The organism is Cobetia sp. BMC6 (assembly GCF_029991385.1).
GTDB lineage: Bacteria > Pseudomonadota > Gammaproteobacteria > Pseudomonadales > Halomonadaceae > Cobetia.
In genome coordinates, this window is sequence record NZ_JAKUMF010000003.1 from 287,653 (window position 1) to 345,323 (window position 57,671).

Annotated in this window: 44 protein-coding genes (2 of these 44 only partly in view); 29 read left to right on the forward strand and 15 right to left on the reverse strand. The window is 61.0% G+C overall.

Going from position 1 to position 57,671, the window contains the following annotated elements:
* From ectB to MKZ40_RS08660, 3 genes are all read left to right on the forward strand, one after another.
* A protein-coding gene (gene ectB / locus MKZ40_RS08650) for a diaminobutyrate--2-oxoglutarate transaminase (RefSeq protein ID WP_043334231.1) crosses the window boundary here: on the forward strand, positions 1-1,105 show its 3' portion. 161 nt of this gene lie to the left of the window's left edge; only the last 1,105 of its 1,266 coding nucleotides appear in the window; its start codon lies beyond the left edge, outside the window; it ends in the stop codon at positions 1,103-1,105.
* Positions 1,106-1,264: 159 nt separating this feature from the next.
* Positions 1,265-1,657: an ectoine synthase gene (locus tag MKZ40_RS08655; RefSeq protein WP_043334232.1), complete on the forward strand. Its 393-nt coding sequence runs from the start codon at positions 1,265-1,267 to the stop codon at positions 1,655-1,657.
* Positions 1,658-1,935: 278 nt separating this feature from the next.
* Entirely contained in the window at positions 1,936-3,831 is a 1,896-nt protein-coding gene (locus MKZ40_RS08660; RefSeq protein ID WP_175088781.1) for a sensor domain-containing phosphodiesterase, read from the forward strand.
* Positions 3,832-3,908: 77 nt separating this feature from the next.
* Here the strand turns inward: MKZ40_RS08660 and MKZ40_RS08665 are convergent, their stop codons facing one another.
* Complete coding sequence (locus tag MKZ40_RS08665; protein ID WP_175088780.1) at positions 3,909-4,436, reverse strand: DUF3833 domain-containing protein; 528 nt, start codon at positions 4,434-4,436, stop codon at positions 3,909-3,911.
* A 1,288-nt stretch (positions 4,437-5,724) separates the two neighbouring features.
* Between MKZ40_RS08665 and MKZ40_RS08670 the strand changes: the two genes are divergently transcribed.
* From MKZ40_RS08670 to MKZ40_RS08680, 3 genes are all read left to right on the forward strand, one after another.
* A complete protein-coding gene (locus MKZ40_RS08670) occupies positions 5,725-6,555 on the forward strand; it encodes an ATP-dependent zinc protease (protein ID WP_153635774.1) in 831 nt (276 codons plus the stop codon).
* Positions 6,556-6,657: 102 nt separating this feature from the next.
* Positions 6,658-8,220 (forward strand): inactive transglutaminase family protein, encoded by a 1,563-nt coding sequence (locus MKZ40_RS08675; RefSeq protein WP_043334234.1) that lies wholly within the window; start codon positions 6,658-6,660, stop codon positions 8,218-8,220.
* 1 nt (position 8,221) lies between these two features.
* Positions 8,222-9,238, forward strand: coding sequence for an alpha-L-glutamate ligase-like protein (locus tag MKZ40_RS08680; RefSeq protein ID WP_153635773.1), 1,017 nt, complete (start codon positions 8,222-8,224; stop codon positions 9,236-9,238).
* 219 nt (positions 9,239-9,457) lie between these two features.
* Here the strand turns inward: MKZ40_RS08680 and MKZ40_RS08685 are convergent, their stop codons facing one another.
* On the reverse strand, positions 9,458-10,108 hold the full coding sequence (locus MKZ40_RS08685; protein WP_153635772.1) for a DUF1826 domain-containing protein: 651 nt from the start codon (positions 10,106-10,108) through the stop codon (positions 9,458-9,460).
* Positions 10,109-10,391: 283 nt separating this feature from the next.
* Here MKZ40_RS08685 and MKZ40_RS08690 point away from each other — a divergent pair, with 283 nt between their 5' ends.
* The 9 genes from MKZ40_RS08690 (at position 10,392) to MKZ40_RS08730 (ending at position 17,472) form a co-directional block, all read left to right on the forward strand.
* Positions 10,392-10,859, forward strand: a complete 468-nt coding sequence (locus MKZ40_RS08690) for a transcriptional repressor (protein ID WP_043334236.1) — start codon at positions 10,392-10,394, stop codon at positions 10,857-10,859.
* Positions 10,860-10,918: 59 nt separating this feature from the next.
* Positions 10,919-12,256: a dihydroorotase gene (locus tag MKZ40_RS08695; RefSeq protein ID WP_153635771.1), complete on the forward strand. Its 1,338-nt coding sequence runs from the start codon at positions 10,919-10,921 to the stop codon at positions 12,254-12,256.
* 76 nt (positions 12,257-12,332) lie between these two features.
* On the forward strand, positions 12,333-13,481 hold the full coding sequence (locus MKZ40_RS08700; protein ID WP_172978670.1) for a zinc ABC transporter substrate-binding protein: 1,149 nt from the start codon (positions 12,333-12,335) through the stop codon (positions 13,479-13,481).
* Positions 13,482-13,593: 112 nt separating this feature from the next.
* On the forward strand, positions 13,594-14,424 hold the full coding sequence (locus MKZ40_RS08705; RefSeq protein ID WP_082388762.1) for a metal ABC transporter ATP-binding protein: 831 nt from the start codon (positions 13,594-13,596) through the stop codon (positions 14,422-14,424).
* Positions 14,425-14,502: 78 nt separating this feature from the next.
* Positions 14,503-15,327, forward strand: a complete 825-nt coding sequence (locus tag MKZ40_RS08710) for a metal ABC transporter permease (protein ID WP_043334239.1) — start codon at positions 14,503-14,505, stop codon at positions 15,325-15,327.
* 97 nt (positions 15,328-15,424) lie between these two features.
* The gene (gene hisI, locus MKZ40_RS08715; RefSeq protein WP_043334240.1) at positions 15,425-15,871 is read left to right on the forward strand and encodes a phosphoribosyl-AMP cyclohydrolase; all 447 of its coding nucleotides are present in this window, start codon (positions 15,425-15,427) and stop codon (positions 15,869-15,871) included.
* 37 nt (positions 15,872-15,908) lie between these two features.
* Positions 15,909-16,190, forward strand: a complete 282-nt coding sequence (gene yidD / locus MKZ40_RS08720; protein WP_206752250.1) for a membrane protein insertion efficiency factor YidD — start codon at positions 15,909-15,911, stop codon at positions 16,188-16,190.
* Between the two features lie 149 nt (positions 16,191-16,339).
* Complete coding sequence (locus MKZ40_RS08725) at positions 16,340-16,741, forward strand: MbcA/ParS/Xre antitoxin family protein (protein WP_052384668.1); 402 nt, start codon at positions 16,340-16,342, stop codon at positions 16,739-16,741.
* Complete coding sequence (locus tag MKZ40_RS08730) at positions 16,738-17,472, forward strand: RES family NAD+ phosphorylase (RefSeq protein ID WP_172978668.1); 735 nt, start codon at positions 16,738-16,740, stop codon at positions 17,470-17,472. The genes MKZ40_RS08725 and MKZ40_RS08730 overlap by 4 nt, the downstream gene beginning before the upstream one ends.
* 198 nt (positions 17,473-17,670) lie before the next feature.
* Here the strand turns inward: MKZ40_RS08730 and MKZ40_RS08735 are convergent, their stop codons facing one another.
* Together MKZ40_RS08735 and MKZ40_RS08740 are read right to left on the reverse strand one after the other, a co-directional pair.
* Positions 17,671-18,102, reverse strand: a complete 432-nt coding sequence (locus tag MKZ40_RS08735) for a SufE family protein (RefSeq protein ID WP_054556665.1) — start codon at positions 18,100-18,102, stop codon at positions 17,671-17,673.
* Positions 18,103-18,213: 111 nt separating this feature from the next.
* Entirely contained in the window at positions 18,214-19,476 is a 1,263-nt protein-coding gene (locus tag MKZ40_RS08740) for a site-specific integrase (RefSeq protein WP_348994695.1), read from the reverse strand.
* Between the two features lie 502 nt (positions 19,477-19,978).
* On the opposite strand from MKZ40_RS08740, the gene MKZ40_RS08745 reads away from it, so the two are divergent.
* Positions 19,979-20,944 (forward strand): DNA-binding protein, encoded by a 966-nt coding sequence (locus MKZ40_RS08745; RefSeq protein ID WP_175088779.1) that lies wholly within the window; start codon positions 19,979-19,981, stop codon positions 20,942-20,944.
* A 228-nt stretch (positions 20,945-21,172) separates the two neighbouring features.
* On the opposite strand, the gene MKZ40_RS08750 is transcribed toward MKZ40_RS08745, so the two are convergent.
* The 4 genes from MKZ40_RS08750 to gorA form a co-directional block, all read right to left on the reverse strand.
* Positions 21,173-22,579 (reverse strand): PhoH family protein, encoded by a 1,407-nt coding sequence (locus MKZ40_RS08750; RefSeq protein WP_175088778.1) that lies wholly within the window; start codon positions 22,577-22,579, stop codon positions 21,173-21,175.
* Positions 22,580-22,919: 340 nt separating this feature from the next.
* Entirely contained in the window at positions 22,920-25,502 is a 2,583-nt protein-coding gene (locus MKZ40_RS08755) for a TRAP transporter permease (RefSeq protein ID WP_175088777.1), read from the reverse strand.
* Between the two features lie 503 nt (positions 25,503-26,005).
* Positions 26,006-26,995 carry a TAXI family TRAP transporter solute-binding subunit gene (locus tag MKZ40_RS08760; protein ID WP_166017970.1) on the reverse strand — a complete coding sequence of 330 codons (990 nt, stop codon included), beginning with the start codon at positions 26,993-26,995 and terminating at the stop codon, positions 26,006-26,008.
* 518 nt (positions 26,996-27,513) lie between these two features.
* A complete protein-coding gene (gene gorA / locus MKZ40_RS08765) occupies positions 27,514-28,902 on the reverse strand; it encodes a glutathione-disulfide reductase (RefSeq protein ID WP_175088776.1) in 1,389 nt (462 codons plus the stop codon).
* A 385-nt stretch (positions 28,903-29,287) separates the two neighbouring features.
* Here gorA and can point away from each other — a divergent pair, with 385 nt between their 5' ends.
* From can to MKZ40_RS08815, 10 genes are all read left to right on the forward strand, one after another.
* Positions 29,288-29,941, forward strand: a complete 654-nt coding sequence (gene can / locus MKZ40_RS08770) for a carbonate dehydratase (RefSeq protein WP_175088775.1) — start codon at positions 29,288-29,290, stop codon at positions 29,939-29,941.
* A 976-nt stretch (positions 29,942-30,917) separates the two neighbouring features.
* The gene (locus tag MKZ40_RS08775) at positions 30,918-32,513 is read left to right on the forward strand and encodes an ABC transporter substrate-binding protein (protein ID WP_217485809.1); all 1,596 of its coding nucleotides are present in this window, start codon (positions 30,918-30,920) and stop codon (positions 32,511-32,513) included.
* Between the two features lie 377 nt (positions 32,514-32,890).
* Positions 32,891-33,937, forward strand: coding sequence for an ABC transporter permease (locus tag MKZ40_RS08780; RefSeq protein WP_175088773.1), 1,047 nt, complete (start codon positions 32,891-32,893; stop codon positions 33,935-33,937).
* A complete protein-coding gene (locus MKZ40_RS08785; protein ID WP_175088772.1) occupies positions 33,934-34,917 on the forward strand; it encodes an ABC transporter permease in 984 nt (327 codons plus the stop codon). Before MKZ40_RS08780 ends, MKZ40_RS08785 begins: the two co-directional genes overlap by 4 nt.
* Before the next feature lie 20 nt (positions 34,918-34,937).
* On the forward strand, positions 34,938-35,990 hold the full coding sequence (locus MKZ40_RS08790) for an ABC transporter ATP-binding protein (RefSeq protein ID WP_175088771.1): 1,053 nt from the start codon (positions 34,938-34,940) through the stop codon (positions 35,988-35,990).
* Complete coding sequence (locus MKZ40_RS08795; RefSeq protein WP_175088770.1) at positions 35,987-37,069, forward strand: oligopeptide/dipeptide ABC transporter ATP-binding protein; 1,083 nt, start codon at positions 35,987-35,989, stop codon at positions 37,067-37,069. The genes MKZ40_RS08790 and MKZ40_RS08795 overlap by 4 nt, the downstream gene beginning before the upstream one ends.
* A 365-nt stretch (positions 37,070-37,434) precedes the next feature.
* A complete protein-coding gene (locus tag MKZ40_RS08800) occupies positions 37,435-38,346 on the forward strand; it encodes a LysR family transcriptional regulator (RefSeq protein WP_175088769.1) in 912 nt (303 codons plus the stop codon).
* A 138-nt stretch (positions 38,347-38,484) separates the two neighbouring features.
* Complete coding sequence (pepQ, locus tag MKZ40_RS08805; protein ID WP_175088768.1) at positions 38,485-39,849, forward strand: Xaa-Pro dipeptidase; 1,365 nt, start codon at positions 38,485-38,487, stop codon at positions 39,847-39,849.
* A 347-nt stretch (positions 39,850-40,196) separates the two neighbouring features.
* The gene (locus MKZ40_RS08810) at positions 40,197-41,255 is read left to right on the forward strand and encodes a hydrolase (protein ID WP_175088767.1); all 1,059 of its coding nucleotides are present in this window, start codon (positions 40,197-40,199) and stop codon (positions 41,253-41,255) included.
* Between the two features lie 354 nt (positions 41,256-41,609).
* Positions 41,610-42,779: a dicarboxylate/amino acid:cation symporter gene (locus tag MKZ40_RS08815; RefSeq protein ID WP_175088766.1), complete on the forward strand. Its 1,170-nt coding sequence runs from the start codon at positions 41,610-41,612 to the stop codon at positions 42,777-42,779.
* A 166-nt stretch (positions 42,780-42,945) separates the two neighbouring features.
* On the opposite strand, the gene msrA is transcribed toward MKZ40_RS08815, so the two are convergent.
* A complete protein-coding gene (msrA, locus tag MKZ40_RS08820; protein ID WP_175088765.1) occupies positions 42,946-43,584 on the reverse strand; it encodes a peptide-methionine (S)-S-oxide reductase MsrA in 639 nt (212 codons plus the stop codon).
* Positions 43,585-43,633: 49 nt separating this feature from the next.
* Between msrA and MKZ40_RS08825 the strand changes: the two genes are divergently transcribed.
* Positions 43,634-44,110 (forward strand): YchJ family metal-binding protein, encoded by a 477-nt coding sequence (locus tag MKZ40_RS08825; RefSeq protein WP_175088764.1) that lies wholly within the window; start codon positions 43,634-43,636, stop codon positions 44,108-44,110.
* Between the two features lie 139 nt (positions 44,111-44,249).
* On the opposite strand, the gene MKZ40_RS08830 is transcribed toward MKZ40_RS08825, so the two are convergent.
* The 3 genes from MKZ40_RS08830 to MKZ40_RS08840 all read right to left on the reverse strand — a co-directional run bounded on the left by MKZ40_RS08830 (position 44,250) and on the right by MKZ40_RS08840 (position 51,928).
* Positions 44,250-48,398, reverse strand: coding sequence for a translocation/assembly module TamB domain-containing protein (locus MKZ40_RS08830; RefSeq protein ID WP_175088763.1), 4,149 nt, complete (start codon positions 48,396-48,398; stop codon positions 44,250-44,252).
* A 92-nt stretch (positions 48,399-48,490) separates the two neighbouring features.
* A complete protein-coding gene (locus MKZ40_RS08835; RefSeq protein ID WP_175088762.1) occupies positions 48,491-50,560 on the reverse strand; it encodes an autotransporter assembly complex family protein in 2,070 nt (689 codons plus the stop codon).
* A gap of 183 nt (positions 50,561-50,743) precedes the next feature.
* On the reverse strand, positions 50,744-51,928 hold the full coding sequence (locus tag MKZ40_RS08840; protein WP_175088761.1) for a hypothetical protein: 1,185 nt from the start codon (positions 51,926-51,928) through the stop codon (positions 50,744-50,746).
* A gap of 654 nt (positions 51,929-52,582) precedes the next feature.
* Here MKZ40_RS08840 and MKZ40_RS08845 point away from each other — a divergent pair.
* Positions 52,583-53,167 (forward strand): Fe-Mn family superoxide dismutase, encoded by a 585-nt coding sequence (locus tag MKZ40_RS08845; protein ID WP_043334256.1) that lies wholly within the window; start codon positions 52,583-52,585, stop codon positions 53,165-53,167.
* 449 nt (positions 53,168-53,616) lie between these two features.
* Positions 53,617-54,744: an alcohol dehydrogenase family protein gene (locus tag MKZ40_RS08850; RefSeq protein ID WP_217485808.1), complete on the forward strand. Its 1,128-nt coding sequence runs from the start codon at positions 53,617-53,619 to the stop codon at positions 54,742-54,744.
* Positions 54,745-54,935: 191 nt separating this feature from the next.
* Here MKZ40_RS08850 and MKZ40_RS08855 read toward each other — a convergent pair whose 3' ends face one another.
* The 3 genes from MKZ40_RS08855 to mtnA form a co-directional block, all read right to left on the reverse strand.
* Entirely contained in the window at positions 54,936-56,222 is a 1,287-nt protein-coding gene (locus MKZ40_RS08855) for a nucleotide sugar dehydrogenase (RefSeq protein WP_175088760.1), read from the reverse strand.
* Between the two features lie 3 nt (positions 56,223-56,225).
* On the reverse strand, positions 56,226-57,110 hold the full coding sequence (gene galU / locus MKZ40_RS08860) for a UTP--glucose-1-phosphate uridylyltransferase GalU (RefSeq protein WP_175088759.1): 885 nt from the start codon (positions 57,108-57,110) through the stop codon (positions 56,226-56,228).
* Between the two features lie 185 nt (positions 57,111-57,295).
* On the reverse strand, positions 57,296-57,671 hold the 3' end of the coding sequence (gene mtnA, locus MKZ40_RS08865; RefSeq protein ID WP_175088758.1) for an S-methyl-5-thioribose-1-phosphate isomerase. The gene runs 809 nt beyond the window's last position; the window shows 376 of its 1,185 coding nt (coding positions 810-1,185); its start codon lies beyond the right edge, outside the window; the stop codon is at positions 57,296-57,298.

The following is a 57,671-nucleotide window of genomic DNA, read 5'->3' on the forward strand; positions in this document are numbered from 1 at the left end:
TAATCATCCGGTACTCAAGAAGGCACTGGTCGATTACATCAGCAATGATGGCATCATTCACGGTCTGGATATGTGGACTTCCGCTAAGCGTGATTTCCTCGAAGCGCTGGAGGAAGTGATCCTCAAGCCGCGTGGTCTGGACTACAAGGTCCACTTCCCGGGGCCGACCGGCACCAACGCGGTCGAAGCTGCCATTCGTCTGGCGCGCAAGGTTTCCGGCCGCCACAACATCGTGTCGTTCACCAACGGCTTCCATGGTGTGACCATGGGTGCGCTGGCCACCACCGGTAACGCCAAATTCCGCGATGCGGCAGGCCTGCCGGCGCAGGGTGCGCAATTCGTGCCTTACGATGGCTACATGGGTGAGGGCATCGACACCGTTGCCTATCTCGACAAGCTGCTCAAAGATTCCTCCAGCGGTCTGGATCGCCCGGCAGCAGTGCTGGTCGAGACCGTACAGGGTGAGGGCGGTATCAACCCGGCCTCCATCGAATGGCTCCAGCGTCTGGATGCGTTGTGCAAGGAGCACAAGATCCTGCTGATCGTGGATGATATCCAGGCGGGTTGTGGTCGTACCGGCAAGTTCTTCAGCTTCGAGCACGCCAACATCGTGCCGGATATCGTCTGCAACTCGAAGTCGCTGTCTGCCTCCGGTGTGCCGTTCGCGATGGTGATGATGCGTCCCGAGCTGGACCAGTGGAAGCCGAGCCAGTACAACGGCACCTTCCGTGGCCACGCCCTGGCCTTCGTTACCGGCGCCGCCGCGCTGCGCCACTTCTGGAGCGATGACAAGTTCGAGCGCGACATCCAGCGTAAGGGCCGTATCGTCGAAGACCGCTTCCAGAAGATTGCCGCCAAGGCTCGCGAGAACGGCTTCGAAGCGCACGAGAAGGGCCGTGGCCTGATGCGCGGTATCGATGTCCGTGACGGTGAGCTGGCCGATGCCATCACCTCACGCTGCTTCGAGCAGGGCTTGATCATCGAGACCAGTGGTCATTCCGGTCAGGTCGTCAAGTGCCTGTGCCCGCTGACCATCCGCGACGAAGATCTGCTGGAGGCCCTCGATATCATCGAGGAAAACGCTGCCGCGGTGCTGTCCAAGTAACGTTGTCTTCCCGCGGGGCGCCCGATCATCGGTGCCCCGCGGGTCGTTGGTGAGCCCCTGGCTTGCCATCCCCACCGATTGCCCATCCAGGTCATCCCTTCGTTACGGTAATCGCCATCTGTCAGCTGTCGATGTCAGGCAGCCTAGTGAGGAAAACACATGATCGTTCGCAATCTCGAAGAAGCTCGCAGCACCGATCGTCTGGTCAAGGCCGAGAATGGCAACTGGGATAGCACGCGCCTGCTGCTCGATGAAGATGGTGGCAAGTGTTCGTTCCACATCACCCGAATCTTTGAAGGCACCGAGACCCACATCCATTACAAGCATCACTATGAAGTGGTGTATTGCATGGAAGGTGAGGGTGAGGTCGAAACCTTGGCCGATGGCAAGATCTGGCCGATCAAGCCGGGCGACATCTATATCCTCAACGAGCATGACGATCACCTGCTGCGTGCCACCAAGACCATGCACTTGGCCTGTGTGTTCACCCCAGGCCTGACCGGCAAGGAAGTCCATCGTGAAGATGGCTCCTATGCACCTGCCGAAGCCTGAGACCCTGTCGCGTCTTGAGTGAGGCGCGAAGCGCCTGACCTCAAAGGGACAAGCGCCATCCAGAAAGCCCCGTAGCCTTGCTGCGGGGCTTTCTGCGTCGTGGTGAAGAGAAATTGCATCATGAAGTTGCCTAATGGCAGGGCGTGCAGGGCTTTACACGCTCAATTATCGTTAGTGGCGCGTAATTTGCCGACTCTGCCAGTCAACAGTCGAGACGAGTATGCTCAAGTACTAAAATGCGGTTATATCTCCTGGAAATTCCAACGAGGAAGTAGGCCATGGCAGATTCCACTCCAAAGACGACCCTCGCGCCAGGTGGGCGCCCCGGCTTCAGGCCGGCGGCGCCTCATCCGCGTGAAGAAGAGCGTCTCAATAGCCTGCATTCTTTACATGTATTGGATAGTGATCATGAAAAGCGTTATGACGATCTGACGCGCCTGGTCGCCGATATCTTTGATGTGCCCATCTGCCTCGTGTCGCTGGTGGACGAAGACCGCCAGTGGTTCAAGGCCCATTGTGGGCTGGATGCACGGCAGACGGACAGGGATCTCGCTTTCTGTGCCCACGCGCTGCATGAAGAGCGCTTTCTGGTCATCAATGATGCGCGTCAGGATGAGCGCTTCTTTGATAACGCCCTGGTGACAGGGCCACCGCATGTCTGCTTCTATGCGGGTGCCGTGCTGCGTGATAGTAGCGGATTGCCGCTGGGCACCTTGTGTCTGATCGACCACAAGCCCCGTCAGCTGGCTACGGCCCAGCTGGAGCGGCTGGAGCGTTGTGCACTGTTGGTCGAGAATGAGCTAATCCAGCGTGATGCGCTGCTGGCAGAACGCGCACGCGCCACCCTGCAAGCCAATATCGACCCCATTACCGGCTACAGCCTGCGTAGGCGCTTTCTTCAGAAAATGGCTGCTTGGCTAGAAGAATATGCAAGTCAAGGGCCGATACAAGTCATCCTGATTAAGCTGCAAAATGCTGAAAGACTGCGCAGGCAGCAGGGTGTCGATTTCTACGAAGGCGTACTGCAATCATTGTCCCACCAGCTCAATGAAAACTTCGATGATGAGAGCCTACTCAAGGGGCGCATCAGCGAAGATACCCTGATGATTTTGTTACCTCGTAACCAGGCCTTACACGGCATGCGCTGGCATCGTTTCGTGGAACAACCTTGGCTATTGCATCTCTCCGCCAACACCCGACCTGATTTACTGATCGGAGCAGGCACCTTCATCAGCGATGACATGTCAGGGGCGGAACTGGTCGAGGTGGTGGAAGAGGAGCTTGTCTGTGCCAGTGAATGGGCGCCGAAAGAGAAGGGCGTGCAGTTCGCGGATCTGACAGACAATCTGAATCTGCGTTTCGAGATGAACAACCGCTTTGCCCAAGCACTTCGTGACAATGAACTACGTATCCACCTGCAGCCAATCGTCACTGCTGGCCGTCAAAGCCTCAGTGGTCAGGAAGTGCTACTGCGCTGGCAGGACAAGGATCGCTGGATCACACCCCATCAGATGCTGCGCATCGCCAGACACGCGGGGCTGGATGAGGAGCTTGATATCTGGGTCTTGCGCAGAAGTTGCGCTTTGCTGAGCCATTGGGTTTCGACTAGGGAGGAGGGGGCTACCGTGTTGCCGCTGTCGTTGAACGTAACGGCGTCGCGTCTCGTTGAAGCCGAGTATATGGATGTTCTGCGGCGCGTTCTTCGCCTCTACAGACTCAGGGGAGATTGCCTTCGCCTTGATATCAGCGGTGTCGAGAGTTTTGTCGCGACGCCTGAGCCATTGGTCTCGGCGATGAAATCGCTGGCCAATGACGGCATCAGCTTCTGTGTCGACCGTTTCGGCCCTGAGCATGACAGCCTGCGTCTGTTAAGCATGCTGCCCATCGCTAGCGTGAAACTGCATCCTCGCTGGATCAGTCTGTTGCAGACCGATACGCGTCAGGGGCGGCTATTGAAAGCCTGGACGGCGGCATTGCATGCCCTGGATATATCCGCCATCGCAGTTGGCATCGAACACTCACGCCATCGCCAGACAATGGTTGATCTGGGCTTTGATCAATTGCAGGGACACGCTTTCGGAGAGCCGATGGCGCCAGATGAAGATTACGGTAAATGGAAGGCTAGGGTGGAAAGCTCTCTTGAGCCGCAATCTGACAAATCCGCCGACACATGATGGCTAGGCTATCAGATGCTGGCGCTTATCAAGGATTGGAGCCATTAAGGGCTCACGTTATTGCCGCGCAAGAGCTGTCATTTCGGCTCAGACGCTGGTGAGTCACAGGGACAACGCTGAAATGCCAGGGTAATATTAGCGGCTTCGAGGCCCAGTTTGCGCATCGAAGTCCGGTTCAGGATGCGGCCGTCCGGTTGCAGATACATCCAGTCATCCATGCTGAACTCCCAAGTACTGTCGTCGATCGGTACTTGAAGCACGTAGTTCATGCGCAGGGCATTACCGCGGGTCGTCGCTGTCGCTTCGCCCGTAACATCCGCCGCTCGACCGATCCATTGGCGATCACCCGCAGGGGTAAAGGTCCAGCGGCGGTGTTGTGTCTCGCCATCGGCATAGACGAAGTCTTCCTCAAGAATCAGCTGGTTGCCTTGCATGCTGCCGATGACATCGACCACAAACCGCCGCGTCACCTCACCACGGTAATCCTGCACCATGCCCCAGCCACGCGTGTGGCCCAGGAAGTAGTCATCGATGCGAAATTCAGGGCCGCTGCCCGCGTAATCCTCTATCTGAGGCCCGCTACAGGCTGACAATCCCGCTGCCATGATCAACACTGCTGCGCGGCCGCTGATGCGCCGAAGGCGTCGAATGCCGTTGTGCATGAATCCAGCGCTAGCTGACAGACAGGACGGGAAGGAGGGCATCGCTGACTCCGATTCGCGCCGACGCGTGAGTCATCACGGCGCGCGGCAAGGTTGAGTGACTAGATGAGCGGTGTGGGTCACATGTGGCTCGAATTATTCTACAGCACTTGTGCGTTAATTCTATCAAGGATAAGTTTTTTCGCGCTCTTGAGCTAACGGGCTGTTTGCACACGGACTCTGGCAAAATGGCTCGGAGTGCCTGGTGCGAGCTCAAGTGGATCGTGATCCTTGCCGTCGCTGATGCAAGCGACAGGTTCAACTCGCTGGACTTGGCCCGACGACTCGACCTGATAGGCCTGACCTGATGGACCAAAGCAACTGACCATACGGGCGCCCAGGATCACTAATGAACCCGTGTATATTGTAGTTCGCATAATATATATTATGTTAAATGCGGTAGTTCGTAAGCGTGCTCAAGCTGTGTACGTCGGTGCCTTGTTCATCCGGGCTTTGTTCATCCGGGCTGTGTACGTCAATGCTTGAGCGTCGATCTTCAGGCACCTGACCTCCTCCGCGCGAATGACAGCTTCTGCATAGCTGCTTGTGAACCTCAGGTTCTGCTTGTCATTAAAGTCAGTTGATAAAGTCAGCCGATGGAGTCAGTCGACGTTCCCGCCTATCTTTTGCTGAGTGGCCTGCATTTGGTCAGTTTGGCGACAGTCTGACTCGCTTCGGCGGCGGGCTCGCATCCGAGATCGTGTCGTTGTCATGTTGTGATCCCGCGCTGATGATGCAGTGACATCCTGAACAATGCGCAAACAGTGAGGTCTGGCTGTGCAAACTGCCGCGAAGGCTGCTCCTGTCTGGAGGCTGGATTCCATCAAGGTTTTCGTCACCTGAAGGCGACGCAAGCCAAGCTGGCGTTATACGTCAAGCCGGCTGACAGCGGCCCTGACCCACGCCTGGCGGGAGCTCGTGTGGTCTGTCCTCGACTGGCGACAGAAAGTGATCGCTACGTTGGTGAATTGCAGGCAATGGCTCGGCGTCAGGTGCTGAAACATGGACAGTCACCATTCGGGCTACGTATGATCGCCCCCAGTAACGCTTCGGTGCTAGAACGCCCAAGCTATACAAGGGAATACCCAGGCATCGTCGGATCAGTGTGCTGACTGACGATGGACAAGAATTATGTCTGCCGTTCACACAGGTTGTAGAGCGGCAGCAAGGCTGAACAGGAACCTTCTCCCCTATGCTGATCCGCAAGCTGCTATTGCCTGTTACCTTGACCAGTGTCGTCGTCATGGCCGGCTGCGTCCCGGCACAACCGCAACCGCAGAAACCGGTATTGACGCCAGATGCCTTCTCACAGCGCATCGATGCGCTGCAGGAGCAGCTGGCAGGCCAATGCAACGTCCAACAGCAGCAACTTGCCGACCAGCAGGCACTGAGCCGCTCTCTGCGTCGTGACGTGCGAGAAGTCGGCAGTCAGCTGCGCCAGATCCATGCCGAGATGGAACAGCCCGCACAGCCGCAGGCCGTGGAAGCCTGCAAGGCCGTGACCGACAACCCCATCCTCGACAAGGCCTTGCTTGGGCGTGTCGAGTGGGTCGGTTTCCCGACCATCAGCAGCTACTTCAAGGCACGTATCGACACCGGGGCCAACACCTCGTCGCTGTCGGCGCGTGATATCACCGAATTCGAGCGCGATGGCGCCAAGTGGGTCAAGTTCAAGCTCGCGCTGCGGGATGACGGCAAGTATTTCGTGTCAGGCGATCGTGACAAGTGGGTCGAAGCCCAGGTCAGCCGCACGGTGACCATCATCCAGGCCTCCGGCCGTGAAGAGCGTCCCGTCGTCAGCCTGCTGATGACACTGGGTGACATCAAGCAGAAGGTCGAGTTCACCCTCAATGATCGTCGTGATCTCACCTATCCGGTATTGCTGGGCCGTCGCTTCATGATGGACATCGCTGCGGTGGACGTCAGCCGTACCTTCATCAATGCACGTCCGGAGTATCCGGGCAGTGCACCCAGTAACGAAGCGGCCAAGGACGAGGACCCGAACGAAGGCAACCGCGACTGAGTGGCAAGCGCCCTCCTGTCTCCTCTGCCCGGCTTCGCTGCCTGACATGGCTCGGTGCTCCACCGAGCCATCATGACTGCTCCAGACATTTCAAGGACTCCCATGTCGCGTTTTGCTTTCTATCTTCTGGTCGGCCTGTTGATGCTGATCGGTGTGGGCCTGACCGCCTATCGCCATATTTCGTTTGATGTGCCCTGGGTGCCCGGTGCACAGCAGAAAGTGTGGGATATCGAAGCCCAGGTGGCCTTCACGGCCACTGGCGGCCCGGTCAAGGCGTCGCTGGCGCTGCCGGAAAACCAGAAAGGCTACAGCGTCCTGACCGAGAACACGGCGTCCTCGGGCTTCGGGCTGTCCTATCTGGATGACCTGCCGGGCCGTCGTGCCGAATGGTCGATCCGTGAAGCGGCAGGCTCGCAGCTGCTGTATTACACCGTGACCATGCTGGAGTCCGACAACGCGACGCCTGCGGCCATCAAGCGCCTGCCGGCCCCTCAGGAAGTCTCCTGGGAGCGTCCCTACGATACCGCCGCGGCCCAGGTCATCGATCAGGCCCGTGAGCGCAGTGCCGATTCGTTCACCTTCGCACGTGAGTTGATCAAGCAGTTCGACAATCAGCGTCAGGGCGAGAATGCGCGCCTGCTGCTGACCCAGTTCGAGCGTCCCGAGTTGATGCTGCGCCTGCTCAATGAGGCCGGTGTCAGTGCGCGTCTGGTCAGCGGCCTGAGTCTGGAAGACGGTCGTCGTCGCCAGACGGTCTCGTCGTGGTTGCAGGTCTTCGCCGAAACGCCGCAAGGCAACGAGGCGGTGGATGTCGAGGCCGCCGATGCTGAAGACATCAACACCGACTGGGTGCTGATCAATCCGGAAACCGGCAAGCAAGGTGAGCCGGACAACCTGCTGCTGTGGGAAGGTCGTGGCGCGCCGATGCTGGAAGTCGAAGGCGGCGTGAATTCCCGTGTCAGCTTCTCGATGATCCGTCACAACGAGCCGGCGGCCGTCGCGGTGCGCAACAAGCTGGCCAATGACGAGCTGCTCAACTTCTCGATCCACTCCTTGCCGCTGGAAGAGCAGGCGCTGTTCAAGACCATCCTGCTGATCCCGATCGGCGCGCTGGTCGTGGTGCTGCTGCGTGTACTGGTCGGTCTCAAGACCTCCGGTACCTTCATGCCGGTATTGATCGCCCTCGCCTTCATCCAGACAAGTCTGGTGACCGGCTTGATCGGCTTCCTGCTGATCGTCGCGACGGGCCTGGTGATCCGCAGTTACCTGTCACGGCTCAATCTGCTGCTGGTGGCGAGGGTCTCGGTGGTGATCATCACGGTGATCGCGATCATCTCCATCTTCTCGGTACTCGCCTATCGCTTCGGTCTGAACGCCGGCCTGACCATCACCTTCTTCCCGATGATCATCCTGTCGTGGACCGTCGAGCGCATGTCGATCCTGTGGGAAGAGGAAGGTCCCAAGGAAGTGCTCAAGCAAGGTGGCGGCAGCCTTCTGACCGCTGTGCTGGCCTATCTGGCGATGAACAATCCGTGGGTGCGTCACCTGACCTTCAACTTCCTCGGTCTGCAACTGGTGCTGATGGCCTTCATCCTGCTGCTCGGCAACTACACCGGCTATCGTCTGCTGGAATTGCGCCGCTTCAAGCCGCTGACGGAGGATTGAGATGCTCTCGTCATGGCTGAATCGCTGGTCGCGCAACTGGACCACGCCGGGCGCCTTGCGCGCCCGGGGGGTTGTCGGCATGAATCGCCGCAACATCGGGTATATCTCGAAATACAACGACCGCCGTCTCTATCCGCTGGTCGATGACAAGCTGCAGACCAAGCTGCTGTGTCAGAAGTACGGCCTGGCCTCGCCGGAGATGATCGGAAAGGTCGCCAGCCAGTTCGAGGTCGAGCGCGTCGTCGACATGGTGCGCGATCACACAGGCTTCGTGATCAAGCCGGCCAAGGGCTCAGGCGGCAAGGGGATCCTCGTCATCGAGCACCATGATGGCGAAGAGTATGTGAAGCCCAGTGGCGCGCGTATCACGCGTGCCGATATGGAACGCCACGTCTCCAACATCCTGTCAGGGCTCTATTCGCTGGGCGGCTCACCGGATGTGGCGCTGGTCGAAGGCTTGATCTCCTTCGATCAGGCCTTCGCCGAGTTCACCTATGAGGGTGTGCCGGACATTCGCGTCATCGTCTTCAAGGGCTATCCCGTGATGGCGATGATGCGCCTGTCGACGGCGGCCTCGGATGGCAAGGCCAACCTTCACCAAGGCGCGGTCGGTGTCGGGCTGGATATCGGCAGTGGCTGGGCGGTGCGCGGCGTGCAGTATGATCGCCCGCAGTTCGCGCACCCCGATACCGGGCACGATATCTTCTCGCTCAAGGTGCCGCAGTGGGACACCCTGCTCGAGCTGGCTGCCGGCTGTTACGAGATGACCGGACTGGGGTATCTGGGCACCGACATGGTGCTGGATCGTCGCCATGGCCCGATGCTGCTGGAGCTCAACGCCCGACCGGGGCTCGCCATCCAGATGGCCAATGGCGAGGGCCTGCGCAAGCGGCTCGAGCTGATCGAGCGTCAGCCCGACGGTGTGCCGGTCGCCGAGCGTGTCGCCTTTGCGCGCAAGCATTTCTCGCGCAGCAAGGAAGATGTCGCCAATGTCGGCATGGCGCCCATCGCGGACTGATGTCGGTCTCCCTGGGCCTGCCGAGTGACGGTTCTGCCGAACGACTGTTCTGCTGACCGATGCCTTGGTTGATCGACTTGTCCTGCGTGTGGAAAGACAGAAACACCCCGCCAAGGCGGGGTGTTTCTGTTTGGTGAGTCGTAAGCGAAGCCTTGGCTCAGCCGGGGTCCATGCTCAACATCAGGCGACTACCATTGGGCACCACCGGTGAGCGATGGATCAGCCCTCGCCCTTCGTTGCCCGGCCAGCACTCGCCCTTGAGCAACGCCAGGCTGCCCGGGCGCAGCTCATGTATCTCGCCGGGGGCCAGGCAGATGTCATGATGGCCGGGCTGGCCGTGGCCAGCGCCAGTCTGTCGGCGGCATGTTCCGGCAGCCACTGGGTGCCCGGGCCGTCGTAGGTCGTCACCAATCTGACCGGGATGCGATCGACATGAAAGCGCGGGCACATGGCGCTCTGGGTCATCTCCAGTCGCATGCCGATGTCCTTGACCTCGAAGAGCTCGCCCATGGCCTCACCCAGTACACGGATGTCCTCTATCAGCGCAGTCCCGGCATCCGGTGCGGGAAGGTAGCGCTCCAGCGCCTCACGCAGATCACTGATCGGGCCGCGCCAGCGCATGCGCAGCGGGTAGGCACCCGAGGATTGAGCCTTGACCGCCATCTTCAATGCCGCATCGATGCGGCGTTGCATCACGGCCAGACTGATGTCAGGGTCGAAGATCGCCCCCAGGTCATGTGCCTCGTGACCGATATGCCAATGGGCCGCGGGCCTTGGCGCCGACGCGAGGGGCGAAGGTGACGAACTGGCTGCCAGGCGTGGCTCGGGTCGTGTGTGAAGGGGTGGGTGCAGCGCCTCGAACTGGGCCATGAAATCCTCCTGTCAGGGATGGGCGCGGGTCTATCACCGCGACCAGAAAGCGATAATTGTTATGTTATATCATATTGATCGCTTGTCCATGCTTTCATGTCAGCTCAGCGCCGTGCGTTGCCTTTGAGTGACTCACTCAGCCCCGATGCCTTTGCCGGTGGCCCGTCATGGCCCATTTGCCCTAGAATAAGCATCTGGTCATTCAGGCTGCGCGCTGACGCACTTGCCCTCATCGCGCTTGACGCCTTTTGACATCCGGGATTCACGACACTCAGGATTCTTCATGCCAGAGCCACTTTCGCTGATCGACCAGGCCGAACGTCAATGTCTGGCGCGCGGTGTGCGATTTACGCCGATTCGGCGACGTGTACTGGAAATGATCGCGACCAGTCATGGCGCACTCAAGGCGTATGACCTACTGGATCAGCTCGCCAAGGAACATGGCGCTGCCCGCCCTCCCACGATCTATCGTGCACTGGACTTCCTGCTCGAACAGGGCCTCGTCCATCGCATCGAATCACTCAATGCCTACCTTGCCTGCCACTGCCCGGAACATCAGCACGGCTTTCAGCTGTTGATCTGCCGCGGCTGCGGTCGTGTCGAGGAAATGCATGATGACGATCTCGGTACTCGGCTAGTCGCCAGCGCCGATCGCCATGGTTTCTCGATCGAACGCCAGACCATCGAACTCGAGGGGCGTTGCCAGGATTGCACCTCTCAAGCAGCTGCCATGGCAGAAAACGCTCAGTGAACGGCGCTTGCGAGCGCTTTTGATACGATATAACATTTGCTTCCCACGGAGGACGTCACATGCTGGACATCCGCATCTCACAGGCGCAAGTCGTCAATGAAGGCACCATTTCCACTCAGGATGTGGGCATCAAGGACGGGCGTATTCACGCCATCGGCAACGACCTGTCTCACCTCGATGCACGTGAAGTGATTGATGCCGCTGGCCGCCATCTGCTGCCGGGCATGATCGATGATCAGGTGCACTTCCGTGAGCCGGGCCTGACCGCCAAGGGCAACATCGCCACCGAGTCTGCTGCTGCCGTGGCCGGGGGGATCACCACCTTCTTCGACATGCCCAATGTCAAGCCGGCGACCCTGGACAGCGATGCACTGGAAGCCAAGTTTGCCGTGGCGGCCGGTCGTGCCCATGCCAACCACGCCTTCTATCTGGGTGCCAGCAACGACAACCTGGAAGCGATCAAGACGCTGGATCCGAACCAGACCTGCGGCATCAAGATCTTCATGGGCGCCTCTACCGGCAACATGCTGGTCGATGACCCGGAGATTCTCGAAGGCATCTTCAAGCATGCCCCGACGCCCATCGTCACGCATTGCGAAGACACGCCGATGATTCTCGAGAACGAGGCGCGCTGGCGTGAGCGTTTCGGGGAAGACGTGCCCTTCTCCGAACACGGCCTGATCCGCTCGCGCGAAGCCTGCATCAAGAGCTCGCGTCTGGCGATCGATCTGGCGACCCGCAACGGTACCCAGCTGCATGTCCTGCACCTGACCACCGCTGAGGAAATGGCGCTGTTCAAGGCTGGCCCGATGAAGGGCAAGCAGATCACCGCCGAAGTCTGCGCGCACCACCTGTGGTTCAGCGACACCGATTACGACACCCGTGGCAGCCTGATCAAGTGCAACCCGGCAGTGAAGACCGCCGAAGACCGCGCCGCCCTGCGCGCTGCCGTGATGGATGGCCGTATCGATATCATCGCTACCGATCACGCGCCGCATACCTGGGAAGAGAAGCAGAACCCGTACTTCAAGGCGCCTTCCGGCCTGCCGCTGGTACAGCATGCCCTGCTGTCACTGCTCGATCAGGCCCAGGACGGCATCTACGACCTGGCGACCCTGGTGCAGAAGACCAGCCACAACGTGGCGGATCGCTTCTCCATCGTCGATCGCGGCTACATCCGTGAAGGGGCCTTCGCAGACCTGGTGCTGGTCGACCTCAATGGCGAGACCAGCGTCACGCGTGACAACGTGCTCTACAAGTGTGGCTGGAGCCCCTTCGATGGCGTGACCTTCAAGGCGCGTATCGATGCGACCTTCGTCAACGGCGTGAAAGCCTATGACGGCAAGACCGTCAATCCGGTGGCCAACGGCCAGCGACTCTCGTTCAACCGCGGCTGATGGCGGTCCTGGCGTGCCGGTTCTCGGCACGCCCTGTCCGCATCATGCCGTGATCACTAGCAAAGGAAGTGGTGTCATGAGTATGCATGCGGGCTCTCCCCTGGCGTCTCGCCAAGTGTTGTGTGAAAAGCTGCTGTCCCGGGTCCAGCGCACGCTGGGTCCGCGGGCTGCGCGTGCCCTGCCGCTGAGTGTGCTGGGCGCGCTTGCCGCGTTCGCGACGCCTGCCGCCCACGCCCAGGACAGCGCCCCTCTGCATGTGGCCGTCAGCGTGCCGCCCATCGCATGGATGGTCGATCAGCTGGCCGGTGAGCATGTCGAGATCACCACGCTGGTCAAGCCGGGCGACAGCCCGCACGCCTACGACCCGACCCCGCGCCAGGTGGCCGAGCTGTCGACGGTTCCTCTCTATCTCGCCATCGGCGTGCCCTTCGAGCAGGTGTGGTTGCCGCGCCTGGTGAAGAACAACGCCGAGATGCAGGTCGTGCATCTGGAAGAGGGTCTCAACACACGCCACTTCGGCAGTGGTGAGGCCCATGACCACGGTCATGATGAAGCGCATGCTCATGAGCAGGACGCGCATCACGATGGTGATCACGACGAGCATGCTGATCATGAGGCCCACGAAGAGCATCACGGCGAGCACGAAGGTCACGACGAGCACCACGATGAGCACGCTGATCATCAAGAGCATGTTGCCCAGCATGGCGAGGATGAGGACCTCGGCGAAGCCGACCCCCACCTCTGGCTGGACCCGCAGCGCATGCAGACCGTCGTCGAGCGTGCCGCCGAGGTGCTCGAGGGCCGCCTGCCGCAACATGCCAGCGAGATCGATGCCAATGAGCAGCGTCTGCTCAAGACCCTGAGCGAGCTGGATGCGCAGATCGCTCAGACGCTGACTCCCTACAAGGGCCGCAACTTCCTGATCTTCCATCCCAGCTTCGGCTACTTCGCGGACCGCTACTCGCTCGAGCAGCATGCCATTGAAGTCAGTGGCCGTGAGCCCACGCCGCGCGAGATGGCCACGCTGATCACGCGTGCCAAGGATGAGAACATTGGCACCATCTTCGTCTCGGGGCAGTTCTCCCAGACGGCGGCCAAGCGGATCGCCAGCTCGCTGGAGGCCGAAGTGGCCGTGCTGGACCCGCTGGCAGAGGATTATCTCGACAACCTGAAGCACGCCACCGAAGCGCTGAAGGCGGGTTTCGAGTTGACTGACAGCCAGTAATTGTCGGCCGGGTATTGCGCATATCGCCTGATCTTGCACAATGCCCTGCCCCATCGAAAAGTCAGACGGGCGCTCATGCGCCCGTCTGCGTTGCAACGAGGTACCTTACGTCATGGTCAGCCCCATCTCCGTCGCGCGCCCGCGCACGGACAGCCATCCGGAGGCGTCAGCCACCGGGCGCAGTGTCGGACCGGTCTTTCGCCCGGTGCCGGCAGATGCACCGGATGCCATTGATATTCGCGGCGTGACCTTCCGGTATGGCGAGCAGGTCATTCTCGACGATGTCGACTTTCAGGTCGGCGCGCGCGAGATCGTGGGACTGATCGGGCCCAACGGTGGCGGCAAGAGCACGCTGCTCAAGCTGATACTCGGTCTTCACAAGCCGGCGGCTGGCTGTGTCCGGGTGCTGGGGCGCACGCCCAAGGCCGCCGCGCGCCATATCGGCTATGTGCCGCAGTTTGCCAACTTCGTGAAGCGCTTTCCCATCCGCGTGGAAGATGTCGTGCTGATGGGGCGCCAGGGGCGTCGTCGTCAGTGGGGACCCTGGCCACGCGCGGACCGTGAGGCGATCGGTGCGGTGCTGGAGGAAGTCGGCATCAGTCATCTGCGCCGTCGGCATATCGATGCCCTCTCCGGCGGTCAGCTGCAGCGTGTGCTGATTGCCCGCGCCCTGGCGGCAGAGCCTCAGTTGCTGCTGCTGGATGAGCCCACCGCGAGTGTTGACAGCGACGGCGAGCGCTCCCTCTTCGAGCTGTTCAATCGGCTGGCCAACCGCATGAGTGTGGTAGTGATCAGTCACGATCTCGGTTTCATCAGCGATTATGTCGATCGGGTCGCCTGCCTCAACCGCAAGATGATTGTCCATGACACCGAGACGCTCACCGCTGAATCGATCGAGCGGCTCTATGGTGAAAACGTCCAGATGATCCATCACCATCACTGATGTCGCGGCCGGTGACTGTCCGTCTGGCCTGTTTCACTTCCTTCACGTCGCCCGCTCTGCGCTCTAGGCTTACATTACATGAATTTCATCACCGCCCTGGGCAGCCAGGATTTTCTCCAGAACGCCCTCTTCGCCGGTCTGCTGGCCAGTCTTGCGGCCGGTCTGGTCGGCCCCTATGTCGTGGTACGCCGCATCGGCTATCTGGCCGGGGGTATCGCCCATACCGTGCTTGCCGGCATGGGGATCGCCTACTTCATGGGCGCAAGCCCGCTGGTCGGCGCCTTCATCAGTGCCATTCTCGCCGCCCTGCTGATCGGTTACATCAGCCTCAAGGGCTTTGATCAGGAAGACACCGTCATCGGCGCGCTGTGGGCCATCGGCATGGCCACCGGCATCCTGTTCATCAGTCAGACCCCGGGTTACAAGGTCGACCTGATGAGCTACCTGTTCGGCAATCTGCTGCTGGTGCCCGCGGATGCCATCGGCACCCTGGCTTGGATGGTGGGAGGTCTGGCGCTGGTGTTGCTGCTGGTGCATCGCCCGCTGACCGCGGTGATCTTCGATGAAGAGTTCGCGCGTCTGCGGGGCGTGCCGGTCAAGACGCTCTACCTGCTGCTGCTGGTGATGGTGGCGATCACCGTCGTGCTGCTGTTGCAGGCGGTGGGCTTGATCATGGTGCTGGCCTTGCTGTCCCTGCCTGCCGCGCTTGCCGGCCATCATGCGCGCTCACTGGGCATGATGATCGTGATCGCGAGTCTGGCGGCCATGGCCTTCACCACCGGCGGGCTGGCACTCTCATGGCAGTTCGACCTGCCGGCCGGCGCGACCATCGTGCTGGTGGCCGGTGTCGCCTACCTGCTGTCGCTCATCTGGCGCAGCGCCCGTGGCGGACTGCGTCGCTGATTCGCGGCTTGTGATATTGAATACTGCGTGAGCCCCTGCCGGCGTGACATGACGCTTGAGGGGGCTTCGATATGGACTCTGCAAGGAAACACCCTCAATGGCACAGGATGGACTGCTCAAGTCGCTGGAGAATGCCGATATCGGCGAGAAGGTCGCGCTGGAAGCGCTGATCGCCGCCTTGCCCTGGAATGGCGACGGGCTGATTCCCGCCATCGCGCAACAGCATGACAGCGGCGAGGTATTGATGATGGCGTGGATGAACGCCGAAGCCCTGCGCGAGACGCTCTCCACCGGTCGCGTGTGCTACTTCTCACGCTCGCGCAGCAAGCTATGGCGCAAGGGCGAGAGCTCGGGCCAACAGCAGAAGCTGGTCAGTACGCATCTGGATTGCGATGGCGATACCCTGCTGGTCAAGGTCGATCAGACGGGCCCTGCCTGCCATACCGGCCGCAAGAGCTGCTTCTACTGGCGCCTGGATGCTGAAGGTGCCGAGATTACCGATGCACCGATCATTGACCCGAACACCCTGTATGGCAACGCCTGAACGCCGCCACTCCCTCAGGCGCGGCGTGACGTCGGTCATGACGCGCCTGCTGACCGGCTTGCTGCGCGGTTATCAGCTGGTGCTCAGCCCGCTGCTGGGGCCGCGCTGTCGCTTCTATCCTTCCTGCTCCAGTTACGGGCTGGAGGCCATCAAGGTGCATGGGCCCCTCAAGGGGTGTTGGCTCACGGCCAGGCGTCTGTCGCGCTGCCACCCGCTGGGCGGGCCGGGTGGCGTGGACCCCGTGCCACCGCGCAAGGGTCACGCCTCGTCTGCCAGCTGCTGCGATGCGCATGATCAGGACGACGCGCCCAGGCCTTGAGGGCATACGCCTTGTGAGTGGCTGGGTCGAGTGCCCTGCGAGCGGCGGAGTCTTGCGGCTGGCTGTACGCATGTGAAGTGTTTCTGTGTTATCATTCACATGTGTATGGCGTCAGCTGTGACGCCATCGTCAGTCAGCAGGAGAATGTCATGTCCACCGCAGCCGCCCTCGATCGTGTGTCCCCGACCAGCCCCAGTGCGGGCCGTGTCGCCCTCAAGTCCTTCTTCAACATCATGGAGAAGTGGCAGTGCAGCGCGGCGGATCAGCGCGTGCTGCTGGGGGGCATCGGTACCACCACCTATCACAAGTATCGCAAGCTGCCGGAAGTGCGCCTGCCCAACGACACCCTGGAGCGTATCTCCTACGTGATGGGGATCCACAAGGCCCTGCGCATCCTGTTCAGCAATACGCCCGAGATGGCCCATGAATGGGTGCGGCGCCCCAATCGTGCGGCGCCATTCAATGGCCAGAGTGCGCTGGACTACATGCTGGCCGGCCAGGTGGTCTCGCTGGCCGACACTCGCCGTTATCTCGACGGAGTGCGTGGATGAGCGAATGGACGAGCGAAGGCAAGCATGTCGATGACTCCGCCCTGCCCGCGCTGACGCTGCCGGACTGGCAGAACGCCTGGCGCGTGATCTCCAGCGCCTTCCCGCCCATTTCGGTATTCGAGGACATTCTCGAGCCTGATGAGCTGGAGATGGCGTTTGCCATTGAGGCGCTGACCAATGATCGTCTGCGCGAAGAAGCCGGCGAGCTGAGTCGCGTCGCACCGCAAGACCGTATCAGCGGGCCGGGCTCCACGCCGGTGATGGCGGCCTTCACGCACATCGGGCGTGCCTCGCGCTTCACCGATGGCAGTTTCGGGGTCTATTACTGCGCCAGTACGCTGGATACCGCGATCAGCGAGACCCGCTTCCACATGGCGCGCTTTCTGGCCGATACCGCGCAGCCCAGTCAGGAAATGACCATGCGCAGCTACGTCAATCGCGTGACGCAGCCACTGCATGACATTCGCGAGGGCCATGACGCTCTCTGTCAGCCAGACATGGCCAGCTACCCTGCCGGCCAGGCCTTTGCCGCCAGGTTGCGAGAGACTGGCAGCTTTGGCCTGCTCTACCCCAGCGTGCGCCACGCTCAGGTGGATGCAAGCGCCGAGTGCGCTGCCATTCTGCGTCCGCCGGCGGTCAGCATTCCCATTCAGGGGCCGCACCTGCGCTATGTCTGGGATGGTCAGCATCAGGCCATGACGCATGTGCTGGAAGTGCGCGAGCATCGCTGAGGGCGTGCAGACGCCCTGCTGAACAGTCTGAAATTACCCTGAGAACGCCCTGGGTGAGAAAGCCCTGAGAAATTATTTAGAAAGACACAAAAAAAAGACGCCCGCCATTCCGCTCGAGATCTCGAGACTGGAATGGCGGGCGTCTTGCGTTACTCGTGTCGGCCCAGACCTGAAGCATCTGCCCCCAGACGACAGGCCTCAGGCGTTGGCGTGCAGCTCGGCGACGCCGTAGATACGCTTGAGCATCGCATGCAGGCCGTTGGAGCGCGTCGGCGACAGGTGCTTGTCGAGGCCGAGCTCGTTGAGGAAGGTCGGCTGGGTGGCGACGATTTCCTGCGGCGTCCGGTCGTTGTAGATGCGCAGCACCACGGCGATCAGGCCTGCCACGATGGCGGCGTCCGAGGTCGCCTGGAAATGCAGGCGCTGCTCGCTGCCTTCGCCACGCACTTCAGGATGAATCCAGACGTTGGACTGGCAGCCGTCGATCTTGGTCTCAGGGCCTTTCAGGGCTTCCGGATATTCCGGCAGCGCCTTGCCCATGTCGATGATGTACTGATAGCGGTCCATCCAGTTGTCGAAGAAGCTGAATTCCTCGACCAGTTCCGCCTGCGCTTGTTGCGCGTCGCTCATGCTGACTCCCGATGATGTCACTGCAAAGTGTCTGAAGATACGCTGTCGCCATGATAACGCCTGACCTCGCCGGACGCACGGCGCCTTGGGGCCTGAGCGTGGTGACAGCGCTCATGAGTCGTGTTCTGGCGCCTCAGGCGGATGGCCTGGCGTCGCCAGCGAATGTCTGGCCATCTGCTGCTGCCACTCGCTGTCCTCGGCGTGCAGGTAGCGCGATGTCGTATCCAGTCGCGAGTGTCTGGCGGAGCGCGACAGAAAGCGCAGCTCTACCCCGGCCTGTGCCTGATGGGTGATCGCGGTGTGGCGCAGCCAGTGAGGGCTTGCCTGATCGAGGGTCCGTGCCATCAGCTCGCTGGCGTCGCCAGGACTCTGGATTCGCTGGCGCATGTCAGCGGCAGCCTGTGTGAATGTCTGCTTGATCAAGCGGTAGAGCTGGTTGTCGCCGAGCGGTGTCGTGCCATCCAGGCGCGCCAGCAGCGGCAGCGTCTCGTCGGCGGGCAGCACCTGCGGCAGATCACTGAGCCCGCGCAGGCGTCGCCAGCGAACCAGCGCCTCGAGCATCGGCGGCGGCAGCGGAATCTCGGCCAGCTTGGCCCCCTTGCCTATCACGCGCCACCACCACTGGCCTTCCCGTTTGACGATATCGCCCATCCTCGCGGCGGCCATCTCCGCGATGCGTGGCGCCATCAGATAGGCGAACGCGAACAGAAAGCGCTGGCGCTCGGCCACGAAGCGCTCGCGGGACACCTCATCCTCAGGTGAAGCACCGAGCGGTGTCAGCTCCTCGCAATGCGCTTCGATACGCCCCCACAGCCAGTCCCATAGCGGGCGCTCGAGATAGCGTTCGATGCGCAGCGTGCGGTTGTCCATGCGGCGCTTGTCGCGCATCAGGCGGAACGGGTTGCGTGACAGGTAGCCGGCCTCGATCAGCCAGGCATACATGCCCTGCAGGATCACCAGGCTCTGACGGCGGCTGGCGGGGGCCAGCGGGCCGCGAAAGGGTCGCCACTGCGGATGCTTGCGGGCGCGCACGCTGCCGATCCAGACCTCTGCAGGCTGAGGGTCGGCCAGAAACGCTTCGAAGTGCTCGAGGCGTTCGCGATCCAGGCTGGCCAGGGCGGACTCTCTGCCCTGCTCTCCCTCGGCCTTGAGCCATAGCAGCAGGCGCTCCGCCTCCTTGCGATAGGCGCGCAGCGTCTGAGCGCTGTGGCGATATTCGTTGAGCCAGGCGGCCACGGCTTCGACATCCGTGCGGGCGCGAATCAGTGAGCGATCGTCAGCGGCCGTCAGCTGGGCATGCTGTTGCGCTCTGGATAGCTCACCCTCCAGATGCCCGACCAGCGCGGTGATGCCGTCTTGTGTGCTTTCTTCCACCGATCAACTCCAATTGCTGCCTCTCGCCTGTCTGGCGCGTCATATCAGGCGTACGCCGCTCTGTGGCGCCCCTGTCCTTCTGTAGTCTGCCCTTTCCTGTTCTGTCCTTCCCTGTTCTGTCCAGGCTTGGCCTGTCCTCGGGGCTGATTGTGACGTTATGGTCATGATAATTCAAGATAAGGCGCGTAATCATGAATTTATTAATCTGCTCGTATCGTAAATTACGTATTACGTAATATGTAATTATCTTTATCTTGTCAGAAAACATCGTTAAGATGGGCGCCAAGCTGATGATAGGCCGACGGCAGAAGAAGGCGAGCGTCATCCATGGTGACGCTCTTTCAGATGACGTGGCCCATCCGCTGCCTTTACGTTATGAGAGTGCGTGCTGGAGAGTGGTAGTTGGCCGCGCTTCGTGGCGTAATGGCGGTCAAGCAGCAACGACTGACGACGTATCAATGACAGACTACGTATCAATGACGGACTACGGACGGAGATTCCCATGGCGCGCACTGGCGTCCAGTACGAGGATGTACAACGAGCCATCGAGTCACTGATGGCGCGGGGCGAGGCCCCGAGCGTGCAGAAGATTCGTGAAGTGCTGGGGACCGGCAGCTTCACCACCATCAGCGATCATCTGCGTGACTGGCGCCAGCGACGCGCCGAGAAGCGTGATGAGCCGCTGAGCCAGGCCATGCCCGACAGTCTCACCGAGACCCTGGCCACGGTCTGGAAAGAGGCGCAGTCACTGGCCAATGAAAGTCTGGTGCACTATCGCCAGGAAGCGGACAAGCAGACCGTCGAGGCGCGTGAAGCCGAAGCGCAGGCACAGCGCCGCGCGGAAGATGCCGAACAGCGTCTCAGCGCCCTGTCCGAGCAATTGGTCCAGGTGCAGGCGCGACTTGAAGAGCGCGTGCAGGCCTTGGCGACATTGACCAATGAGCAGGAACATTGGCAGCAGCTGCAGGACAAGCTCGAAAAGCGTCTGACCCTGGCCCAGGAAGACATCGCGGCCATGGAGCGCACGCGCGAAGTGGACCATGAGCGTCATCAACAGGCGATTCAGGCGCAGGAAAGCGAGTGGAAGGAACGCCTCGCGCAGGAAGAGGCGCGTCATGAATCCAGTGAAACGCGCCTGATGAAGATGCTGGATGATGCACGGCTCGAGAAGAGTGAGCTCGACAAGCAGCATCGACGTCGTCAAGAGCAGCTCGAGAAGCGCGTCGAGCGTCTCGATGCCCAGGCGGCCGAGCAACGCAAGCAGCTACAGGAAGAAGAGCGTCGCCGCTTTGAAGAGACAAAGGCTCGCCAGCAGCGCGAGACGGAGCTCAAGGACATGCGTGCGCAGCTGGAGCACTCCTCGGCGGAATACTCACGCCTGGAGGCCCAGCTCGGACAGCTGACACATGAGAACAAGCTGCTCAAGGAACGCCTGGCCTTTGCGCCCTTGCCGCCCTTCGTATGCTGAAAGCCTTGCGAGTGATTGCCACGCATTTGCGGCGTGATCTCCGTGACTGACATGACGCAATGCACACGAAAACGCCGCCCATCAGGGCGGCGTTTTCTGTCAGTGCTGTCGTGGTCTCATTCTCGTGATACCACTTCTTGATGCCGAGCTTGTGATGCCAGAGCCGCCAGTGTCGTGATGACGACGCCATCGTGTGGCTATCAGGTTGTCGAAAGTGTGATGAACCACTTACAGCAGCTCTTCCGCGACCAGTGCCAGACGTGAGCGCTCGACGCACTTGAGTGTCACGTGACTGGCATGCGGCCACGAGCTGAAGCGCTGCACTGCCACCGCAAGGCCACAGGTATTGGCAGTCAGGTAGGGAGTGTCTATCTGGCCCACATTGCCCAGCAGAACCACCTTGGTGTTGGCGCCCGCCCGTGTCAGCAGGCCCTTGAGCTGCTTGGGTGTCAGGTTCTGGGCTTCATCGATGATCAGGAAGGTGTCGCTCAACGTGCGGCCGCGCATGAAGGACGGTGAGCGGATCTGGACACGATTGCCGATCCAGGCGCGCGTGGCCTCCTCGTTCCAGGCGCTGGTGCCTTCTCCTTCCTTGCGCAACAGGTTATCCATGTTGTCGTGGAAAGCCCCCATCCACGGTGACATCTTCTCTTCTTCGGTACCGGGCAGAAAGCCGATCTCTTCGCCCATCGCGATCGGCGCGCGGGTGAAGATGATGCGCTCGAAACGCTTCTTCTCCAGCGTCTGCTCGAATGCGGCAGCCAGCGTCATGTAGGTCTTGCCTGTGCCTGCACTGCCCGCGATCGACACCATGTCGACGCTGTCGTCCATCAGCAGATTGAGGGCGAAGTTCTGGCGACTGTCATGGGCATTCACCCCCCAGGCGCTGCGCTCGTTGCGATAGTTCTGCAGCACTTCCAGGCGTGCATAGTCGTGCTCCAGCTCGCGCACGATGGCCTCGAAGCTGGCGCCATCATCTCCATCGCAATCCGCGATCAGCATGCCCGGGTACCAGTCCTTGGGCATCTGACCTGACAGCTCATAGAAGGTGCGATGATGCTCGCGCGTGACGGTGACATCGACCTGCATGTCATCCCAGACGCCCTGGCCGTCGTGGCCGGCCTCATGGAAGAGCTTGACGCCCTCGATCATGGCGTCGCTGTCGGTGAAGGCGCGATCCGTCAGATAGTCTTCCACCGCCATGCCCAGGGCGGCGGCCTTGATGCGCAGGTTGATGTCCTTGGTCACCAGGATGACCGAGGCGTCCTGACAGCGTGCAGACAGGCTTCGAGTCTCGGCGAGTATGCGATTGTCGGCACAGACGTCGCTCTGATCGACATGGCCGGAGAGGAAATGAAGGTTGCCCGCGCCATTCATGGAAGGCGGGAGCGGAATTCCACGCAGGATTTCCTGCGGTGTGACATCCGCGGTGAGATCGGACAGCGTACGGCTGATCTGGCGGGCGGTATGGGCAATCTCCTTGTTGCCATTCTTGTGCTTGTCCAGCTCCTCCAGCACTGTCATCGGAATGACGACATCATGCTCGTCAAACTGGAACAGGGCTGAGGGGTCGTGGATCAGCACGTTGGTATCGAGGACGTACAGACGACGGGACTGCTTCTCGACTCTTACCATTGGCGACATGCCTTCCGTTGGAGTGTGCCCCTTGAAGCTAGCATGATGAATATGTCGATTGTGTTGCAAAAACGCGTTCAGATTTCACGCTAGCCTTGCAGACAGGTCACGCAAGGCAGGCGCATACTGTGGCTCCCTCATGAAATGCCCTCTTGCCAGGTGCCTGACAGCAGCATGCTGAGCAGCGCCAACCTGTAGCAGAGAGAGCCAGCCGCGCCGCAGGCATGAAAAGCCGCCCACCGAGAATCTCGGGGGCGGCTTTTGTTTATCCCCTCACGGCATTCGTCGTGAGGGTTGATTCTCTCAAGCGCTATCTTGTCGCTCGGATAGCCCTTCGTCGTCAGGCAGCGGCGGGTTGCTGGCGACGTCGACGTACCTGCAGGAAGCCGATAAGCCACAGCAATGCCAGTGCCGGCAGCATGGCGATTTCCTTCGGCGGACGCTCAGCTTTCTGCTGGATGCCATCGATGGTGAAGTCGAAATCGATGCCGGCCTGCTGTGCCACGCTGCCGTACTCGATCATGCTGACCAGCACCTGATCGTCGCTGATATCCAGCGTCAGGCCGACATCGGTCAGGCGGGCTTCGCCACTCTCGGCGTCAGAAACCGGCAGCAACACGGTCTTGGAGACCTCGTCGCCATCCAGGTTGATGCCCGAGACGTGAATCGGCAGCTTGCTGTCCACCGGCGCTTCGGCGATCAGCGTCTCGATCTGCTGGGGCGCGGCCATGGTGGTCGGCGGATAGATCATGTCCCACCAGTAACCCGGACGGAACAGCGTGAAGGTGATCAGCAGCAGACCGATGGTCTCGTACCAGCGCGTACGCGTCAGCCAGTAGCCTTGCGTCGCCGCCGCGAAGACCAGCATCGCCGCGACGGCCGAGGCCACCGTGATCGCCAGATGCCAGTAGCTGTCGATGTTCATCAGCAACAGATTGGTATTGAAGATGAACATGAACGGCAGGATCGCGGTGCGGATATCGTAGGTGAAGCCCTGGATACCGGTCTTGATCGGGTCTGCCTTGGCGATCGCGGCCGCCGCGAAGGCGGCTAGCCCCACCGGTGGCGTGTCATCGGCCAATATCCCGAAGTAGAACACGAACAGGTGCACGGCGATCAGTGGCACGATCAGGCCGTTTTCGGCGCCCAGATTGACGATGACCGGCGCCATCAGCGTCGAGACGACGATGTAGTTGGCAGTCGTCGGCAGGCCCATGCCCAGGATCAGGCTGATCACGGCGGTGAAGAGCAGGATCAGCATCAGATTGCCGGCCGAGATGAACTCGACGAAGGCGGTCATCTTGAGGCCCAGACCGGTCAGGGTCACGGTGCCCACGACGATACCTGCCGCCGCGGTGGCCACGCCGATGCCGATCATGTTCTTGGCGCCGATCACCAGGCCATGGAAGAGGTCTTCGCCACCGCGTTGCGCGGCGCCACCGACATTGCCTTCCTTGCGGAAGATGGCCACCAGCGGACGCTGGGTCACGGTGATGAAGATCATGAATAACACGGCCCAGAAGGCCGACAGCCCCGGTGACATGCGTTCAACGGTCAGGCACCACACCAGTACCACGACCGGCAGCAGGAAGTAGAGACCGACCTTGACGGTCGGGCCGACCGGCGGCAGTACATCGATATCGCCTTCCCCAAGTTCCGGGAAGCGTGCCGAATAGGCGATCAGTGCCACATAGGAGGCCAGCAGCAGCGGCAGCACGATCCAGACCGCGCCATCACCCGCCAGGGTCTTGATCCAGCCGATGCCGTAGTAGACGACCAGCGTGAGTATCCCCATGCCGATGAAGACGGTCAGGAAGGTCAGCAAGGTCGCGATCATGCTGGTCTTCTGGGTGCGCTTGAGGCCTTCCATGCCGGCCTTGCACGCTTCCAGGTGCACGATGTAGATCAGGGCGATGTAGGAGATCAATGCCGGCAGCAAGGCATGCTTGATGACGTCAAGGTAAGGAATGCCGACGTATTCGACCATCAGGAAGGCCGCGGCGCCCATGATCGGCGGCGTCAGCTGGCCATTGGTGGACGCGGCCACTTCCACGGCGCCCGCCTTGGTGGCCGGGAAGCCGACCTTCTTCATCAGCGGGATGGTGAAGGTGCCGGTGGTGACGACGTTGGCGATGGAGGAGCCGGAGATGATGCCGGACAAGCCAGAGGCGACGACGGCGGCCTTGGCTGGCCCGCCACGCATGTGGCCGAGCATGGAGAAGGCCATGCGGATGAAGTAGTTGCCGGCGCCTGCGCGCTCAAGCAAGGCACCGAACAGCACGAACAGGAACACGAAGTCGGTGGAAACGCCGAGCGCGACCCCGAATACCCCTTCCGTGGTCAGCCACTGGTGGCCGAGCAGCTTGTTGAGGCTGGCCCCGGCATGCGCGATGACGTCGGGCATGTAGGCGCCGAACAGGCTGTAGAGCAGAAAGACGCTGGCGACGACCGCCAGTGGCGGCCCGAGTGCGCGCCGCGTGGCTTCCAGCAGCAGGACCAGGCCGATCCCCGAGAACACCAGGTCCACGGTGGTATAGGCGCCAGCGCGACGTGCCAGTTCATCACTGAAGATCAGCACATAGGCGACACCCGCCACGGCGAAGATCGCCAGGGCCCAGTCATAGAGAGGAATACGATTGGCCGGTGCACCCTTGTAGGCCGGATACGCCACGAAGGCCAGCGAGATGGCAAAGCAGAGATGCACGGCGCGCGCGGTGTCGGAATTGAGCAGTGACAGCGGCGAGGCGTGGTAAAGCTGAAACAACGACCATGCCAGTGGAATCAGCCACATGAAGTGGCGGCCCACGAAGCCTACGGGATGACGGCCGCCGGTTTCCGACTCCAGCATCTCGAGGACTTCAGCATCATGATGCGTCTCGGCGTCTGACGCCTGAGACGTTGCTGCAGTTTGGGTTTTGGTCATTTTTGTGATCCGGTACGCGAGTCAGGCGATGGCTGACAGGTCACCTTCCTTCTCGACCAGAAGGCCCTGCTCAACCACATGCTTATCAAGCTGGTTACGTCTTCAGTATGTCCGGCCTGACAGATGTTTCCATTGATTCACCCGATCAGGGCGCAAATTATCTGAACGATTTCCTGAACGGGCAGCGAGCTAGGCTCGTGACGAGCGTGAGACCTTGCCTGGTCACGCTTGTCCATGCTGCGGCTGCCGTCACGCCACTTGCCACTCGCAGGCAAGTCCTGGCGGCGCGCTGACGGCGGGTGTCTCTGCTGCGCTATCCCTGCCCAGCCTTTTCCTGCTTGGCCCTTTCCTGCTCGGCCTAAGTGGCCGGCCGGGAATGCAGACTTTCCACAAGCGCGGAGACCGCAACGAGTGCGGTCTCCGGGAATTCCCTGTGCTCGGGTCCTTGAGCGTAGGATGAGCGTTGATGCACGGCGCCTCGCAGGCGAGGCGCGCAGGGCATATCACTCGCTCAGCAGGCCAGCTTCCTTGTAGTACTGCTTGGCGCCATCGTGCAGCGGCGCCGTCAGGGAAGCATTGACCATCTCTTCCTTCTTCAGGACCTGGAACGCCGGGTGCAGGCGCTGGAACTGATCGAAGTTGTCGAACACGGCCTTGACCACTTCGTAGGCGACGCGGTCTTCGACTTCGGCACTGGAGACGATGGTGGCGCGGACACCGAAGGTGGTCACGTCGTCATCGTTGCCGCGGTACATGCCACCCGGGATGGTCGCGACGGAGAAGTAAGGCTTCTCTTCGACCAGCTTGGTGACGGCGTCGCCGGTGACATTGACGATGTTCGCATCACAGGTAGTGGTCGCTTCCTTGATGGAACCGGACGGGTGACCCACGACGTAGACGTAACCGTCGATCTTGTTGTCACACAGTGCGGAAGACATCTCGGAGGCCTTGAGCTCGGAGGCCACGGAATACACGCTGGTGTCCTTGCCCTGCGAGGACAGCAGAGTGTCGATGGTCGAGCGCTGACCGGAACCCGGGTTGCCGATGTTCATGCGCTTGCCTTCCAGCTGGTCGAACTCGGTCACGCCGCTGTCCTTGCGAGCAACGACAGTGAACGGTTCCGGGTGCAGGGAGAACAGTGAACGCAGGTCCTTGTTCGGGCCGAAGTCTTCGAAGTCGCCCTTGCCTTCATAGGCATTGTAATGCGCGTCAGACTGGGCAACGCCCATGTCCAGCTCGCCGGTACGGATGCTGTTCAGGTTATAGCCGGAACCGCCCGTGGACTCGACGCTGCAGCGAATGCCGTGTTCGGCCTTGCCACGGTTGACCAAGCGGCAGATTGCACCACCAGCCGGATAGTAAACGCCTGTTACACCGCCGGTGCCGATGGTTACGAAGGTCTGCTCGGCGGCGCTGGCGCCTCCGGAGATCCCCATCAGGCCAAGACCTGCGGTCGCGACCGCCGCTGTCAGCGACTTCTTGATCATGGTCATGTTGAAACTCCCTTTGCTGGCTTGTTATTGGTCTTGCCGTCGTGCACCTCGATCCCGGCCAGCCCTTTGCTTTTATCGCGTGTGAAACAAGCCGATTTTCAGGCTTATCCACTGCCACATGGCTGATATTTCAGTAATTTGAGGTGCATAACGCTGCACTGAGACTAGCATAGCTGAAGTGCGCGAGTACCAGATTGTCACGCTTTATGCTACGAAAGGAGTAGGTGTTGGCAGTGAACTGCGCTGGCATCGACTTGTCTCTCGCCACACGAGGATTGCCGCTTCCTCATTGCGTGCAACTTTCCGCGCGGCTTCAGGTGTTGGCTGCTGCTGATTGTGTAACCTGCACCGTTACTCAGTAACCATGTTTCCCCTTTCGCAGTTAATATGCGCCTGGGAGCACGCAGAAGACGCATGCAAGAACGCCCCACGGCAAAGCCGTGGGGCGTTTTGTTTTTACGACGTTCAGTCTTTTCAAGGCTCAGTCATTTCGACGAGCCGTCTTGGCGACTGGCTTGTCAGGTGCGCGTGACACTGCGCATGGTGACGAACTCTTCCGCTGCCGTCGGGTGAATGCCCACGGTCAGGTCGAAGTCGGCCTTGGTCAGGCCGGCACGCACGGCGATGCCGATGCCCTGCATGATCTCACCGGCTTCATCACCGACCATGTGCACGCCGACGACCTTGTCGCTGGCGTCATCGACGATCAGCTTCATCAGGCTGCGCTCATCGCTGCCGGATAGGGTGTGCTTGAGCGGACGGAAGTCAGCGGTGTAGACGCGGATGCTGTCGAACTTCTCGCGCGCCGCTTCCTCGCTGAGGCCGACGGTACCGATGTTCGGATGACAGAATACCGCCGTCGCGATGCTGTCATAGTCCAGGCCACCCACGACGCCGTCGCCGAAGTGCGCACGCACCAGGTGCATGGCTTCTTCAAGCGCCACCGGCGTCAGTTCCGGGCCACCGATGATGTCACCCAGCGCGAGAATGGACGGGGTGGTGGTCTCGAAGCGTTCGTTGACGCGCACGGTGCCATCGACATTCAGCGCCACATCGGCATTCTCGAGCCCCAGGCCTTCGATGTTCGGCTTGCGACCGGTGGCGGCGAGGATACAATCCACTTCCAGCACCTGGCCATCGCTGAGACGCACGCTGTAGACGTCGCCCTGCTTGTCGATGGACTCGACCGTGGTGTTAAAGTGCAGATTGACGCCCTTCTTGGCCATCTCGTCACGCGTGAACTCGCGTACTTCGTTGTCAAAGCCGCGCAGGAACAGGCCGCCGCGATAGCTCAGATGCGTCTCGGCACCCAGGCCATTGAAGATGCTGGCGAACTCGACGGCGATATAGCCGCCACCGATGACGAAGAAGCGCTTCGGGAAGCTTTCCAGATCGAAGATGCGATTGGAATCCAGCGCATGTTCACGACCCGGGAAATCCGGCAGGAACGGCCAGCCACCGGTGGCGACCAGAATCTTGGCCGCGGTGTGGCGCTCGCCATTGACGACAACGGTGTTGGCATCGGCGATGGTGGCACGGCCTTCGATCAGCGTGGCGCCGGAATTGTTGAGCAGATTGCGATAGATACCGTTCAGACGAGAGATCTCGGCGGTCTTGCGATCGCGCAGGGTCGCCCAGTCAAAGCGCGGAGCGTCGACCAGATCCCAACCGAAGCCGGCGCTGTCCTTGAAGGCATCATGGTAGTGGGCAGCGTAGGAGTAGAGCTTCTTGGGCACGCAACCGACATTGACACAGGTACCGCCGAGGTAGCGGTCTTCTGCCACGGCAACGCGGGCGCCGGTCGCGGCGGCGGTCCGGGCAGCGCGAACGCCGCCGGAGCCGGCACCAATGACGAACAGGTCGAAGTCAAACTGGCCTGTCGCAGGCTGATGGGTCTGATCGGTCACGGGAATCTCCTTGATGAATTGGCCACATGGTATCAGGACTCGCGCGGCCTCGGGAGTCCCGCGTCGCTGGGCGCGGTTACCTGCGTATCGGCCTTCAGGTTGACCCTGTGGCCTCTGACACGGTAAATATGTCCCACAAGCATGTTAGACAAAAGTTACAACGTGCTGGCACAGGGGCTAGCACCGTCATTGGCGAAGCGCTCCGCGGGCGCGTAACATTGTCGCTCGTCACATCAGCGCTCTGACGCCTTGCCTGACGCTGCCGTCACTAGCTGTCTCGTGGGCCTGAGCCCAGAAGGTCTGAGCCCGAGAGGCATCACGGCCAACGCCTCTGTGTGAAAACTATCCCCTGCCCCCCGTCATTTGAAAAAGTGGTCTCCCTGCCATGAGCGATATCAAAAAGCTGCTTGAGCAAAACAAGGTCTGGGCTGAATCCATGACCGAGCGCGACCCTGAGTTCTTCAAGCGCCTCTCGGACCAGCAGAATCCTGACTTTCTGTGGATCGGCTGCTCGGATTCCCGCGTACCGGCCAACCAGATCATCGACCTGCCGCCCGGCGAAGTCTTCGTTCATCGCAATGTCGCCAACCTGATCCACTACAACGACATGAACGCGTTGTCGGTGATCCAGTACGCCGTCGATGTCCTGAAGGTCGAGCACATCATGATCGTCGGCCATTACGGTTGTGGTGGCGTGCGTGCCTCGATCACCGGCGGTGACAATGGCATGGTCGACTACTGGCTTCACACCCTGCGTGAGCTCTACAACCTGCACTATGACGAGCTCAAGGACTTGCCACTGGATGAGCAGGTCGACCGCATGTGCGAACTCAATGTCCGTTCTCAGGTGCAGAACCTGGCCAGAACCAAGATCCTGCAGCGTGCCTGGGAGCGCGGTCAGAAGCTGGAAGTGCACGGCTGGGTCTACGGCCTTTCCGATGGTCGAGTAAACAACCTCGATTGCACCATCAGCAATCTGTCACAGGTGCCGCAGCTGTATCGCGTGGACCGCATCGAGCCTTTGCCGCAGCAGGACTGAGCAGGCCAACCTGACCTGATCCAGCTGCCGATGCCGCAAGGTGCCGTTAGCATCGTCAGCAATGTCTCCAACGCGCCTCCCACTCGGGAGGCGCGTCGCGTTTCAGGCCTCCCTCTTGTCAAGACTGACCCTGAGTCGCCTTATCTCAAACGCTCCTTCCCTTGCCAGTGCTTGTCAGCGGCGACTGCCTTGGCGTCTATTGAATGGGATCAGGGCTAGCGATCGTCTGAGCTGGGAAGTCTTTCACGTGCTTTCAGCGCACAGTTTGTGAATTTTACAGCGCAGTATTGACCTCACAGACCTTTGTGGAGGGTCTCAGAGGCGCAACTTTGGTCGCAGAACGCCATGTGCACCAATCAAGTGCAGAGGCTGCACTCATTGAAAAATCACTGCGTACCCTGGCGGCTTTTCTGCTGCTGATGGCGTTTGTTTATTGCCAAGTGGCGTGAAGCCTGGTTGGCGGTATTCAGCGTAGACAGTGTCTCTCAACCAGGCGCTATCGGCTGACGGAACTGACACACATCACGGCCACACCATCTTCGAAAGACCTGCCAGACCTTGATTATCGTATCCTAAGCAAGTAGTTGATTCTATTGGAGTTTACTTGTCGTGAAGTCTTGCGGAATGAACGAGGCAGGCCAGTATCACGGTGGCTTTCCTTGCGCGTGGCAGCGCTGAATCGCCCCGTATAGCCCTGGCAGAAAGCGCGCGCAGCTCACGGCGTTATCGAGGTGAAAAATGGCTACGCCGTGTGACATCCGGGGTGTCGCTTCGTCAACCGCGCGCCCTGCACCAGCCTGGATGACGTTGCGTTGTCAGGAAAAGGCTATTCACCACCTGCATCCTGCTACTCAACATTTCGATTGTCCCGCGACCAAATGACTCCCTACTGTTAGAACGCATCTTTCGTGTCTGCTTCAACAGCCGCGCAGGATCGCCACAACAACAAACAAACTACACAAGCAAAGGGATGCTCATGACCCGTCAGAATGCCCTCCAGTCTTTCTTGCCCAAGAAGACCCTGTGTGCGCTGATCGGCAGCGCGACATTGGCCATGGCGGCTCCGGCAATGGCCGAAGACGTCACCCTGCGCATGGCCTACGACGCTGACCCCGTGACCCTCGATATCCACGAACAGCTCTCCGGCGGCACCCTGCAGCTGTCGCACATGGTCTACGACCCGCTGATTCGCTGGAACAAGGATCTCGGCTTCGATGGCCGCCTGGCCAAGAGCTGGGAGCGTGTCGATGACAACACCATGCGCTTCCACCTGCGCGAAGGCGTCAAGTTCCACTCCGGCAATGACTTCTCCGCCAAGGATGTGGTCTGGACCATCGAACGCCTCAAGAAGAGTGCCGACTTCAAGGCCATCTTCGCGCCGTTCACCGACGTCAAGGCAGTTGATGACTACACCGTGGATCTGGTGACCGACAAGCCGTTCCCACTGGTGCTGAATGCCGCCACCTACATCTTCCCGATGGACAGTGAGTTCTATTCCGGTGAGACCGAAGACGGCAAGGCCAAGGATGAGATCGCCAAGGCGGCCAACACTTTCGCCTCACGCAACGAGTCCGGCACTGGCCCCTACAAGGTCGCGGACCGTCAGCAGGGCGTGAAGATCAGTTTCGAGCGCTTCGAGGATTACTGGGATACCGAATCGTCGGGTAACGTCGATGACATCGTGCTGACGCCGATCAAGGAAAACGCCACGCGTGTCGCGGCGCTGCTTTCCGGCGACATGGACTTCATCGCGCCGGTACCGCCGACCGACCTGGAACGCATTCGCAAGCAGGACGGCGTGCACCTGGTCGAGATGGGCGGCACCCGCATCATCACCTTCCAGATGAACCAGGAGCGTGTCGAAGCCTTCAAGGACAAGCGCGTCCGTCAGGCCGTCAATTACGCCATCAATCAGGAAGGCATCGCCCAGAAGCTGATGAAAGGCTTCGCGACCCCCGCCGCCCAGATGTCACCGGATGGCTATCAGGGCCACAACCCCGAGCTGACGCCGCGCTATGACGTGGCCAAGGCCAAGGAGCTGATGAAGGAAGCCGGCTACGAGGATGGCTTCGAGATCAGCATGATGGCGCCCAACAATCGCTATGTGAACGATGCCAAGATCGCCCAGGCCGTCGCCTCGATGCTGGCCAAGATCAACATCACGGTGGACCTGAAGACCCTGCCCAAGGCCCAGTACTGGCCGGAATATGATGCGCGTGCTGCCGACATGATGATGATCGGTTGGCACTCGGATACCGAAGACAGTGCCAACTTCTTCGAATTCCTGACCTTCTGCCCGGATGCCGACAGCGGTGTCGGTCAGTACAACTCCGGCAACTACTGCAACCCGGACGTCGACAAGATGGTCACCGAGGCCAACCTGGAGACCGACACCGAGAAGCGCGCCAAGATGCTGCAGGCCGCCGAGAAAGCCGTCTACGACGATGCTGGTTTCGTGCCGCTGCACTGGCAGAACCTGGCCTGGGGCGCGCGTGATGGCGTCAACATCGAGCCGGTCCTCAACGTGATGAACTTCCCGTATCTGGGGGATCTGGTCATCGACCAGGAGTGATCCCGCCGCGTGAGTGAGGGACAGGCAAGATGGATGGGGTGTGGAAGGCGGCTGTGAAGGACTGATTCCGTGCTCTCAGCTCATCCACTCCCCATCGATTCCTCACTCACCCCTCGCGTCAGGCAAGGCAGGCAGCCAGAGACAGTCAACCAGTGAAACACTGACATCGAGTTCTCTGGTTGCCCTTCAGGCCTGAACGCGACGACTTACCCCCGCCTGTTGTTTTCCTCACTATCGCCTATCGGTGATGGGTTGGGGAGCCTGTGCCCGATGACAGGCCAGCGACGGGCGGGATACCTGACACCCAGCGTGATCGGTCAGCATGGCCAGGGCCGACACGCGCGAGACCGTGATGTTCACGAGGAAGGTGGCGATCCATGATTGCCTTTCTGATCAAACGCCTGATGCACGCCGTACTGGTCATGTTCGTGATCAGCATCATCAGCTTCGCCATCCAGGACAACCTGGGTGATCCGCTGCGCGAGATGACCGGCCAGGCCGTGTCGGAAGCCCAGCGTGAAGTCATGCGCGATGAAATGGGCCTCAACGACCCCTTCATCACCCAATATCTGCGTTTTGCCGGCAATGCCCTGCAAGGGGACCTCGGCACCTCGTATTTCTACAAGCAGCCGGCGACCGAGGTGATTCTCAAGCACCTACCCGCCACGCTGGAACTGGTGATGGCCTCGAGCCTGATCATCATCCTGCTGTCTGCCCCCATCGGGGTGTTCGCAGCGATCCGACCACGAAACTGGCTGTCCCGCCTGTTCATGGGCACCTCGATCATCGGTATCTCGGTGCCGGTCTTCCTGACCGCCATCGTGTTGATCCAGCTGTTCGCGATCGGCGTAACGGTGGACTGGTTCCCCAGCGACACCACCTGGGGCAGTGTCCTGAACGGCATGCTGTCCACCGATGGCGGCATGCCCTCCTACGGACGTGGTGAGCTGGTACACGTCGCGGGCACCTGGTCGAGCGGCTTCTTCACCGCCGATGGCCTCTGGCACCTGGTGCTGCCGGCCATCTCGCTGGCCTCGATCATGCTGCCGCTGTTCATCCGCCTGATTCGTGCCGAGATGATGGAAGTGCTGCAGTCGGACTACATCAAGTTCGCGCGCGCCAAGGGCATCGGTCTCAAGCGTATCTACTTCCTGCACGCACTGAAGAACACCATGTTGCCGGTGATCACCGTCGGCGGCGTGCAGATCGGCACCATGGTGGCCTACACCATCCTGACCGAGACCGTCTTCCAGTGGCCGGGCATGGGCCTGATGTTCCTCGAGGCCATCACCCGCTCCGACATCCCGCTGATCGTGGCCTATCTGATGATGGTCGGCGTGATCTTCGTGATTACCAATACCCTCGTCGATCTGATCTACGGACTGGTCAACCCCACCGTCAAGCTTGCGGGGAAACCGGCATGAGCCAATCCAATACCCAATCGAGCAACGCGCCCGTCACCCCGAAGACCAGTTCCATCGTGGTCCCCGGCCGTTGGCAGCGTTTCCGCGAGTCCTATCTGGTCTACAGCTTCAAGCGTGACTGGATGGCTCAGGCCTGTCTGTTAGTGTTCATCGCCATGGTGATCGGGGCCTTCCTCGCGCCGTGGATCGCTCCGGCTGATCCCTATGACCTGGCCAGTATCGACATCATGAACTCGGAGCTGCCGCCGGCGTGGATGGCGGGCGGTGATCCGGCCTTCCTGCTGGGCACCGATGCCCAGGGGCGAGATCTGCTCTCCACCATTCTCTACGGCACGCGCGTGTCGCTGTTGATCGGCTTCGGCGCGGTCATCCTGCAGGCGCTGCTCGGCGTGACCTTCGGGCTGCTGGCGGGCTATCTGGGCGGGCGTATCGATGCCTTCCTGATGCGCATGGCCGATATCCAGCTATCGTTCTCGACCCTGATGGTGGCCATCGTGGTGGGCGCCATCATCAAGGCGACCTTCGGTGGCGCCGCCTTCTCGGACTACGCGCTGATCCTGTTGATCCTGATCATCGGGCTGGCGGAATGGCCGCAGTATGCGCGTACCGTCCGCGCCTCGGTGCTGGCGGAGAAAAACAAGGAATACGTCGATGCCGCGCGGGTGATGGGCTTCCGCTCTCGTCGCATCATGTTCCGTCACATCCTGCCCAACACCCTGTCGCCCATCTTCGTCATCTCCACCGTGCAGATCGCCAACGCGATCATCTCGGAGGCGGCGCTGTCCTTCCTCGGTCTCGGCATGCCGGAGACCCAGCCGTCGCTGGGGTCACTGATCAAATCCGGCTTCGACTACCTGCAGTCAGGCAGCTGGTGGATCACGCTGATCCCCGGTGGTGTGCTGATCGTGCTGGTCCTGGTCATCAACCTGCTGGGCGACTGGCTGCGTGATGTCATGAACCCGCGTCTCTACAAGGGCTGAAGCCGAGAGGAGTCAAGACAATGGCACTACTTGAAGTCAACAACCTCGACGTCCGCTTCGCTATGCGAGGCGGTGAGGTGCGCGCCCTCCGCGACGTCAGTTTCACCCTGGAACGCGGTGAGCGGCTGGGGATCGTCGGTGAGTCGGGGGCCGGCAAGTCGGTCGCGGCCTTCACCATCCTGAATCTGATCGCCAAGCCCGGCTACATCGCCGGCGGCGAAATCAAGTTCGATGGTGAAGTGCTCAACACCCTCAAGCCCAAGGCGATACAGTCGATTCGCGGCAACCGCATCTCGATGATCTTCCAGGACCCGATGATGACGCTCAACCCGGTGTTGACCATCGGCGAGCAGATGATCGAGTGTCTGAAGGCGCATCGTCGCATCTCCCGCAAGGATGCGCGCGCCATCGCCCTGCACAAGCTCAATCAGGTCTTCATTCCCTCACCGGAGAAGCGCCTGGATCAGTACCCCCATGAGCTGTCCGGCGGCATGCGACAGCGCATTATCATCGCCATCGCGCTGTTGCTGGACCCGGACATCATCGTCGCCGATGAACCGACCACCGCACTGGATGTGACCATCCAGGCCGAGATCATGGAGCTGTTGCTGCTGCTGTGCGAGAAGCACAACGTCGGGCTGATACTGATCACCCACGATCTGGGCGTGGTCAGCCAGGTCACCCAGCGCACCCTGGTGATGTATGCCGGGCGCGTCATCGAACAGGGGCCGACCCGCGAAATCATCAATGATGCTCAGCATCCCTACACCCAGGGGCTGATCAACGCCCTGCCCCAGATGGCCACCCCGGGCAGCCGTCTGAACCAGATTCGTGGCTCGATGCCGACCCTGACCAAGATTCCGGCCGGCTGCGCCTTCAATCCGCGCTGTGACTTTGCGGCGAATATCTGCCTCGAGAAGGTGCCGGCCTTTGCCAACTCCGGCAACTGCAAGGTGGCCTGCCATATGGTCGATGCCATGGTGGCCGGCGAGCGCTGGACCCCGATCATCTCAGATGCCAACGGCAATGGCACCACACCCACTGACAGCCACCGCACGGAGGTGAACGCATGAGCGCGGCAATTCTGAAGGACGCTCAGTCCTCCTCCCAGGCTTCCACCACCCGTGTGGATAGCGCCGAGCTTGGCGAAACCCTGGTGGAAATCCGTGATCTCGAGAAGCGCTTCTCGTTGTCCGGTGACTTTCTCGAGCAGCTGACCTTCGAGAAGGGACGCCTGCGTCGCAAGCAGGAATATGTGCACGCCATCAATGGCGTCACGCTGGATGTCAAGCGTGGTGAGGCACTGTGCGTGGTCGGGGAATCCGGCTGTGGCAAGTCGACGGTCGCACGTACCGTGATGGGGCTTCTCAAGCCCAGCGGTGGAGAGATACGTTTTGACGGTACCCGCATCGATGACATGGCCCCGCGGGACCTGCTGCCCTACCGTCGTCGTATGCAGATGATCTTCCAGAATCCCTATGCGTCGCTGAATCCGCGTATGACCATCCAGCAGACCCTGGAGGAGCCGCTGCGCTTCCATCAGCCGACGCTCAAGGATGGCGAGGTGCGCGACAAGATCGAGGAGGTGATGCGCTCGGTGGGCATCGACCCGGACTGGGGCAAGCGCTTCGCCCACGAATTCTCCGGCGGCCAGCGCCAACGTATCTCCATTGCCCGGGCGCTCGCGGTGGACCCGGAATTCATCGTCGCCGATGAGCCGATCTCAGCGCTGGACGTGTCGATCCAGGCCCAGGTGCTCAACCTGATGATGGAGGCGCAGGAGCAACGCAACCTGACGTATCTGTTCATCACTCATGATCTGGCCGTGGTCGAGCACTTCGGCACCCGCGTTGCGGTGATGTATCTGGGCACGCTGTGCGAGCTGGCGGACACCCGTTCACTGTTCGCCCGCCCGCGTCACCCCTACACCCAGGCATTGATGTCGGCGATTCCGCGGCTACACGATGACAAACCCAATCACATTCGCCTCGAGGGTGAGGTGCCGACGCCGGTCAATCTGCCTTCGGGTTGCGTCTTCCATGGCCGTTGTCCGCATGCCAATCAGCGCTGCCGCACCGAGATTCCGCGCCTGATCGCCACGGACACCGGTCAGGTCGCCTGCCACGCCGTGGAAGAAGGCCGCATCGACTGATGTGATGGCAGTGATGAAAGTGATGGCGGCGATGTGATGGCGGCGATGTGATGGGCGCCATCGATCATTGCGTTTCCGGCCTCAAGCAAGGAAAGACCGCGCAAGGTCGCCATTGTCATCGGCAACCTTGCGTCTTGCCCTCATTGACGATTGCATCTCGCGTTTTGTGTGGGCAAGATTTCGCACATCCGCTACTGACCAACAGGTCAATTGGCACCATTGCCCACGATGATAGAAGAAGATTCAGCGTGGCACCGGGCCCCGATGACGCATCCCCAAGATACTCTGGTGTGACATGTCCGAAGAGATGTGCACCCGACCTCCTGACATGGCCTGTTCCCAGGCCGACGAGGCACTCCGATTACATGGAAATTCGCTGGCTCGAAGATTTCATCGTTCTGGCTCAGACCCGACATTTCTCGCGGGCAGCCGATGCACAGAATGTCTCTCAGCCCACCTTTTCCCGCCGCATCAAGTTGCTGGAAGAGGAGATGGGCACCACCTTGATCAATCGTCAGACCCTGCCGCTGTCGCTCACTCCCGCCGGAGACGAATTTCTCCAGCTATGCGAGCAGATCACCGAGCGCGTTCGCATCACACGCGAACGCCTGCAGGACATGGCACAGCAGCAAGCCAGCAAGATATCGCTGGGGGCGCCGCAGTCTCTGGTGTCACACTTCCTGCCCGATTGGCTCGACCAGCTTCAGCTGCGTGAACAGGTGCTGCCCTATCTGCGTGCCACCGGCTGGCTGGCGGCCGACTATTTCCACGGGCTGGATCGCGGCGAATGTGACCTGGCGCTGTGCTATTGGCCCCAGGCACGGGTAGACTTGGGTTTTGAGCTGGACAGTTACCAATACCTGGTGGTCGGCGAGGAAACCTTCATCCCGCTGTGCGCGCCCGGCGCGGATGGCAATCCGCGTCATCAGTTGCCGGGCACGCGGCGCAATCCGCTGCCGTTCATCAGCCCGCACCCGCGTGCCGTCGTCGCCACCTCGCTGATGGCGCATCTCGCTCAGGTCCCGATTCAGGCACATCTGGTCACCATGAATGAGAATATCCAGGCGGCCAACATCAAGGCTCTGGTGTTGCAGGGCTATGGCATCGGCTGGTTGCCGCAACGGCTGGCCGCAGAGGAAATCGCCAGCGGCAAGCTGGTACGTGCCGGTGACCCACGCTGGGATCTGAGCCTGCATATCCGCCTGTATCGCCCGCGCGTGCCGCGCCACGACAGTGTCAGTGAACTCTGGCACCAGCTGGAAGCCCATTTCTCGTGAGCCATCCGGGCAGGAGGGTCGACGGCGCCGGCTCAGCGGCACTCTTATCTCTCCTTCATCCCCTCATTCTCCACCACAACACGCCATTGACGCTCACTTCTCCATGTCAGGTGTGACGACCGTTTGCAAGGAAACATGATGTCTGACAGCCAGCTCAACGACCCGACCATCACCCACGCCGCGGCACACCGCGCCCATCTGGCGGTGCTGCAAACAGGCTACGAAGTTGCCATGCAGCAGCACGATCTGGACGCCATCGTGCTGCACAGTGGCAAGCCGAAGCGGCATTTCGCCGATGATCAGGATGCCAGCTTCAAGTCGCATGCCCATTTTCTGCATTGGGTGCCGATGGCGGGTCTCAGCGATAGCTGGCTGGTGATTCGTCCGGGCGAGCGTCCGACGCTTTACCTCTATGCCCCCGATGATTTCTGGCATCTGTCACCCAGCCTGCCGACGCCAGACACTGCGCCATGGGCCGAGCAGTTCGAGATCGTCCATCTGCGCAAGCCGACACTGCCACAGCGTCCCGAGGGCCGCGTGGCGCTGCTGGGCGAGATCGCCGAGCTCAACCCGCAGGTGGTCAGCGAACTTGAGGCACTGCCCAACCCGGTCGGCCTGGTGCGCCAGCTCGACGAGGGGCGCGTCTGCAAGAGCGAATTCGAGATCGCCTGTCTGCAAGAAGCCAGCTTGCGCGCCGCGCGTGGCCATCTGGCTGCCCGACGTACCTTCATGGAAGGCGGTGCGGAGCTCGATATCCAGTTGGCCTATCTTGGCGCGTCTCGCCAACGCGAATCGGATGTGCCTTACGGCAATATCGTGGGTCTCAATGCGCATGCCGCGGTTCTGCATTACCAGCATTATGGTTTGCAGGCTCCCGCCGCCCGTCACAGCCTGCTGGTGGATGCCGGCGCCAGCGTGCACGGCTATGCCTCTGACATCACGCGCAGCTGGGCGGGCGACGATGCCTTGCCGCTCTATCGCGCCCTGATCGAGGGTGTGGAGGCGCTGCAGAAGCGGCTGATCGCAAGGCTCGCGCCCGGGGTGGACTACGTTGATCTGCACCTCGAGATGCATCGCGAGCTGGGTGAGCTGCTGCGGGAACTGGGCGTGGTGTCCCTGCCCGCCGAAGATCAGGTTGCACAAGGGATCACGGCAGCCTTCTGTCCGCATGGTCTCGGGCACCTCCTGGGGCTGCAGGTCCATGACGTGGCGGGTCGCATTCCTGATCACACCACCGGCGACATCCGTCATCCGCCGCAAGGTCACCCGATGCTGCGCCTGACGCGTATGCTAGAGGCCGGCATGGCCATCACCATTGAACCGGGTTGCTACATCATCCCCATGTTGCTGGAGCCGCTGCGCAACGATGCACGCGGTGAGCATATCGACTGGAAGCTGGTCGAGGCGCTGGCACTGCATGGCGGTGTGCGTATCGAGGACAATCTGGTCATCACCGCAGACGGTGCCCTCAATCTGACACGCAGCCCGGCGACAGGTCTGTAATCAGGCCTGTCACAACACTGTCTGGGTCTCTCGCTGTAACGCTTGTCGTCACACGTCTGCCTCACGCCGCCATGGGCCCTGTGCCGATGGCGGCTTTTTTGTCGCATGACCCAAGGCTGAGTATTCGAGCGCCAGGCCCAGAATGTGATCCAGGGCGAGCTAGCGCCCTTGGCGTCGATGCGTATGCTGCACTGCGACTAGCGATTGGCGTCGTCAAGTGAAATGATGCCAACGATATCCGTGTAGAAATTCCTGTCAGATCTTGCTGCAGGCCACCGCCATCAAGGGCATGCCCATCACCCGATCACCAACGTCATCGCCCTGGCCTGCCACTGGAGCTACCTCACATGCCGCACTCCATCTTCACGTCAGAGTTTCGCCCTGCCCTTGGCCTGCGCAATCGCCATGTCCAGACCTTGTTGCCCCGCCTTCTGCCCCGCGCGCCCCTGAGTCGTCGCACCGAGATTCTCAATCTTCCCGATGGTGACTTCGTCGAGCTCGCCTGGGTCATCAGTGACGGTCATGAAAAGCGTGAGCGTACGACGGCCCTGAGTGACGATGCGCCCCTGTTCGTGCTATTTCATGGCCTTGAGGGTGACTTGAGCTCGCCCTACGCCCGTGAGCTGCTCAATGCAGCCGCCCGGATGGGCTGGCGACCGGTGATGATGCATTTCCGTGGCTGTGGGCAATCCCCCAACCGCCTGCCGCGCGCCTATCACAGCGGGGATACCGCTGACGCCTATTGGGTGCTCGGCGAACTCGGGCGACGCTATCCGCACGCCATCAAGGTCGCCTGTGGCGTATCGCTGGGCGCCAACATGCTGCTCAAGCTGGTGGCTGAGCAAGGCGGTGATGGTCTGGACCTGGCTGGCGCGATCGCCATCAGCGCCCCACTGGACCTGGCGGCCAGCGCGGATGTGCTCAATCAGGGCTTCTCGCGCCTTTACCAGCGCCATCTGCTCAAGGGCTTGAAGGCCAAGGTGGCAGCGAAGCTTGCCAATGGCCCACTACCCATCTCGATCGGAGCGCATCAGCTGACCCAGCTCAACAGTTTCTGGGCCTATGACAACGAAGTCACCGCGCCTCTGCATGGCTTCACCTCGGCGAGTGATTATTACACGCGCTCCTCGGCGGGTCGTCTGCTGAGCGAGATCGAACTGCCGACGCTGATACTGCAATCGCTGGATGACCCCTTCATGCCACGCGATCTGTTCGCACGCTTCCACCAACCCTCCGAGGCCGTGCGTATCGAGCTCAGTGAGCGCGGTGGGCATGTGGGCTTTGTCGAGTGGCGTCGTGGTCGACTGAGCTCCTGGCTGGCTCGCCGTATCAGTCAGCAACTGGAGGCCTGGAGCGGGCTGCCCAAGCCGCAAGCACAGGCCGAGGTGCAGAGCGAAGCGCACTGAGCTATCTGTACTGAGCTACCTGCATTGAACCAGCTGCATCGAACTGGTGAGGTTGACCGCTACTCAGGCACCAATACGCATTCCCCTCCCTGGTTGTCTTGTCCTTGGGGTATTTCTTGCCTCTCTTTGCTCCTTCCACCCTTGCTCGCCTTCCCACCCTCAGATCCGGTGGGAAGTCCTGAGTCCACTTTGACTACTATCGTATGCCTTGTTGGGATAGCTGAATTTAGTGCACTGAAAATGATAACGGTATACAGGATGATGATGTGAAGGGTGACACGGATCACTGTCACGATTCAGTGAGAATGGTAGACTGCGCGCCCATCCTACGTTCAAGACTCTACTGGCCTGATAATGAACCTGATTTTTCGCCTGGTGCTCGGCATCGTGGCTGGCATACTGCTGGGACAATGGGCTCCCGAATCCCTGGTTCGCGCCTTGCTGACCTTCAAGGTGCTGTTTGGTGAACTGCTGGAATATGCCATTCCGCTGATCATCCTGTTCTTCATCATGAGCGGGATCGCACGCCTCGAGCGCTCCTCGGGCCGTCTGCTGACCATGACCATCGTGCTGGCCTATGCCTCGACGACGCTGGCAGGGCTGTTGGCAGGTATCGTCGGGCTGGAGGTCGTGCCGCATATCGTGCAACATGACCAGCTGCCGGTCAGTCATGCCGTCAAGCACTTGAGCCCCTACTTCACGCTGGATATTCCACCACTGACCGATATCAGCACCGCGCTGGTGACGGCCTTCCTGTTCGGTATCGGCATTTCCGCCACCGAGCATGACGGCATGCGTCAGCTGGCCGACGGTGGACGTGACATCGTCGAGCGCTTCATCGCCAAGGCGTTGATTCCTGCCCTGCCGTTCTATATCGCCGGCCTGTTCTGCGAAATGACGATCGCGGGCACGGTCGCCAATACCCTCAAGAGCTTCGGCATGATCCTGCTGCTGGCGCTGGCCTTGCATTGGCTGTGGCTGAGCTTGCTCTACGTCACCAGCGGCACCAGCACCGGTCGCTCGCCCATGAAGGCGCTGGGCCACATGCTGCCCGCCTACTTCACCGCCGCCGGTACCATGTCTTCCGCGGCCACGATTCCGGTTACCGTGCGCCAGATGCACCTCAATCATATCTCCCCATCCGTGGCGAGCTTTGCGGTGCCGTTGCTGGCCACCATCCACATGTGCGGCAGTGCTATCACGTTGACCGTGTGCGCCATTGGCGTGATGCTGGTCACTCCCTCACTGGCAACGCCCGAGCTCACCACCCTGCTGCCGTTCATCGCCGCGCTGGGGGTGACCATCATTGCCGCGCCCGGCTCGCCCGGCGGGGCCGCGGTGACCTCGGTGGGCGTATTGCAGAGCCTGCTCGGCTTCGATGCCGCCGCCGTCGGCCTGATGATGGCGCTCTATCTGGCACAGGACAGCTTTGGTACGGCGTGCAATGTCACCGGCGATGGCGCCCTGGTACAGTGGATCGATCGCTTTGCAGAAGCCGAGCAGGACCGACAGCGCTACCGCTGACACTGTGCATCGCAGCGCCTGACCGAAGGCTGCTCCAGACAGAAAAAAGCCTCATGGCGACCGTGAACTTCGCGGCTACCATGAGGCTTTCGTGTTTCTCAGCGACACTCTCAGCACAGTCTCAAGGCAGCCATGTCCTGCCTGTCATGACGTCAGTGCCAGGCTGTCAGCCGATGGGACAGCTGATTCCCGTGCCTTTCAGACCGCAGTAGCCGCCTGGATTCTTGGCTAGATACTGCTGGTGATATTCCTCGGCGTAGTAGAACTCGCGCAGCGGTGCGACCTCTGTGGTGATGCGGCCGAGACCGGACTGATCCAGCGCCTGCTGGTAGTCGGCCATGCTCTTCTCGACGATGGCGCGCTGGTCTTCGCGGGTGTAATAGATCGCGCTGCGGTACTGGTTGCCGATGTCATTGCCCTGACGCATGCCCTGTGTCGGGTCATGGGCCTCGAAGCTGGCCCGCAGGATCTCAGGCAGGCCGATCACCGTCGGGTCGAAGATCACACGCACGACCTCGGTGTGGCCTGTCTTGCCGGTGCAGGTCTCTTCATAGGTTGGATTCGGTGTATGGCCACCGGCATAACCGACCGCCGTCACCTTGACGCCCGGCAGCTGCCAGAAGAGGCGCTCGGCTCCCCAGAAGCAGCCCAGTCCCAGCACGATCTCCTCACACTCACTGTCGAAGGGCGGTACAATCGAGCGGCCATTGACGTGATGAACGCCGCTGATGCGTACCGCTTCACTGCGCCCTGGCAAGCTGTCCTGCGCTGAAGGAATGGTCTGCTTATCTTCCGTTATCCACATGGCGGACTCTCTCCTGTGTCGCGTCGTGCAATCGTGTATAGGTTCAATGATGTCATCTCTGCCCCCCAAAATCTGCCCCTGCCAGCCCAATAGTACTGAGGCGCGACGCTACGTCGATTGCTGTCAGCCGATTCATGCTGACATCACCCTCGCCGAACGCCCCGAGCAATTGATGCGTGCCCGCTACAGTGCCTTCTGCCTGTCGCTCAGCGATTTCCTGATCGACAGCTGGGACCCGGCCCATTGCCCGGCACGCGCCGATCTCGAAGGTGCTGGCCCGCACTGGCTGGCATTGGAGATTCTGGATAGCGGACAAGACGCCGATACCGGCATGGTACGCTTTCATGCCACCTTCTTCGAACAGGGAAAGTTTCAACAATTGCAGGAACTTAGCCGCTTTCATCACGATGGCCATCACTGGCGTTATGTCGACGGTGATGCCGAGTGGCAGACACTGACACCGGGGCGCAACAGCCTGTGTCCCTGTGGCAGCGGCAAGAAGATCAAGCGTTGCTGTACTGCGTGACCGTCAGCGTCGGGCGCTGTCGGTCACGATCTCTAGAGCACCTTCTGAAACGAGTTCTCCGCCCCCACCATAACGAGACAGCCCCCACCGAACCTGTCGATGGGGGGCTGAATCTGCGGCAATCAATTGGCCTGACGTGTCATCTGTCCTTGCCGACTCTGGGCGCCAGCTCGCTGCGACCCAGCGAGAAGCTGTAGAGCAGATCCACGGCCTGCGCCGTGCCTGACACCGCTTCGGCATACAGATTGCGGAACAGCTTGTAGCGCAGCGTCAGCTCCGCGATCGGCGAGAACAGCCCGACACCGTAACTGAGCTTCAGGTCCGGGGCGATATAGCCGCTGACCACCACCTGGCTGTCATCGCCGCTGCCGGAGCTATCCAGACTCAGGTCGCGCACGCCGAAGGTCTCCCCGATCTGGCCGACCACCTGCCCACTTTGCGCCAGCGACATGCCGATCAAGGCGGATGTGACCGCACTATCACTGCTGGTGTCGCTGTCCAGACCTTCACCGCGCAGCAGATAACTCAGTGCCGAGGATTCATCCATCGACGGGTCCGAGAAGATCTCGACGCTGGGCGACGAGGCAAGTCCGGTCACACGCACCCCTGCGGTCACGTCGTCCTCTGTGTTGTCAGGATCACGGATCGCCTCGATATTCAGACGCGGGCTCGAGGGCGGTCCGGCCAGCAAGACCTGCCCCTTGCTGATCTGCAGGTCCTGCCCGAAGCTCTTGTAGGTGCCGTCGACCAGATTGACCTCACCGAAGACCTGCACGCCACCCTTGGACTGACGCACATCAAGATCACCTCTGAGCTTGGTCTTGAGCCCCATTGCCTCCAGACGCGCATCCGGCCCGATATGGATGCCGATGCGCACGTCCAGCGCCATGCCTGCCTCGTTGAGCGCCTTGGCGGTATCGCTGCCATCGGCCAGTTCGGCCGGATTGGAGGTGTCCTGATCACTGGGGCGCTCGATGATGACAGTGTCACTGGAAGGTGACACGGCAGACGGCGGCACCTGATCCACTTCGATGCGTGTCCACGGCACCTTGACGTCACCCCGCAGCTTGAGAAGCGTGGGGCTGGCATTGATCGCAAGGTCCGGCGCGACGCGCATACGCCCGATTCCGGCGATATGCAGTTCGAGCGGATTCTTCGCGCCGTCAAGGTTCAATGACGCCGTCCAGTCCTCAAGCGTCGGCCACGCCGCCTCGCCATCGATGCCCCAGCGCGCATCATTGCCCACCAGATAGCCATCGATATCGGCACTGTTGCCATCGAAGTCGACGGTGAACTGGGCATCCGACAGCGACACCGGCAGCCCGTCGCCCTGCACCTTGACGCCGGTCAGCGCAATTGGCCCGGTCAACGACGGCAGGTTCAGGTTGCCGCCGACCTCGACGTCACCCGCCAGCTTGCCTTCCAGCTGAGTCATGCCTGCCACCAGCGGACGGTACGGCGAGAGGTCGATGTCGCGGATGGCCAACGAGCCATCCAGCTGACCTGCGCCTGCCGGGTCGAGGACCGACACGGTGAGACCGATGCCGCCGGCGCTGTCGAGGCGAATCTGGGTATCGAGATCGGCCTTGTCGGGCGTGGCCTCAAGCGCCAGTTGCAGGGTGGTCTCGGGCAATGACCAGGCATTGCCGTCGGCGTCTTCGCCGGCCAGCGTCAATTTGCCCGCCAGCTCGGCATCAGCATTCCAGCGTTGGCCACCCTGCTTCCAGCTTGCCGTGATCTTGCCGCCCGTGGCACCGCCGATGGACCAGCTCTCCGGCATGGCGCTCTGGGCCATGTCCAGCGGAATCCCCTCGAGAGTCACCACGGCCTGACCGTCATTGCCCGCGCTCAATGGCTCGGCGACACAGATCTGGCCGCCCTGTTCACGACTCAGGCAGAACGGCTGCACCAGCACGCTGCCCTTGGCGAGATTGGCATCGAAGCTCGCCGGCGTGTCGAAGTTGAAGTCCCCGAAATCGGTATTCGCCGTCAGCGGAGACAGCGCACCGCGGTAATGCTCACGCGCCTTGTCGAGCCCACCCTTGAGGGTCAGCCCCAGACGAGAAAGCGGCATCTCACCGGCCATCTCGGTATCGAACTGCAGGGTGTGATCGCTCAGGAAGCCTCCCAGCGTCAGCGCGACGGTCGCGATCTGCTGTCCGCCAGCTCTCACATCATCGGCATTCAGAGCGATATCCAGTGCCGGGTCATCGATTCCTCGCTTGCGAGCATCGACCTCGGCCGACAGCGCCATGTCGGAGATACGGTTCTCCCCGATCTGCAGGCGTCGTGCGGTGAAGTTGCTGGCCAGCTGAGGCTTGTCGAGAGTGCCCGAGGCATCGATCTTGCCCTTGAGCTCACCCGCGATATCCGGCATCAGGGTCGAGAGCGCCGGGAAATCGATGTTGGCCGCCAGGGTGATGGTCTTGGCAATCTTGCCATTGGCGCTCAGCCGGTTCTGCCCCTGGCGCAGCTCAAGCGCGTCGACGTTCCACTGCATGTCGGCATTGCCTGCAAGCTTGCCGGTCAGCGTGAGCGGACGCTCGAGCAAGGTGCCATGGATATCCAGCTTGCTGACATCGATGGCCCACGGGCCTTGCTGAGGCTGATTGAAGCTGGCCACGAGATTGCCGCTAAGCTCACCACGCACGGCTTTCTGTCCGCCCCCGGTCGGGGCTGGCAGCAAGTCTTCGGGATGCAGCTTGTCGAGAGCCAGCTCGGCGGCGACCTCGATCCCTTCCTGCCAATGAATCTCGCCACGGGTGGTCGCGGTGCCACGCTTGAGCGCGATCTGGAGCGGCTGCCAGCGGTAATGCTCGAGATCGCCGTCGCCAGCCAATGACAAGGTGGCCCGCGGAATGTCACGCCCCTCGATAATGGCGTCCAGTGTGGTCGTATACCCCGACAATGAGCCCTTGGCGACCAGCGCCAGATTCTCGACGCTATAGTCAGGCGTGAAGGAGGTAGCGCCAGCGGAGGCAGTCTTGTTCTTTCCAGCGTTGGCTTGCGTCGCTGTCTGAGCGCCTTTCTGCGCATCCGCGGAGGTGTCATCAGAGACAGCAGCAAAGGGCCAGGTGATCCGCTCGGAGCTCAGGCGTGCCTCGAAGGGCAGATCACTGTCCAGTACATCCGCGCTGGCCACAAGCTCAGCGGCCAGAGGACCGTCGGCCTTGAGGGAAGCCTCAAGATCCGCCAGCGAGCCTTCCAGAGACAGACGCAGCTTTTCATTACGCACGGGGTCGATCAGGGTCTCGGCATTGAGCGTGGCGCTCAGGGGATACTCGTCCTTCAAGGTGACTTGCGCAACGAGATCGGCGTTCACATCACGCGAGTCGACCTCGAGACGTGAGAGCGTGATGTCATGCCCTTCCGTCTTGAGCGCCAGCGACAGGCGGCTGACCTCATACGGGCTTGGCCCCTCGAGCGCAAAGTCTTCAATGGCAAGATCGGGAACCTCGATGGTCAGCGGAACATAGACTTCCGGCAAGGCGATGCGCCCGGCCTGTGTTGTCTGATCCGTGGTTTCAGCTGCAGTCTTGCCAGACACTTCTGCAGCCTCATCCGTGATGGCCTTGGCGGCGCTCTCGGCTTGAGACGCCACGTCCTGAGCGTTGATCACTGCACTCGCCGCTTGCTGAGCCTCAGACGTAATGCTCACACCCTCGAGACTGACGGAATCTGACGCCGTTTGAGCCGCGGCGGCATCGGCCGGAATGAAACGACTGGTGATCAGGCGTGTCTCGCCCAGCGTCAGCGTACTCACTGACAGCGTGGCCGAGGTATGGAAATGATCGAAGGTGACGCGACTGCCATCCGCCAGCGCCAGGGCGAAGTCATCAATGGCGACCTTGTGCACCTCGATGGGAATCGGCACCACGATGGGCACGTTGAGACTCTCACTGCTCTCCGCTTCCGGTTCAGTGCTGGCTCCACTATCGCTCAGGGTGATCGCGAGACCACTGGACTCCAGCGACTCGAGACACAGCTTGCCCTTGAGCAGGCAGTCCTCGCCCCAAGCCAACGACAGAGAGTCGGCATTGACGGTCAGCCCCGGCAGGTCCAGCGAGACGTCCTTGAGTGACAGCGCTTCCAGCGGTGAGCCGGAGGCCTGGGAGTAATCGATGAAGCCACGTGAGCGCGCCTGATCGAGCACCAGCCCGGTGCCCCACGGAGACAGCACGCCCCCGACCAGCAGCATCGTCAGCCCGATCAGGAACACGAGCAGCCATATCAGCAACCGGATGACCAGGCCGCCCCGACGTACATAGGGATTAGACAATTCCAACATCTCCATATCTTTTTTATCAGCTCACCCGCTCAGCTGATGGTCCTTTGCTGGCGCTTGATCCGCACGACACTCGCTCAAGAGATGCGAGCCGCTCAGAATTCCGGCCCGATCGAGAAGTGAATACGGTAATCGTTGTCATCGTCATCGAAGGGATGGGCGATATCGAGACGAATCGGCCCTACCGGCGAGATCCAGCGAATCCCCATGCCGGCCGCTGTCTTGAGCTCGAGTGCGTCCCAGCCATTGAAGGCGTTACCGGCGTCGTAGAAGGTCGCACCCCACCAGTCGCCGGTCAGGCGGTAATCGTATTCCAGGCTGCTGGTGAGCAATGAGCTACCGCCTTCCAGATCGCCGTCATCATCTTCCGGCGCGAGTGTCTCGTAGGAATAGCCACGCACACTGTTGTCACCCCCGGTGAAGAAGCGCATCGAAGGTGGCATGTCATCAAAGTTGTCGGTATCGACGTGCCCGACGCCCATGCGCGCCACGAAACGATGGTTGTCGCCGATGGAGCGTATCCAGTTGGTGTTGAACTGGGAGCGCAGGAAGGTCACGTCCGAGCCCCACATCTGATCGCCGTACTCAAAGGTCAGCTGTTGGCGGTCGCCCCACATCGGGAAGGTCTTGGGACGTGTGCGGGTACGGTTCCAGCTCACGCCGGGATACAGCAGCAGCACGGCCCCGGATTCGTCCGCCTGGGTGTAGTCCTCATAGGTGGAACCGAAGAACACGCGCTGGGTCCAGCCATTGTCGAACTTCCACTCGCGGGTGAAGCGCGCGGTGGTCTCGAGACTCTCGGTATCTTCATCGTCGGTGTTCGACATCCCGTACTCGAGAACATAGCTATCCTTGAGCGGGTCTTCGAGCGGCATGCGGTATTCGCCCTCGAAGGTCTGTTCCGGCGAGGACAGGAACAGGCTGTTGGTCAGGCTATGGCCATAGCGATTGACCCACGGCATCTCCCAGCTGAACTGCAGCCGTGGCCCGACATCCGTCGCGTAGCCGATACCGGTCTCGAACTTGTGGCGATCGGCGGGAATCAGGCTGATGTCCACCGGAATGACGGGGCCGTTGGCCGTCTTGACCGCAGCCTCCAGGGCATCGGCAGTCAACATCGGTGTGGCGTCATCTGCTAGCTGAGTGCCCGTTACTTGAGAGTCCGCCACCGAAGACGCCTGCCCGGCAGACGACTTGCCTGCGGCCTTTGCGGACGAGGCCGTCGAGTCCGAGCTGGCGTCAGCTCCCCCTGTATCAACTCCCTGGACATCGGCAAGCCAGGAGCCCTCATAGCCCTTGGCCTCGGCATAGGAGGTATGGCCTTCGCCCGTCTCGATCTCGCTGTCGGGGCTGGTGGTCGCCAGGTTGGCATCGGAACTCAGCTGCGGCTTGATCGCGGCCGAGCGGAACCAGCCAGCCTCACTCAGCCGCTGGTTGAACTGGGTTAACTTGCCGGCTTCGTAATAATCACCCGTCTCGAACGGCTGCATGGCCTTGACGCGATCCAGCTCTATCTGACTGTTGCGGTAGGTGATATCGCCGAAGCGGTAGCGCTGACTGCTCTGCATGACCAGATAGATGCGTGCAGAGTGCAACCAGGGGCGTATCTCGATGCGTTGCTGGGAGAAGGAGGTGTCGAAATAGCCGCGTTCGAGGCTGAGCGACGTCAGAGTCGACTTGAGGCTGTCATAGCGTGAGTGACGCAGCACATCGCCTTCCTCGAGGTCGGCGTCGGCCAGCACCTTCTTCATGACCTTGTCGCGCGCAGCGTCGCCCTCGAGTCGCAGCTCCAGCGTCTCGATGGTGACCGGCTCACCGGCATCCACCGTCACGACCACATCATCGCCGCCCAGCAGCCCCTTCTCGGGATAGCTGAGCGTGATCTGGGCATCGTAGTAACCGAAGGCCTGCAGCGCTTCCTGAGTGCGCCGGATGATCTCATCCTCATAGCGCTCGGCCGGCGCATCGCCCTCAAGCGTCATCCCGGCCAGGAAGTTGACCACGTTAGTGGCCGTCGCGCCCTTGACGCCCTTGACGGCGGCATCGATCGCAAGCGCCTGCTGCGCGAAGCACAATCCGCCACACACGATCAGCGGCGTCAGATAGCGATGCGGCAAAACGCGCGTCCCGGTCGCTCGAGCAGACTCTTTGTTGTCGCCACTCATGATTCGTCCTTTGTTGAGTGCTGGTGGAAAGCACTGTCCATCGTTCCCATTCATCATGTCGTGCGGCGCTCGGTCATCACGGGGCGTGTCACATGGCCTACCTGGATGGCGGGCCACGCCATATCGTCGGGTCTTGTGTCGCGGATACTCAGGTAACGCCACCCATGTCTCTGCTACGCCGGCTCAGCGACGTTCCAGTCGACTGACGCGCTGTTCCAGCTCAGATACCTGGCCCAGCAGCGACGCGACACGGCCACTCAGCTGACGGCGGCTGGCGTCCAGCGAGCGCAACTGCTCTCGCGTGTCCTCTGACGCCCTCTGAGAACTGGCTTCCAGGCCGGCACTGAGCGCTGTCTGCTGACGGCGCAGCTCACCCAGCTGGGAGTCCAGTGAGCGTTGCGCGCTCTCAAGCGCTGTCAATTCGTCAAGCGGCGCGAAGCGGCCCGTGAGCTTGCTGGCCAGTTCATCGCCATCAGCGGTGGCCACCGGCTCCGGCAGTGCCTTCAGCGTCTCGTCCAGTTGCTGCTGGGATTGCTGTAAGTCACGCGTCTGGGTCTGTTGCGTGGCTAGGTCCGTCTTGAGTGCCGTGAGGCGTGTCTCGAGCGAGGCCAATTGCTCGGCGCTGTCGCTCTCAATATCGCTCTGCAAGGTCTCGATGCGGGAAGTCAGCGTGTCCAGAGTGCTGGAGGTCTTGTCCACCAGCGGCTCGAGGTGCTCAAGCGTGGCCGACTGGGCATCCAGACGCGCGCCCAGCGCTGCACGGCCATCACGGCTGAGGGATTCCAACGCCGCCATCGAGCCTTGCAGCGCCGTGATCAGGGTCGCTTGATTATCACCTGTCTGGGCAAGCGTCGTGACGCGACCATCCAGGCGATCAAGCGCCTCGTCCATGGCGGTCAGACGCGCTTGAGCGTCATCCGCGTCCTTCGCCACCTTGTCTTCCAGCGTCTCGAGGCGCGCGACGGCCTCACTCGACAGGGACGCCTTGTCCTCCTGCAGAGTGGTCAGCGCCGGCAGGACAGTGTCATTCAACTGGCTGTCCAGGGCGCTGAGTTGCTCACCCAGTGCATCACGCAGTTCGCTCAGGCGCTCATCGCCCTGCTGCTCAAGCTGGGCCACGGAATGTTCGAGCTGGCTGACTCGCGCGCCGAGCTGATCGCGTTGATCGCCCCCGAGGGTCTGCAGGTTATGCAGCTGCCACTGTTGCCAGCCCACCACGCCCCCCAGGACAAGGAGGCAAAGCCACGTCGGCCAGCGTCTGGGCGCGGGGGGACGAGTGTGATGCACGCCAAGCGCATCGTTGGGACGCGCGACCAGCGCATCGTCCGGTGAGTCATTGAGAGACGGTTCAGCGTTGTGCGGCCGCATTCTGGCTCCAGGTCCGGCAAACGATCAGCAGCGAAAGGTTCAGTGCAGCATCTTCAGGGCGACGCAAGACGACCGGAAGTGCGCTTTTTCGCATTACTGTATAAAAATACAGTAATGCAGGTTCTGCAAAAGATAAGTCACGATTCACGTACAGGAAATCGAGTCTAACAGCTGACCTCGGTCATCTCATCAGGTTCCCGCCACGGCGCGTCATCGAGGGCAGAATGGCAGGAATATGGCAAAAGCCTGGCAATGCACGCGAGCCCTGCAAGACGCTTGAGAGGATCCCGCGGTCAGTGCCCACCAGCGTTGGCCTGTTGGTGTCTGGGTGCTATAGTGCCAGACACTGCGATACGCGCAGCCTCTGTCTTCGTAGCTATCTGGATTCACAAGGTTTTTCACGCTGATTGCACATTTCATGCGCGTAGCCACGGCATGAAGGATGCACGGCGAGTCATGCACTTTCGCCCTTGCCCGCTGCCTGAGCGGGTGGCCAGTTTCAGGGCCGGGAGTGATGCTGGTCGCGGAGCTTGAGTCTGTGCTTGTCTGACCTTCTCCCATCACGCGATGGCAGGTCAGGCATTGAAATACTCAGCCCCAAGCCCCACGAAGGCAGAGTACGACCCAATTGGTGAGGAAAAGGAGCTGATCCCCATGGCATTTGAACTTCCAGCACTGCCGTACGAAAAGAACGCACTCGAGCCGACCATCTCTGCCGAGACCCTTGAGTACCATTACGGCAAGCATCACCAAGCCTACGTCACCAAGCTGAACAGCATGGTCGAAGGCACTGCTGACGCGGAAAAATCTCTCGAAGAGATCATCCAGAGCGCCCAGGGTGGTCTGTTCAACCAGGCAGCTCAGGTGTGGAACCACACCTTCTACTGGCACTGCCTGTCCCCGAATGGTGGTGGCGAGCCGTCCGGCCCGCTGGCAGACGCCATCGTGGCCAAGTGGGGCTCCGTTGCTGACTTCAAGGAAGCCTTCAACACTTCCGCCGCTGGCAACTTCGGTTCCGGTTGGACCTGGCTGGTCAAGAACGCCCAGGGCGAGCTGGAAATCGTCAACACTGACGACGCTGACACCCCGATCGCCAAGTCTGGTCAGACTCCGCTACTGACCGTCGACGTCTGGGAGCACGCCTACTACGTCGACTACCGCAATGCGCGTCCGAAGTACCTGGAAAGCATCTGGAACATCATCAACTGGGAATTCGCTGCACAGAACTTCGCAGCCTGAGCTTTTCCAGATTGAGTTTGGCTAGACCGAGCTTAGCTAGCCTCAGGAAGCCGAGTCGTTTACCGCTCGGAACTCCAGCTGAGCTAGGGCATTTAACGTCACCCTGATATGACGCATGGATGCCCTGCTCTGAAAACCCCGCCACCTGGCGGGGTTTTTTCGTTCAAGACAACGTCACCCAGCCACGAGCCTGCTACACGCAAGGCTTGGCTACGCTGTATGCACCATCAGGAGAAGAACCTCGTCTGTCGACTTGCAAATGACGGCGGTGCCCCAATCTAATGACTGATAAGTAGAACGTATGCTCTACCTCGTTGTGTACCCTTGATCGCTCACAGGGATTCGACGACAAGAGACTCGATGACATTGTTGGCACACTGTTGGCACACACTGCTTGAAATGCATTCTTTGACCGCACGAAATACATACTTTGAAAAAAGGGAATACTGATGCCCACTGACACCTCGACCTCCTCTCTGCCCGACTCCATGCTGGCGATCGTGACCACCGGCCATGGGGGCTATGAATGCCTCGAGACGCAGCAGCGCTCGGTGCCGACACCCGGTGAAGGCGAGGTGCTGATCAAGGTGCTGGCGGCTGGCATGAACAACACCGAGATCAATACGCGTCTGGGCTGGTATTCCTCCACGATCACTACCGCGACCCAGCAGGCCAGCAGCGTGCATGATAACGGGGATGCAGAGGCGACGACTGACAAACCGGCGCCGCCGGAAGGTGGCTGGAAGGGAGAGACGCCCTTCCCCCTGATACAGGGCACGGATTGCTGTGGCGAGGTGGTGGCGTTGGGCCCGAATGCGGATGCCAGCCTGCTGGGCAAGCGCGTGCTGGTACGCTCCTGCATGCGCAGCGAGGGCTGGGACTCACTGGAAAATGAATGGATGGGCTCCGACTTCGACGGCGCCTTCGCGCAATTCGTCAGCGTGCGCGCCAGTGAAGTGTTCGCGGTGGACTGTGACTGGAGTGATGTCGAGCTTGGCTCGCTGCCCTGCGCATACGGCACGGCGGAAAACATGCTCGAACAGGCAGAGCTCAAGGCGGGCGAGCGTGTGCTGATTCTGGGCGCCTCGGGCGGAGTCGGTTCCGCCGCGTTGCAGCTGGCCAAGCGCCGCGGCGCAATGGTGTATGCCGTAGCGGGCGCCGCCAAGCATGAGGCCCTTGCCGAACTAGGCGCCGACAGACTACTGGACCGCAAGGCCGACCTGCTCGAGCTGCTGGGCCACGAAAGCGTCGATCTGGTGGTCGACAATGTCGCGGGCGACAACTTTCCGGTCATGATGAAGTTGCTTGCACGCGGCGGCCGTCTGGTGACCACCGGCGCCATCGCCGGCCCGATGGTGACGCTGGATCTGCGCGACCTGTACCTCAAGAACCTGCGCCTGCTCGGCACCACTGCCTGGTGTGAAGCCACCTTCCCCAATCTGATCCGCTATGTGGAGCAAGGTGAGATTCGCCCGCTGATCGCGGCCAGCTTCCCATTGACCGAGATTGTTACTGCGCAACAACAGTTTCTGAGCAAGGGTCACGTGGGCAAGTTCGTGCTCGAGCCCTGGGCCTGAAGTCAGCCTGGCGGTCATCATGAAAAGCCTGGCGGCCTAGATTTTAAACCTGAGCCCCACGACAAAAAGCCCTCATCCGGAACCGGATGAGGGCTTTTGCATACCGAGTACGCAAGGGTCAGCCTGAAGGTGCGTCAGTCTGAGAGAACATCAGCTTGAGAATGCGTCAGCCTGACCCGCCGAGATGCCCGTCAGGGGCTGGCACGGCGGCCGATGCCGCGATAGACCAGACCCTGACTTGCCACGTAACGCGGGTCGAAGATGTTGCGACCATCGAGCACCAGGCCCGCGCCCAGCTCACGCTTCAGGCGCTGCCAGTCCGGGTTCCAGTAGCACTTCCACTCGGTGACCAGCATCAGGGCATCAGCGCCCTCCAGGGCGTCATACATGTTGCCATCGACCAGCTCCAGCAACGGATGCGCACCACAGGCCTCACCCAGCGCCGACAAGGCCGCGGGATCATGCACGCGCACGCGCACACCCTGGGCCCACAGCGCCTCAAGCAGAGTCAAGACCGGCGCATGGTCGATACGCGCGGTACCCGGCTTGAACGCCGCGCCCCAGATCGCCACGGTACGACCGCGCAATTCACCATCGAAGTGCTGCCACAGCTTGCGGAACAGCGTCTCCTTCTTGGCTTCGTTGATGTCGAGCACATGCTCGAGCAGCATTGATTCACGCCCTGTCTGGTGCTGGACATCGGCCAGACGCATCAGGTCACGCGAGAAGTTCGGGCCACCGAATCCACAGCCCGGATAGAGGTACCCGAAGCCGATACGCGGGTCGGCGCCCATGCCCTGACGCACATATTCCACATCGACGCCGAGGGAGTCGGATAGACCCGCCACTTCGTTCATGTAGCTGATACGCGTCGCGAGCATGCCGTTGATGGCCAGCTTGGTCAGTTCAGCGGCGCGGCGCGGCATGATCTGGAAGACATCTTCACGTCGGTTGAAGGCACGCAGCAACTCCTGCACCCGCAGGGTGGCAGGTTCCGCTTCGCTGCCCAGCAACCAGCGGGCCGGACGCTCGAAGGTGGCCAGTGAACGGCCCTCTTCCAGCATGTCCGGCAAGGCGACGGCGTACTGGTCGTCACGCGGCAGCAACGCCTCGAAACGCTCGGTCGTGCCCACCGGGAAAGTCGAGTTGTTGACCAGCACCAGCGGCTCATCCAGGGTCGCCACCAGCTGCTCGACACGACTCAGCGCACTTTCGCGCTGGTCCGGCGAGACGGCGATCCAGTGGATATCGATGCGCCGCAGTGACTCGAGGTCCTCAATGAGAGTGAGATCGCCGCGCTCCCGATGGCGATCAAGGCGTTCACGCAGGCCTGGCTCACTGTTCAACCAGTCGACGTGTTCCAGGGCAGCCCAGTCCATATCCTCATGCGGCCACCACCAGACACGGTGACCCACGCTCGCCAGAGCGGCGCTGGCCGTTGCCGCCGCCAGTTCGCTTCCGTGCACCAGCACCTGCATGGCTTATTTCTCCTGGTAGCGAGTCAGCAGCTCGCGGAAGCCTTCACCGAAGGTCGGGTGACGCTTGGCGAAGGAAAGAGTCGCTTCAAGATAGCCCAGCTGGTGGCCGCAATCGTAGGTATCGCCGGCCATGCGGTAGGCCGCGACGGCCTTGTCGTCACGCAGGGTGTCGATGGCATCGGTCAGCTGAATCTCACCACCCGCGCCCGGCGGAGTGTTCTCCAGAAGCTCGAAGATACGGCCCGGCAGCAGATAACGGCCGATGACCGCCAGGGTCGACGGCTCGGTGCCCGGGGCCGGTTTTTCGACCATGCCATTGATCAAGGCGGACTTGCCAGCTTCCGGCGTGTCACTGTCGATCGCGACGATACCGTACTTGTAGGCCATATCCTTCGGGACATTCTCGACCATGATCTGGGCGGCGTTGGTAGCTTCATAGGCCTCCATCATGCGCGCCAGGTCATTCTTCTCGAGACCTTCGCCATCAACCAGCACGTCCGGCAGCATGACGATGAACGGCTCATCACCGACGATCGGCTTGGCACACAACACGGCGTGGCCCAGACCCAGCGGCTCCGGCTGGCGCACGCTGATGATCTTGACGTCATCCGGGATGATGTTACGCAGCTGTTCGAGCAGCTCGAGCTTGCCCTTGGCTTCCAGGGTGGTTTCCAGCTCGAAGTGCTTGTCGAAGTGGTTCTCGATGGCGTTCTTGCTGGAATGGGTAACCAGCACGATTTCCTTGATACCGGCTGCGACCGCTTCTTCCACCACATATTGGATCACCGGCTTGTCGACGATGGTGATCATTTCCTTGGGGATGGCCTTGGAGGCCGGGAGGCAACGTGTGCCGAGACCGGCAACAGGCAGAACAGCCTTGCGTATCATGTAGCGTCTTCCTTGTGTCTATGTCGTGGTGAAGCCCATCGAAGGGCCTCCACCGGGTTACTGCCGTCGAAGCCAATCAACGACCATCCTTCATCATAGGCAGGGATTATGCCAGTTTGATCAAGGAGTGCGAAATTCCTGCACTATCCGAGGCTTGCCAAGCGCTACCACTTGCTGAATCGCTATCAACGGCGCATGGCGCGGCCGAGCAGCGCACCAACACTGTCACTATCGGGCGACTCTACCACGCCATGTTCCGTGACGATGGCATCAATATACTCATGCGGTGTGACATCAAAGACCGGGTTGAAGACATCGATGTCCTGCGGCGCGATCTGGCGACCACCCGCCTCACGCAGTTCGTCGGCGCCGCGCGTCTCGATGGGGATGTCCGCGCCACTGGCCAGGGTGCCATCGAACGTGGCCAGAGGCGCCACGACCATGACCTTGATGCCGTGGGCGCGCGCCTGAACGGCCAGCGAGAAGGTGCCGATCTTGTTGGCCGTGTCACCGTTGGCGGCAATGCGGTCCGCGCCGACGATCAACCAGCGCACCCCTTCC

What these genes read in the sequence shown, in the direction of transcription:
- MKZ40_RS08785 (WP_175088772.1), top strand. Translation starts at nt 33,934, where the DNA reads ATGAGCCAATCCAATACCCAATCGAGCAACGCGCCCGTCACCCCGAAG.
- MKZ40_RS08675 (WP_043334234.1), top strand. Translation starts at nt 6,658, where the DNA reads ATGTCGCGTTTTGCTTTCTATCTTCTGGTCGGCCTGTTGATGCTGATC.
- MKZ40_RS08810 (WP_175088767.1), top strand. Translation starts at nt 40,197, where the DNA reads ATGCCGCACTCCATCTTCACGTCAGAGTTTCGCCCTGCCCTTGGCCTG.
- MKZ40_RS08705 (WP_082388762.1), top strand. Translation starts at nt 13,594, where the DNA reads ATGGTCAGCCCCATCTCCGTCGCGCGCCCGCGCACGGACAGCCATCCG.
- MKZ40_RS08710 (WP_043334239.1), top strand. Translation starts at nt 14,503, where the DNA reads ATGAATTTCATCACCGCCCTGGGCAGCCAGGATTTTCTCCAGAACGCC.
- MKZ40_RS08815 (WP_175088766.1), top strand. Translation starts at nt 41,610, where the DNA reads ATGAACCTGATTTTTCGCCTGGTGCTCGGCATCGTGGCTGGCATACTG.
- MKZ40_RS08745 (WP_175088779.1), top strand. Translation starts at nt 19,979, where the DNA reads ATGGCGCGCACTGGCGTCCAGTACGAGGATGTACAACGAGCCATCGAG.
- MKZ40_RS08755 (WP_175088777.1), bottom strand. Translation starts at nt 25,502, where the DNA reads ATGACCAAAACCCAAACTGCAGCAACGTCTCAGGCGTCAGACGCCGAG.
- MKZ40_RS08660 (WP_175088781.1), top strand. Translation starts at nt 1,936, where the DNA reads ATGGCAGATTCCACTCCAAAGACGACCCTCGCGCCAGGTGGGCGCCCC.
- MKZ40_RS08735 (WP_054556665.1), bottom strand. Translation starts at nt 18,102, where the DNA reads ATGAGCGACGCGCAACAAGCGCAGGCGGAACTGGTCGAGGAATTCAGC.
- hisI (WP_043334240.1), top strand. Translation starts at nt 15,425, where the DNA reads ATGGCACAGGATGGACTGCTCAAGTCGCTGGAGAATGCCGATATCGGC.
- MKZ40_RS08850 (WP_217485808.1), top strand. Translation starts at nt 53,617, where the DNA reads ATGCCCACTGACACCTCGACCTCCTCTCTGCCCGACTCCATGCTGGCG.
- msrA (WP_175088765.1), bottom strand. Translation starts at nt 43,584, where the DNA reads ATGTGGATAACGGAAGATAAGCAGACCATTCCTTCAGCGCAGGACAGC.
- MKZ40_RS08760 (WP_166017970.1), bottom strand. Translation starts at nt 26,995, where the DNA reads ATGACCATGATCAAGAAGTCGCTGACAGCGGCGGTCGCGACCGCAGGT.
- yidD (WP_206752250.1), top strand. Translation starts at nt 15,909, where the DNA reads ATGACGCGCCTGCTGACCGGCTTGCTGCGCGGTTATCAGCTGGTGCTC.
- MKZ40_RS08780 (WP_175088773.1), top strand. Translation starts at nt 32,891, where the DNA reads ATGATTGCCTTTCTGATCAAACGCCTGATGCACGCCGTACTGGTCATG.
- MKZ40_RS08690 (WP_043334236.1), top strand. Translation starts at nt 10,392, where the DNA reads ATGCCAGAGCCACTTTCGCTGATCGACCAGGCCGAACGTCAATGTCTG.
- MKZ40_RS08795 (WP_175088770.1), top strand. Translation starts at nt 35,987, where the DNA reads ATGAGCGCGGCAATTCTGAAGGACGCTCAGTCCTCCTCCCAGGCTTCC.
- MKZ40_RS08790 (WP_175088771.1), top strand. Translation starts at nt 34,938, where the DNA reads ATGGCACTACTTGAAGTCAACAACCTCGACGTCCGCTTCGCTATGCGA.
- MKZ40_RS08830 (WP_175088763.1), bottom strand. Translation starts at nt 48,398, where the DNA reads ATGTTGGAATTGTCTAATCCCTATGTACGTCGGGGCGGCCTGGTCATC.
- MKZ40_RS08775 (WP_217485809.1), top strand. Translation starts at nt 30,918, where the DNA reads ATGACCCGTCAGAATGCCCTCCAGTCTTTCTTGCCCAAGAAGACCCTG.
- MKZ40_RS08655 (WP_043334232.1), top strand. Translation starts at nt 1,265, where the DNA reads ATGATCGTTCGCAATCTCGAAGAAGCTCGCAGCACCGATCGTCTGGTC.
- MKZ40_RS08750 (WP_175088778.1), bottom strand. Translation starts at nt 22,579, where the DNA reads ATGGTAAGAGTCGAGAAGCAGTCCCGTCGTCTGTACGTCCTCGATACC.
- MKZ40_RS08800 (WP_175088769.1), top strand. Translation starts at nt 37,435, where the DNA reads ATGGAAATTCGCTGGCTCGAAGATTTCATCGTTCTGGCTCAGACCCGA.
- MKZ40_RS08825 (WP_175088764.1), top strand. Translation starts at nt 43,634, where the DNA reads ATGTCATCTCTGCCCCCCAAAATCTGCCCCTGCCAGCCCAATAGTACT.
- MKZ40_RS08685 (WP_153635772.1), bottom strand. Translation starts at nt 10,108, where the DNA reads ATGGCCCAGTTCGAGGCGCTGCACCCACCCCTTCACACACGACCCGAG.
- MKZ40_RS08725 (WP_052384668.1), top strand. Translation starts at nt 16,340, where the DNA reads ATGTCCACCGCAGCCGCCCTCGATCGTGTGTCCCCGACCAGCCCCAGT.
- MKZ40_RS08670 (WP_153635774.1), top strand. Translation starts at nt 5,725, where the DNA reads ATGCTGATCCGCAAGCTGCTATTGCCTGTTACCTTGACCAGTGTCGTC.
- can (WP_175088775.1), top strand. Translation starts at nt 29,288, where the DNA reads ATGAGCGATATCAAAAAGCTGCTTGAGCAAAACAAGGTCTGGGCTGAA.
- MKZ40_RS08700 (WP_172978670.1), top strand. Translation starts at nt 12,333, where the DNA reads ATGAGTATGCATGCGGGCTCTCCCCTGGCGTCTCGCCAAGTGTTGTGT.
- MKZ40_RS08855 (WP_175088760.1), bottom strand. Translation starts at nt 56,222, where the DNA reads ATGCAGGTGCTGGTGCACGGAAGCGAACTGGCGGCGGCAACGGCCAGC.
- MKZ40_RS08695 (WP_153635771.1), top strand. Translation starts at nt 10,919, where the DNA reads ATGCTGGACATCCGCATCTCACAGGCGCAAGTCGTCAATGAAGGCACC.
- MKZ40_RS08835 (WP_175088762.1), bottom strand. Translation starts at nt 50,560, where the DNA reads ATGAGTGGCGACAACAAAGAGTCTGCTCGAGCGACCGGGACGCGCGTT.
- pepQ (WP_175088768.1), top strand. Translation starts at nt 38,485, where the DNA reads ATGTCTGACAGCCAGCTCAACGACCCGACCATCACCCACGCCGCGGCA.
- MKZ40_RS08730 (WP_172978668.1), top strand. Translation starts at nt 16,738, where the DNA reads ATGAGCGAATGGACGAGCGAAGGCAAGCATGTCGATGACTCCGCCCTG.
- MKZ40_RS08845 (WP_043334256.1), top strand. Translation starts at nt 52,583, where the DNA reads ATGGCATTTGAACTTCCAGCACTGCCGTACGAAAAGAACGCACTCGAG.
- MKZ40_RS08680 (WP_153635773.1), top strand. Translation starts at nt 8,222, where the DNA reads ATGCTCTCGTCATGGCTGAATCGCTGGTCGCGCAACTGGACCACGCCG.
- galU (WP_175088759.1), bottom strand. Translation starts at nt 57,110, where the DNA reads ATGATACGCAAGGCTGTTCTGCCTGTTGCCGGTCTCGGCACACGTTGC.
- MKZ40_RS08840 (WP_175088761.1), bottom strand. Translation starts at nt 51,928, where the DNA reads ATGCGGCCGCACAACGCTGAACCGTCTCTCAATGACTCACCGGACGAT.
- MKZ40_RS08665 (WP_175088780.1), bottom strand. Translation starts at nt 4,436, where the DNA reads ATGGCAGCGGGATTGTCAGCCTGTAGCGGGCCTCAGATAGAGGATTAC.